Source organism: Pseudomonas sp. PH1b, assembly GCF_000633395.1.
GTDB lineage: Bacteria > Pseudomonadota > Gammaproteobacteria > Pseudomonadales > Pseudomonadaceae > Aquipseudomonas.
This window is the reverse complement of the sequence record NZ_AYMU01000003.1, coordinates 113,912-169,986: the sequence shown is the minus strand read 5'-3', so window position 1 is coordinate 169,986 and position 56,075 is coordinate 113,912. Positions and strand designations below refer to the sequence as shown.

The 56,075-nt window shown below is 63.3% G+C and carries 53 protein-coding genes (2 of these 53 running past the window's edge); 17 read left to right on the top strand and 36 right to left on the bottom strand.

Annotated features, from left to right (window positions below):
• Window positions 1-530, top strand: partial view of a chromate efflux transporter gene (gene chrA / locus U873_RS0106340; RefSeq protein ID WP_025127443.1) — the final stretch only. Its footprint begins 667 nt before the window's first position; only the last 530 of its 1,197 coding nucleotides appear in the window; its start codon lies beyond the left edge, outside the window; its stop codon occupies window positions 528-530.
• Between the two features lie 4 nt (window positions 531-534).
• On the opposite strand, the gene U873_RS0106335 is transcribed toward chrA, so the two are convergent.
• The 5 genes from U873_RS0106335 to U873_RS36900 all read right to left on the bottom strand — a co-directional run bounded on the left by U873_RS0106335 (window position 535) and on the right by U873_RS36900 (window position 5,837).
• Window positions 535-1,959: a heavy metal sensor histidine kinase gene (locus tag U873_RS0106335; protein ID WP_025127442.1), complete on the bottom strand. Its 1,425-nt coding sequence runs from the start codon at window positions 1,957-1,959 to the stop codon at window positions 535-537.
• Complete coding sequence (locus tag U873_RS0106330; RefSeq protein ID WP_025127441.1) at window positions 1,956-2,630, bottom strand: heavy metal response regulator transcription factor; 675 nt, start codon at window positions 2,628-2,630, stop codon at window positions 1,956-1,958. Before U873_RS0106330 ends, U873_RS0106335 begins: the two co-directional genes overlap by 4 nt.
• Before the next feature lie 351 nt (window positions 2,631-2,981).
• Window positions 2,982-3,206: a hypothetical protein gene (locus U873_RS0106325; protein ID WP_025127440.1), complete on the bottom strand. Its 225-nt coding sequence runs from the start codon at window positions 3,204-3,206 to the stop codon at window positions 2,982-2,984.
• Window positions 3,207-3,662: 456 nt separating this feature from the next.
• Window positions 3,663-5,405, bottom strand: a complete 1,743-nt coding sequence (locus U873_RS0106320; RefSeq protein ID WP_025127439.1) for a phosphoethanolamine transferase CptA — start codon at window positions 5,403-5,405, stop codon at window positions 3,663-3,665.
• A gap of 255 nt (window positions 5,406-5,660) precedes the next feature.
• Complete coding sequence (locus U873_RS36900) at window positions 5,661-5,837, bottom strand: DUF6026 family protein (protein ID WP_177330244.1); 177 nt, start codon at window positions 5,835-5,837, stop codon at window positions 5,661-5,663.
• A 409-nt stretch (window positions 5,838-6,246) separates the two neighbouring features.
• Between U873_RS36900 and gnd the strand changes: the two genes are divergently transcribed.
• From gnd to U873_RS0106300, 3 genes are read left to right on the top strand one after another with little or no spacing between them, the layout of a single operon-like run.
• Window positions 6,247-7,227 (top strand): phosphogluconate dehydrogenase (NAD(+)-dependent, decarboxylating), encoded by a 981-nt coding sequence (gnd, locus tag U873_RS0106310; protein WP_025127438.1) that lies wholly within the window; start codon window positions 6,247-6,249, stop codon window positions 7,225-7,227.
• A complete protein-coding gene (gene zwf, locus U873_RS0106305; protein WP_025127437.1) occupies window positions 7,224-8,741 on the top strand; it encodes a glucose-6-phosphate dehydrogenase in 1,518 nt (505 codons plus the stop codon). The genes gnd and zwf overlap by 4 nt, the downstream gene beginning before the upstream one ends.
• The gene (locus tag U873_RS0106300; protein ID WP_025127436.1) at window positions 8,738-9,559 is read left to right on the top strand and encodes a Cof-type HAD-IIB family hydrolase; all 822 of its coding nucleotides are present in this window, start codon (window positions 8,738-8,740) and stop codon (window positions 9,557-9,559) included. The genes zwf and U873_RS0106300 overlap by 4 nt, the downstream gene beginning before the upstream one ends.
• A gap of 91 nt (window positions 9,560-9,650) precedes the next feature.
• On the opposite strand, the gene nhaB is transcribed toward U873_RS0106300, so the two are convergent.
• The 15 genes from nhaB to paaF form a co-directional block, all read right to left on the bottom strand.
• Complete coding sequence (nhaB, locus tag U873_RS0106295; protein WP_025127435.1) at window positions 9,651-11,153, bottom strand: sodium/proton antiporter NhaB; 1,503 nt, start codon at window positions 11,151-11,153, stop codon at window positions 9,651-9,653.
• 433 nt (window positions 11,154-11,586) lie between these two features.
• Window positions 11,587-13,650 carry a phenylacetic acid degradation bifunctional protein PaaZ gene (gene paaZ / locus U873_RS0106290; protein ID WP_025127434.1) on the bottom strand — a complete coding sequence of 688 codons (2,064 nt, stop codon included), beginning with the start codon at window positions 13,648-13,650 and terminating at the stop codon, window positions 11,587-11,589.
• A gap of 58 nt (window positions 13,651-13,708) precedes the next feature.
• Window positions 13,709-15,355 (bottom strand): cation acetate symporter, encoded by a 1,647-nt coding sequence (locus tag U873_RS0106285; RefSeq protein ID WP_025127433.1) that lies wholly within the window; start codon window positions 15,353-15,355, stop codon window positions 13,709-13,711.
• Window positions 15,352-15,660 (bottom strand): DUF485 domain-containing protein, encoded by a 309-nt coding sequence (locus U873_RS0106280; protein ID WP_025127432.1) that lies wholly within the window; start codon window positions 15,658-15,660, stop codon window positions 15,352-15,354. The genes U873_RS0106285 and U873_RS0106280 overlap by 4 nt, the downstream gene beginning before the upstream one ends.
• 77 nt (window positions 15,661-15,737) lie before the next feature.
• A complete protein-coding gene (gene paaE, locus U873_RS0106275) occupies window positions 15,738-16,814 on the bottom strand; it encodes a 1,2-phenylacetyl-CoA epoxidase subunit PaaE (protein ID WP_025127431.1) in 1,077 nt (358 codons plus the stop codon).
• A 33-nt stretch (window positions 16,815-16,847) separates the two neighbouring features.
• A complete protein-coding gene (gene paaD / locus U873_RS0106270; RefSeq protein WP_025127430.1) occupies window positions 16,848-17,381 on the bottom strand; it encodes a 1,2-phenylacetyl-CoA epoxidase subunit PaaD in 534 nt (177 codons plus the stop codon).
• On the bottom strand, window positions 17,368-18,129 hold the full coding sequence (gene paaC / locus U873_RS0106265) for a 1,2-phenylacetyl-CoA epoxidase subunit PaaC (RefSeq protein ID WP_025127429.1): 762 nt from the start codon (window positions 18,127-18,129) through the stop codon (window positions 17,368-17,370). The genes paaD and paaC overlap by 14 nt, the downstream gene beginning before the upstream one ends.
• 8 nt (window positions 18,130-18,137) lie before the next feature.
• On the bottom strand, window positions 18,138-18,419 hold the full coding sequence (gene paaB / locus U873_RS0106260; RefSeq protein WP_025127428.1) for a 1,2-phenylacetyl-CoA epoxidase subunit PaaB: 282 nt from the start codon (window positions 18,417-18,419) through the stop codon (window positions 18,138-18,140).
• 42 nt (window positions 18,420-18,461) lie between these two features.
• Window positions 18,462-19,451: a 1,2-phenylacetyl-CoA epoxidase subunit PaaA gene (gene paaA / locus U873_RS0106255; protein WP_025127427.1), complete on the bottom strand. Its 990-nt coding sequence runs from the start codon at window positions 19,449-19,451 to the stop codon at window positions 18,462-18,464.
• 179 nt (window positions 19,452-19,630) lie between these two features.
• Entirely contained in the window at window positions 19,631-20,950 is a 1,320-nt protein-coding gene (paaK, locus tag U873_RS0106250) for a phenylacetate--CoA ligase PaaK (protein ID WP_025127426.1), read from the bottom strand.
• A 105-nt stretch (window positions 20,951-21,055) separates the two neighbouring features.
• A complete protein-coding gene (pcaF, locus tag U873_RS0106245; RefSeq protein WP_025127425.1) occupies window positions 21,056-22,261 on the bottom strand; it encodes a 3-oxoadipyl-CoA thiolase in 1,206 nt (401 codons plus the stop codon).
• Window positions 22,254-22,703, bottom strand: a complete 450-nt coding sequence (gene paaI / locus U873_RS0106240) for a hydroxyphenylacetyl-CoA thioesterase PaaI (protein ID WP_025127424.1) — start codon at window positions 22,701-22,703, stop codon at window positions 22,254-22,256. The genes pcaF and paaI overlap by 8 nt, the downstream gene beginning before the upstream one ends.
• Window positions 22,696-24,213: a 3-hydroxyacyl-CoA dehydrogenase PaaH gene (gene paaH / locus U873_RS0106235; RefSeq protein ID WP_025127423.1), complete on the bottom strand. Its 1,518-nt coding sequence runs from the start codon at window positions 24,211-24,213 to the stop codon at window positions 22,696-22,698. The genes paaI and paaH overlap by 8 nt, the downstream gene beginning before the upstream one ends.
• Before the next feature lie 2 nt (window positions 24,214-24,215).
• Entirely contained in the window at window positions 24,216-25,007 is a 792-nt protein-coding gene (gene paaG, locus U873_RS0106230) for a 2-(1,2-epoxy-1,2-dihydrophenyl)acetyl-CoA isomerase PaaG (protein WP_025127422.1), read from the bottom strand.
• 53 nt (window positions 25,008-25,060) lie between these two features.
• Window positions 25,061-25,834 carry a 2,3-dehydroadipyl-CoA hydratase PaaF gene (gene paaF / locus U873_RS0106225; RefSeq protein ID WP_025127421.1) on the bottom strand — a complete coding sequence of 258 codons (774 nt, stop codon included), beginning with the start codon at window positions 25,832-25,834 and terminating at the stop codon, window positions 25,061-25,063.
• A gap of 360 nt (window positions 25,835-26,194) precedes the next feature.
• Here paaF and paaY point away from each other — a divergent pair, with 360 nt between their 5' ends.
• From paaY to U873_RS0106205, 4 genes are all read left to right on the top strand, one after another.
• Entirely contained in the window at window positions 26,195-26,788 is a 594-nt protein-coding gene (paaY, locus tag U873_RS0106220) for a phenylacetic acid degradation protein PaaY (RefSeq protein ID WP_025127420.1), read from the top strand.
• A 64-nt stretch (window positions 26,789-26,852) separates the two neighbouring features.
• Window positions 26,853-27,776, top strand: a complete 924-nt coding sequence (paaX, locus tag U873_RS0106215) for a phenylacetic acid degradation operon negative regulatory protein PaaX (RefSeq protein WP_025127419.1) — start codon at window positions 26,853-26,855, stop codon at window positions 27,774-27,776.
• Window positions 27,777-28,043: 267 nt separating this feature from the next.
• Window positions 28,044-29,084, top strand: a complete 1,041-nt coding sequence (locus U873_RS0106210) for an adenylate cyclase (protein WP_371261284.1) — start codon at window positions 28,044-28,046, stop codon at window positions 29,082-29,084.
• A 364-nt stretch (window positions 29,085-29,448) separates the two neighbouring features.
• The gene (locus U873_RS0106205) at window positions 29,449-31,596 is read left to right on the top strand and encodes a phosphocholine-specific phospholipase C (protein WP_025127417.1); all 2,148 of its coding nucleotides are present in this window, start codon (window positions 29,449-29,451) and stop codon (window positions 31,594-31,596) included.
• Window positions 31,597-31,798: 202 nt separating this feature from the next.
• Here U873_RS0106205 and U873_RS0106200 read toward each other — a convergent pair whose 3' ends face one another.
• Window positions 31,799-32,065 (bottom strand): hypothetical protein, encoded by a 267-nt coding sequence (locus U873_RS0106200; protein WP_025127416.1) that lies wholly within the window; start codon window positions 32,063-32,065, stop codon window positions 31,799-31,801.
• Window positions 32,066-32,418: 353 nt separating this feature from the next.
• Here U873_RS0106200 and U873_RS0106195 point away from each other — a divergent pair, with 353 nt between their 5' ends.
• Window positions 32,419-33,744, top strand: coding sequence for a sigma-54 dependent transcriptional regulator (locus U873_RS0106195; RefSeq protein WP_025127415.1), 1,326 nt, complete (start codon window positions 32,419-32,421; stop codon window positions 33,742-33,744).
• A gap of 70 nt (window positions 33,745-33,814) precedes the next feature.
• Here the strand turns inward: U873_RS0106195 and U873_RS0106190 are convergent, their stop codons facing one another.
• From U873_RS0106190 to U873_RS0106150, 9 genes are all read right to left on the bottom strand, one after another.
• Window positions 33,815-35,119 (bottom strand): hypothetical protein, encoded by a 1,305-nt coding sequence (locus tag U873_RS0106190; protein WP_025127414.1) that lies wholly within the window; start codon window positions 35,117-35,119, stop codon window positions 33,815-33,817.
• A gap of 47 nt (window positions 35,120-35,166) precedes the next feature.
• Window positions 35,167-35,907 (bottom strand): hypothetical protein, encoded by a 741-nt coding sequence (locus tag U873_RS0106185; RefSeq protein ID WP_025127413.1) that lies wholly within the window; start codon window positions 35,905-35,907, stop codon window positions 35,167-35,169.
• Between the two features lie 47 nt (window positions 35,908-35,954).
• Entirely contained in the window at window positions 35,955-36,635 is a 681-nt protein-coding gene (locus tag U873_RS0106180; RefSeq protein ID WP_025127412.1) for a C39 family peptidase, read from the bottom strand.
• A 63-nt stretch (window positions 36,636-36,698) separates the two neighbouring features.
• Window positions 36,699-37,685 carry a hypothetical protein gene (locus U873_RS0106175; protein WP_025127411.1) on the bottom strand — a complete coding sequence of 329 codons (987 nt, stop codon included), beginning with the start codon at window positions 37,683-37,685 and terminating at the stop codon, window positions 36,699-36,701.
• Between the two features lie 63 nt (window positions 37,686-37,748).
• Window positions 37,749-38,327, bottom strand: coding sequence for a hypothetical protein (locus U873_RS0106170; RefSeq protein WP_025127410.1), 579 nt, complete (start codon window positions 38,325-38,327; stop codon window positions 37,749-37,751).
• 1 nt (window position 38,328) lies between these two features.
• The gene (locus U873_RS0106165; RefSeq protein WP_025127409.1) at window positions 38,329-38,772 is read right to left on the bottom strand and encodes a hypothetical protein; all 444 of its coding nucleotides are present in this window, start codon (window positions 38,770-38,772) and stop codon (window positions 38,329-38,331) included.
• A 329-nt stretch (window positions 38,773-39,101) separates the two neighbouring features.
• Window positions 39,102-39,626, bottom strand: a complete 525-nt coding sequence (locus U873_RS0106160; protein WP_025127408.1) for an AAA family ATPase — start codon at window positions 39,624-39,626, stop codon at window positions 39,102-39,104.
• Window positions 39,623-40,186 carry a nicotinamide riboside transporter PnuC gene (gene pnuC, locus U873_RS0106155; protein WP_025127407.1) on the bottom strand — a complete coding sequence of 188 codons (564 nt, stop codon included), beginning with the start codon at window positions 40,184-40,186 and terminating at the stop codon, window positions 39,623-39,625. The genes U873_RS0106160 and pnuC overlap by 4 nt, the downstream gene beginning before the upstream one ends.
• Window positions 40,187-40,307: 121 nt before the next feature.
• Complete coding sequence (locus U873_RS0106150) at window positions 40,308-41,942, bottom strand: methyl-accepting chemotaxis protein (RefSeq protein WP_025127406.1); 1,635 nt, start codon at window positions 41,940-41,942, stop codon at window positions 40,308-40,310.
• A gap of 297 nt (window positions 41,943-42,239) precedes the next feature.
• Here U873_RS0106150 and U873_RS0106145 point away from each other — a divergent pair, with 297 nt between their 5' ends.
• Together U873_RS0106145 and U873_RS0106140 are read left to right on the top strand one after the other, a co-directional pair.
• Window positions 42,240-43,070, top strand: a complete 831-nt coding sequence (locus U873_RS0106145) for an undecaprenyl-diphosphate phosphatase (RefSeq protein ID WP_025127405.1) — start codon at window positions 42,240-42,242, stop codon at window positions 43,068-43,070.
• Window positions 43,067-43,489, top strand: a complete 423-nt coding sequence (locus U873_RS0106140) for a DUF1294 domain-containing protein (RefSeq protein ID WP_025127404.1) — start codon at window positions 43,067-43,069, stop codon at window positions 43,487-43,489. Before U873_RS0106145 ends, U873_RS0106140 begins: the two co-directional genes overlap by 4 nt.
• Here U873_RS0106140 and U873_RS0106135 read toward each other — a convergent pair.
• Together U873_RS0106135 and U873_RS0106130 are read right to left on the bottom strand one after the other, a co-directional pair.
• Window positions 43,486-43,830, bottom strand: a complete 345-nt coding sequence (locus U873_RS0106135; RefSeq protein WP_025127403.1) for an MmcQ/YjbR family DNA-binding protein — start codon at window positions 43,828-43,830, stop codon at window positions 43,486-43,488. The genes U873_RS0106140 and U873_RS0106135 overlap by 4 nt on opposite strands.
• Before the next feature lie 11 nt (window positions 43,831-43,841).
• Window positions 43,842-44,750 (bottom strand): LysR substrate-binding domain-containing protein, encoded by a 909-nt coding sequence (locus tag U873_RS0106130; protein ID WP_025127402.1) that lies wholly within the window; start codon window positions 44,748-44,750, stop codon window positions 43,842-43,844.
• Between the two features lie 129 nt (window positions 44,751-44,879).
• On the opposite strand from U873_RS0106130, the gene U873_RS0106125 reads away from it, so the two are divergent.
• Together U873_RS0106125 and U873_RS0106120 are read left to right on the top strand one after the other, a co-directional pair.
• Complete coding sequence (locus U873_RS0106125) at window positions 44,880-45,491, top strand: FMN-dependent NADH-azoreductase (protein ID WP_025127401.1); 612 nt, start codon at window positions 44,880-44,882, stop codon at window positions 45,489-45,491.
• Between the two features lie 247 nt (window positions 45,492-45,738).
• The gene (locus tag U873_RS0106120; protein WP_025127400.1) at window positions 45,739-46,776 is read left to right on the top strand and encodes a dienelactone hydrolase; all 1,038 of its coding nucleotides are present in this window, start codon (window positions 45,739-45,741) and stop codon (window positions 46,774-46,776) included.
• A gap of 1 nt (window position 46,777) precedes the next feature.
• Here U873_RS0106120 and U873_RS0106115 read toward each other — a convergent pair whose 3' ends face one another.
• The 3 genes from U873_RS0106115 to U873_RS0106105 all read right to left on the bottom strand — a co-directional run bounded on the left by U873_RS0106115 (window position 46,778) and on the right by U873_RS0106105 (window position 50,725).
• Window positions 46,778-47,965 (bottom strand): MFS transporter, encoded by a 1,188-nt coding sequence (locus tag U873_RS0106115; protein ID WP_025127399.1) that lies wholly within the window; start codon window positions 47,963-47,965, stop codon window positions 46,778-46,780.
• A gap of 189 nt (window positions 47,966-48,154) precedes the next feature.
• A complete protein-coding gene (locus tag U873_RS0106110; RefSeq protein WP_025127398.1) occupies window positions 48,155-49,741 on the bottom strand; it encodes an ABC-F family ATPase in 1,587 nt (528 codons plus the stop codon).
• 258 nt (window positions 49,742-49,999) lie between these two features.
• Window positions 50,000-50,725: an alpha/beta fold hydrolase gene (locus U873_RS0106105; protein WP_025127397.1), complete on the bottom strand. Its 726-nt coding sequence runs from the start codon at window positions 50,723-50,725 to the stop codon at window positions 50,000-50,002.
• A gap of 363 nt (window positions 50,726-51,088) precedes the next feature.
• On the opposite strand from U873_RS0106105, the gene lpxO reads away from it, so the two are divergent.
• From lpxO to U873_RS0106090, 3 genes are all read left to right on the top strand, one after another.
• Window positions 51,089-51,988, top strand: a complete 900-nt coding sequence (gene lpxO, locus U873_RS0106100) for a lipid A hydroxylase LpxO (RefSeq protein WP_025127396.1) — start codon at window positions 51,089-51,091, stop codon at window positions 51,986-51,988.
• A gap of 205 nt (window positions 51,989-52,193) precedes the next feature.
• The gene (locus U873_RS0106095; RefSeq protein ID WP_025127395.1) at window positions 52,194-52,568 is read left to right on the top strand and encodes a hypothetical protein; all 375 of its coding nucleotides are present in this window, start codon (window positions 52,194-52,196) and stop codon (window positions 52,566-52,568) included.
• Window positions 52,569-52,642: 74 nt separating this feature from the next.
• Window positions 52,643-53,794, top strand: coding sequence for a PQQ-dependent sugar dehydrogenase (locus U873_RS0106090; RefSeq protein WP_025127394.1), 1,152 nt, complete (start codon window positions 52,643-52,645; stop codon window positions 53,792-53,794).
• Window positions 53,795-53,878: 84 nt separating this feature from the next.
• Here the strand turns inward: U873_RS0106090 and rimI are convergent, their stop codons facing one another.
• Window positions 53,879-55,003: a ribosomal protein S18-alanine N-acetyltransferase gene (gene rimI / locus U873_RS0106085; RefSeq protein WP_025127393.1), complete on the bottom strand. Its 1,125-nt coding sequence runs from the start codon at window positions 55,001-55,003 to the stop codon at window positions 53,879-53,881.
• A gap of 93 nt (window positions 55,004-55,096) precedes the next feature.
• Between rimI and U873_RS0106080 the strand changes: the two genes are divergently transcribed.
• Window positions 55,097-56,075, top strand: the 5' portion of a protein-coding gene (locus tag U873_RS0106080) for a RimK family protein (protein WP_025127392.1). It continues 608 nt past the right edge of the window; 979 of the gene's 1,587 nt are visible here — the first part of the coding sequence; its start codon is at window positions 55,097-55,099; its stop codon lies off the right edge, out of view.

Genomic DNA, 56,075 nt, shown 5'->3' with positions numbered 1-56,075 from the left:
CGGCTATTTGGCCGAATCGCCTGCTGGGCCTGTTCGACGGGTTCTACCGGGTGGGCGCCCTGGTGTTCGGTGGCGGTCATGTGGTGCTGCCGTTGCTGCAGGCCCAGGTGGTGGAGCCGGGTTGGGTCAGCAGCCCGCTGTTTCTGGCCGGTTATGCCAGTGCCCAGGCGGTGCCGGGCCCCTTGTTCAGCGTCGCCGCCTTTCTTGGCGCGAGCAGTGACGGCTGGACCGGGGCGCTGGTCTGTCTGCTGGCGATTTTCCTGCCGGGGCTGCTGCTGGTGATCGGGGTCATGCCGTTCTGGCAGGCCTTGCGGCAGCGCCACAGCGTCCAGGCGGCGCTGGCCGGGGTCAATGCCGCAGTGGTGGGGTTGTTGGCAGCCGCCTTGTATCAGCCCCTGTGGACCCACAGCATCACCGGCCCCGGGGAGCTGGCGGGCGCGACCCTGGCCCTCGGGCTGCTGTGCAGTGGGCGGGTGCCGCCCTGGATGCTGGTGTGCCTGGGGGCGGCGCTGGGCGCCTGGCTGCTCTAGGGCCCTAGGTGTCGTGCTGGGTAGGATCGAGCTTGGGGAACAGCAGGCGGAACTCGGTCAGGCTGTCCGGGACGCTGCTGACCTCGGTTTGCCCCTGGTGCAGGTTCATGATCGAGCGCACGATCGCCAGGCCCAGCCCGGTGCCGCCTTCGGCGCGAGTGCGGCTGCTGTCGACCCGGTAGAAACGTTCGAACAGATGGGGCAGGTGGCAGGCGGCAATGCCCGGCCCGGGGTTGGCCACGACCAGGCTGACGCTGTGCAACTGCTGTTCGACCCGCAGGCTGATCCGGCTCTGGGGCGGGCTGTGGCGGATGGCATTGGACAGCAGGTTGGACATCGCCCGCTGGATCATCAGCCGATCACCCAGGACCCAGGCATCGCCATTCAGGTCGACGCTCAGTTGCTTGTCTTCGGCGCTAAGGGCGAACAGGTCCATGACCCGGCGCGCTTCCTCGCCCAGGGACACCCGGGCAAAGCGCGCCTGGGTCGCCGGCTGGCTGACCTGGGCCAGGAACAGCATGTCGGCGACGATCCGCGTGACCCGCTCCAGCTCCTCGATGCTGGCCTCCAGCACGGCCTTGTATTCCTCCGGCGGGCGTTCCCGGGACAAGGTCACCTGGGCCTTGCCCATCAGGTTGCTGATGGGCGAACGCAGTTCATGGGCCAGGTCATCGGAAAACTGCGACAGGCGCTGCACGCCACCGTCCAGGCGCTGCAGCATGACATTGATGCCCTGGCCCAGCTCGGCCAGCTCCCGGGGCAGCTTGTCCAGGTTCAGGCGGTGGGTCAGGTCCTGGGTGGTGACTTTCGCCGCGACCCGGGTGAACTGCTGCAGCGGTAACAGCCCGCGCTGCACCAGCCACCAGGCACCGACGCCTATCAGCAACAGCAATAGCGGCAGGGCGATCACCGTGGAGCGCAGGTAGGCCTGGAGCAGCGCCTGGTCATTGCCGCGATCCAGGCTCAGCACCACTTGCACCTGCTCGCCGTTGCGCAGCTTCATCTTGCGCGTGGCACTGAGCAGCGGATTGCCGCGATTGTCGCTCCAGTCGAGGTAGCCGTCGCCGGCCGTGCTGCCCAGCGCCCTGGGCAGGGGCTGCTGGGCGATGCCTCCGACGCTCAGCAAAGGGGCCGCCTGCGGGTCGCTGCCGAGGATGCTCAGTTGCAGGTTGTCGTGGCCCATCACCAGGTCCAGCAGCGAATGGGGGCGGGTGGGCAGGTCACTGCTCTGGATGTCACTGGTGAGGCTGTGGCGGATCTGCTCCAGCTTGCTGTCCAGGCCCTTGCGCGCCAGGTTGTCCAGTTCGTGGTTCAGGGCCAGGTAGGCCAGGGTCGCCAGCAGCAGGACCAACGCCGCGCCCATCAGGCTGACAGTCAGCCCCAGGCGCATGGACAGGCTGTTGTCGACGGGGCCGGGGCGCGGATTCATGGGCGCACTTCCAGCACATAACCGACACCCCGCAAGGTGTGGATCAGCTTGACCTCGCTGCTGTCATCGATCTTGCCCCGCAGGCGGCTGATGGACACTTCCACCACGTTGGTGTCGCAATCGAAGTTCATGTCCCAGACCAGGGAAATGATCTGGGTACGGGTCAGCACCTCCCCCGAATGGCGCATCAATACCTGTAACAGGGTGAACTCCTTGGTGGTCAGGTCAATTCGCCGAGTGCCGCGATAGGCTCGATGACGGCGGGGATCAAGTTGCAGGTCGGCAACTTGCAGGACTTCCGGCTGGGCAATGACTTCACTGCGACGCATCAAGGTGCGGACCCGGGCCAGCAACTCGGGGAATTGAAAGGGCTTGACCAGATAATCATCGGCGCCCATGTCCAGTCCCTTGACCTTGTCTTCCAGGCGCCCGCGGGCGGTGAGCATCATGACTCGCGCCGGGTATTGCCCGCGCATATGTTCCAATACCTGCCAACCATCTTTGCCGGGCAGGTTTATATCCAGGATCACCAGTTCATAGGGTTGTTGCTGAATCAAGTGCAGGCCGTCGACACCATTGTTCGCGCGATCCACCACATAACCACTTTCAGTCAGTCCCTGATGCAGGTAGTCCGCTGTCTTCGGTTCGTCTTCAACCACCAGAATGCGCATTGCTAGATCCTCTTGAATTGTTCGGAGGTTATCGAATGGATGAAGAATGAAGCCTGAAGTAGCTACAGGGTCAATAAATTAACCCTGGTAATTCAACCGATTAAGCGGTCTGTCCGATGACCGGTAAGGCGCGGTTGCTGAGGTGCTGGCTTCCGCTAAGGAGGGTGGCGCGCGGGGATACTAATCGAGCTCAAACAGTGAAAGTGCTGAATGACAAAGTTGTAATGTCCAGGTCACCAAGGTGAAAGAAACCTTTGTATCGGGGCATAAAAAAGGCGCCACAAGGGCGCCAAACATCCATCTCTGGCAAAGGAGCACATTGTCCAGAGTGGGTATTACTGGAATTCGCTGTCAGGCATCGGGCTGTTGTTGCTTGGTGTCCGACGTGGAATAGCGGGGAGCCGGTTTCTGCTGCTCGGTCTTGGCTGTATTGTCGTTTTTATTGCCGTGAAGTTGTTGCTGGCTCACCTGGAAGTTTTCATAGAAGCGCTGCATGTTTTCCGCGCCGCCCTCGGCGAAGGCCGCACTGGAACCGACGAGAATCAGACCGCTAACTACCAGAGTTGAAAGTTTCATGCTGTGTTTCCTGCTTTAAGAGTGTTCGGTACTTGTTTCATCCCTGCACAAGAAGTAACGGGAGAAGTTAAACCTAAGTGTATTAAGTCAGGGTTAACGCGAGCCTGAAGCGCCGATTACATTCTTGACATCATGTGTCGACACCAGGTGTGGCCTGGGCCGGATGGAGGACCGCGAGGTGAAATAACGGGCAGGGCGGCAGGCCGATCCGCTGGGCGACGGCGCCACAGGTCAGCGGTGGCGCGGGCGCTCGGCGTCCCAGGGGCTGAGGTGCTAAAGCCGGAAGGCAGGTTGTGGCCAGTGCGCGCAGGCAGGCATTGGCGGGTAGTGCTACCGCGCAGGAGCAAGCGCCCTTGGCACATCAGCCGTGGGCATTCGAGGGGCGGTGAAGGGCGGAGGGTAAGGCGGCCTGGGGCAGAACGATTCGGGGGCCATTGCGGCCCCCGAGGGTGAGGATTACTGCTGGACCACCTTGGTCTCCACCGGCGTCGTGGGCTTCATCAGACTGAAGTCGATCAGTGGCTTGCTCTGGCGTGCGTAGGGGTCGCCAATCAGCAGGGGGCGCGCCTTGAAGCTGGCGTTGACCAGGCTGCGGCTGGGGTCCCACTCATCGAAGCTCAAGCCGGCCAGGTCGGCCCAGGTGTGGATCAGCTGGGAGCTGCTGTAGGGCCGGTTGAGGTCGGAGGCGAAGCTCCAGTCATGGGTCTGGCGCCATTTCGGCGAGGCCCAGGCCATGAACGGAATGGTGTACATCGGCGCCGTCGGCTTGCCTTCGTTGCGTCCCAGGGTGTCATGACCCGCAGAGTCGAAGACATCCTCGCCGTGGTCGGACAGGTACAGCAGGAAACCGTTGGGGTCGGTCTTGGCGTAGTCCTTGATCAGGCTGGAGACCACAAAGTCGTTGTACAGCACTGCATTGTCGTAGCTGTTGTAGGTCGGCACCTGATCGTCGCGCACCCCGGCCGGCACGCCCTGTCGGTCGGTGAACTTGTCGAAGGTCGGCGGGTAGCGGTACTGGTAGCTCATGTGGGTGCCCAGCAAGTGGACCACGATGAGTTTGCGCGGCGCGTTGTCGGCCAGGGCCTTGGCGAAAGGCTCGAGCACGTCGCCGTCGTACTGGCGGGCGTTCTGGTTGCGGTTGTTGTTCAGGTACACCTGCTCGTCGGCCTGTTCGGAAAAGGTGGTGAGCATGGTGTTGCGCTTGGTCATGGTCTGCTGGTTGGTGATCCAGAAGGTCTTGTAGCCGGCCTGTTTCATCATGCTGACCAGGGACGGCGACTTGAGGTACAGGTCGGGGTTTTCCTCGTCGGCGAAGGTCAGTACCTGCTGCAGCGCCTCGATGGTGTAGGGGCGCGGGGTGATCACGTTGTTGAACACCGCGAGCTGGTCCTTGAGCTTGTCCAGCTCGGGCGTGGTCTGGCGCGGGTAGCCGTAGAGGCTCATGCGCTGGCGGTTGGTGGACTCACCGATCACCAGCACCAGGGTCGCCGGCTGATTGGCCATGCTGTCCTTGAGGTTGCTCAGGGGCGGGATCTTGCTGACGCTGTCGAGCATGCCTTGCATGCCGTCCAGCTGTTCACGGTAACGCCGGTAGGCCACCACCATCTGCCAGGGCACCGCAGGCTCGATACGGGTTTCGAACTTCTCCAGGCCTTCGGCCAGGTTATCGGTGCGGGAGATCTGCTTGACCAGCGGGTAGCCGACAATCGCCACGAGGATCGCCGCAGCCGCCACCATGGCCTGGCCGCGAGGCAGGTAGACCGGGCGCAGGCGGGTCCAGAGGAAGATCGCGAAGGCGGTATGGGCGACGAAAGCCAGGACCATCCACCAGGCAAAGTACTGGGTCAGGTACTCAACGGCCTCCGAGGGGTTGGACTCGAACATGATGAAGATGACGCTTTGCGAGAACTCCTGCTGGTAGACGAAGAAGTAGCCCAGGCTGGCCATGGAGCAGGCCCAGAGCACCACGCCGATCACTGCGGCCATGACTTTGGTGCGCGAGGGGAACAGCAGCATCGGCGCCAGCCACACGCCACTCATGAAGAACGCCTGGCGGAATCCGCTGAAGCCGGAGGTGTCGGTCAGCTGGATCAGCAGTTGGGTGATGCCGGAGAAGTACCAGAAGAACAGGAACAGCCAGAGCAGGCCCATCCAGTCAAAACCTTTCGCAGCGCTGCTACTGCGTTTGAACAATGCCATTCGGTGCTCCCCAGGAATCCGTGATCATTGCGCGCCGGTTCAGCGTCGCGAATGAAGGCCGTCCTCTGTAACAAGACGGCCACAATGGCCGGGAGTATCGACAGGCAAATGTGAAAAGATCGTCAGGGCGATGTTGGTTTTTTGTCGGCCGCTGCAATAACACCGGGCCAGGCCGAGGATCAGCGGGCCACAGTGCGGCAGAAGGGCGTTTGAATATGCAGCGAACGCAGGGCGCGCCTGCGTTCGGGGCGAGGTTCAGCTCGCGGAGGGAAGGTGCAGCGGTGCTACGGATGGACCCTGCTTCAGCAGCAGGCGCAGCTGTGCCAACTCCTGTTGCAACTGATCGCGTTCATCTTTGAGTTGACGCAGTTCATCACGACGGATGGTGACGTACAGGGTTTGTGCGGGTCTTGCCGGTAGTACTGTGCCCATTGCTCACCTCGCAAATGGCGTGTCTCAACTATGCTTCGTGGTCCGCATTCCCTTGCGCAAAGCACTATCGGTGGCAATTTTATTTCTTTTTTGCGCAAAGGGAACTTTTTTATTTTGGGTGGTCGCTGTGCCTTGCAGGCACTTTGTGTCGTTATCCACCGAGTTTTTGCGAAACTTCGCCGCCGGTGTTGAGACTAATCCTTGATTAAACCCCGGCGATCGGCTGCGGCAGGTGCGGCCCGGACAGCCCGCATGACCCGCAGGGAGCGGCAAAAAACTGCTGTCGTGCCTAAAGATTGCGCTGTCTTGGAGCTTTTTGCCTTGTATAGTTGCGCCCCTCGAAGTTTGCACCCGGCCCATTGGGCTATACATTTTTGATCTGAATTTTTTGCAGTAGGAGCATCAGCACATGCAACTGGGGATTATTGGACTGGGCCGCATGGGCGGCAACATTGCACGGCGCCTGATGCTCAATGGGCACGAAACCGTAGTCTTTGACCGCAATACCGATTTTGTCAGCGCCCTGGCCGCTGAAGGCGCCAAGGGCGTCGCCGACCTGCCGGCCCTGGTGGCGGGCCTGGAACAGCCGCGTGCGGTCTGGGTCATGCTGCCCGCCGGCGAGCCTACCGAAGCGACCATCGAGGCCCTGAGCCAGTTGCTGGCCCCCGGGGATGTGATCATCGACGGCGGCAACACCTACTACAAGGACGATATCCGTCGCGCCCGGGACCTGGCGCACAAGGGCCTGAAGTACATTGACGTCGGCACCTCCGGCGGCGTCTGGGGCCTGGAGCGCGGCTATTGCATGATGATCGGCGGCGATGCCGACGAAGTGCTGCGCCTTGACCCGCTGTTCAGCGCCCTGGCCCCGGGTTTGGGTTCGATTCCGCGGACCAAGGACCGGGTATCTGCCGACGACCGCGCCGAGCGTGGCTACATCCATGCGGGGCCTGCCGGCTCCGGGCACTTCGTCAAGATGATCCACAACGGCATCGAGTACGGGATGATGCAGGCCTTCGCCGAGGGCTTCGACATCCTCAAGACCAAATCCTCGGAAAACCTCCCGGAAGACCAGCGTTTCGATCTCAATGTCGGCGATATCGCCGAAGTCTGGCGTCGTGGCAGCGTGGTTTCCTCCTGGCTGCTGGACCTGACCGCCGACGCCCTGGCCAGCGACCCGAAACTCGACGGCTTCTCCGGTTCGGTGGCTGACAGCGGCGAAGGTCGCTGGACCATCGAGGCCGCCATGGAGCAGGCGGTGCCGGTGCCGGTGCTGTCCAACTCGCTGTTCTCGCGCTACCGTTCGCGCGGGCAGGGCACCTACGGCGACAAGGTACTGTCGGCCATGCGCTTCGGCTTTGGCGGCCACGTGGAGACCGGGAAAAAATGACCTCTACGCGAAAGAAGTCCAAGGCGTTGCCGGCGCCGCCGACCACGCTGTTCCTGTTCGGCGCCCGCGGTGATCTGGTCAAGCGCCTGTTGATGCCGGCGCTGTACAACCTGAGCCGTGACGGCTTGCTGGATGAGGGACTGCGAATTGTCGGCGTTGACCACAATGCGGTGAGCGACGCTGAGTTCGCCACCTTGCTGGAAGACTTCCTTCGCGATGAAGTGCTCAACAAGCAAGCCCAGGGGGCGGCTGTGGATGCCGCAGTCTGGGCCCGGCTGACCCGCGGGATCAGCTATGTCCAGGGCGACTTCCTGGACGATTCCACCTATGCCGAGCTGGCGGCGCGGATTGCCGCCAGCGGCACCGGCAACGCGGTGTTCTACCTGGCCACTGCACCGCGCTTCTTCAGTGAAGTGGTGCAGCGCCTGGGCGCCTCGGGGTTGCTGGAGGAGGGGCCACAGGCGTTTCGCCGGGTGGTGATCGAGAAGCCCTTCGGCTCCGACTTGCAGACCGCAGAGGCCCTCAATGCCTGCCTGCTCAAGGTCATGAGCGAGAAGCAGATCTACCGCATCGACCATTACCTGGGCAAGGAAACCGTCCAGAACATCCTGGTCAGCCGTTTTTCCAACAGCCTGTTCGAGGCCTTCTGGAACAACCATTACATCGACCACGTGCAGATCACCGCGGCGGAAACCGTCGGGGTGGAAACCCGTGGCAGCTTTTATGAACATACCGGCGCCCTGCGCGACATGGTGCCCAATCACCTGTTCCAGTTGCTGGCGATGGTGGCCATGGAGCCGCCCGCAGCCTTCGGTGCCGATGCGGTACGGGGCGAGAAGGCCAAGGTGGTGGGAGCGATCCGTCCCTGGTCCGCCGAGGAGGCCCGGGCCAATTCGGTACGTGGCCAGTACAGCGCCGGCGAGGTGGCCGGCAAGGCCCTGGCGGGATACCGCGAGGAAGCCAACGTGGCGCCCGACAGCCACACTGAAACCTACGTTGCGCTGAAGGTGATGATCGACAACTGGCGCTGGGTCGGGGTGCCGTTCTACCTGCGCACCGGCAAGCGCATGAGCGTGCGCGACACCGAGATCGTCATCTGCTTCAAGCCGGCGCCCTATGCGCAGTTTCGCGACACCGAGGTCGAGCGCCTGTCGCCGACCTACCTGCGGATCCAGATCCAGCCCAACGAGGGCATGTGGTTCGACCTGCTGGCGAAAAAACCCGGCCCGAGCCTGGACATGGCCAATATCGAGCTGGGTTTCGCCTACCGGGACTTCTTCGAGATGCAGCCGTCCACCGGTTACGAAACCCTGATCTACGACTGCCTGATCGGCGACCAGACGCTGTTCCAGCGGGCGGACAACATCGAGAACGGCTGGCGCGCGGTGCAGCCCTTCCTCGATGCCTGGAAGCAGGACGGGGCGCTGCAGAACTACCCGGCCGGCACCGATGGCCCGGCCGCCGGTGACGAACTGCTGGCCCGGGATGCTCGCGTCTGGCGCCCCCTGGGATGAGCGGCATGACGGCACGGCCCATCGAGTTGCTGCTCAGTGACATGGACGGCACGCTGCTGCGTCCGGACCACAGTTTGAGCCCCCGAACCCTCGATGCGGTGCGTGCCCTGCGCGACGCCGGGGTGGCTTTCAGCCTGGCCAGCGGGCGCCCGCCCCGGGCCATGCAGCAGCAGATCGAAGCCCTGGGCGTGGACCTGCCCACCGCCGGGTTCAATGGCGGCAGCATCGTCAACCCCGATGGCAGCTTCCTGGTGCGCCACACTGTTCCGGTGGCAGCGGCGGTGAGCGCCTTGCTGCTGTTCGAGCCCTGCCCGCAGATCGAAACCTGGGTCTTTGCCGACAACCAATGGCTGCTGCGCAACCTCGAGGGTGCCCTGATGCCCCTGGAGCGCCATGTACTGGGGTACGCCCCCAAAGTGGTGGACAGTTTCGAGGAGTACCTGCCGCGCATCGACAAGATCGTGGCCGCCAGCAGCGACCATCGGCTGCTGGTGGAGCTGGAGGCGCGCCTGCATGCAACCACCGCCGGGCAAGCCCAGGCTTCGCGCTCGCAGCCCAGGTTCCTCGATGTCACCGCCCTGCAAGCGGACAAGGGCCAGGCCCTGGCCACCTTGGCCGAGCACCTGGGTGTGCCGCTGGAGCGCACTGCGGCGCTGGGAGATGGTGGCAACGACACGGCGATGTTCCAGCGTGCCGGCCTGTCGATTGCCATGGGCCAGGCGGAGGAACAGGTCAAGCGCCAGGCCGACCTGGTCACCGGCAGCAACCTGGAAGACGGCGCCGCCGAAGCGATCGAGCGCTACCTCCTCCGGCGTTGAGGGGCGCAGCCTGGCATAGCGCCAGGCCACGGCCTCCGGTCCTTCATGCCGCGGCCGCCGATTGCCGGCCTCGGGCCCGCGCAGGATGCCCCTACAGCCAGTAGCTCACCGCGTACCAGCCCAGCAGCCCCATCACCACGGTGTAGGGCAGGGCCATCCACACCATCCGACCGTAGGACAGGCGTACCAGCGGCGCAATCGCCGAGGTCAGCAGGAACAGGAACGCCGCCTGGCCGTTGGGCGTGGCCACGCTGGGCAGGTTGGTGCCGGTGTTGATGGCGATGGCTAGGGTCTCGAAGTGCTCACGGCTCATCTGCCCGGTGACAAAGGCCTGCTTGACCTCGGTGATGTAGATGGTGGCGACGAACACGTTGTCACTGATGGCCGACAGCAGCCCGTTGGCAATGAACAGCATGCCCGGTTGCTGGTCCGCCGGCAGCGCCAGCACCCACTGGATCAGCGGGGTGAACAGTTGCTGCTGGTGAATCACCGCGACCACGGCGAAGAACACCACCAGCAGTGCGGTGAAGGGCATGGCGTCCTTGAACGCATTGCCCAGGCGGTGCTCATCGGTGATCCCGGTGAAGGCGGTGATCAGCACGATCACCAGCAGGCCGATCAACCCGACTTCCGCCACGTGCAGGGCCAGGCCGACGATCAGGATCAACGCCGCCAGGCCCTGGACCAGCAGTGCCGCCCGTTGGCGCGAGGTGCGCTGGGCGTCGTCTTCAGCGGCATAGTTGGCCAGCACCCGGCGCACATTGTCTGGCAGCAAGGTGCCATAGCCGAACCAGCGCAGCTTCTCCAGCAGCACGCAGGTCACCAGGCCGGCCGCCAGCACGGGCAGGGAAACCGGTGCCACCTTGCTGAAGAATTCGGCGAAGTGCCAGCCCATCTCATGGCCGATCAACAGATTCTGCGGCTCGCCCACCAGGGTGCACACCCCTCCCAGGGCGGTGCCTACGGCGCCGTGCATCAGCAGGCTGCGCAGGAAGGCACGAAACTGCTCCAGGTCATCGTGGTGCAGGGTGGCCAGTTGCTGGTCATCGCCGTAGGCGCTGTCCTGGCGCGGGTCATTGCCGGACGCCACCCGGTGATACACCGAATAGAAGCCCACGGCGGCGCTGATGATCACCGCAGTGACGGTCAAGGCATCGAGGAAGGCCGAGAGAAAGGCCGAAAGAAAGCAGAACAGCAGCCCCAGCAGCGCCTTGGAGCGCACCCCGAGCAACAGCCGGGAAAACAGGAACAGCAGCAACTCCTTCATGAAATAAATGCCGGCGACCATGAACATCAGCAGCAGGATCACCGGGAAGTTGTGCACCAGCTCCTCATACAGTGCCTCGGGGGTGGCCATGCCCAGCAGCATGGCCTGCACCAGCAGCAGGCCGCCGGGCATCAGCGGGTAGCATTTGAGGGCCATGGCCAGGGTGAAGATGAACTCGATCACCAGGCACCAGCCGGCCGCCGCCGGGCTGACGGTATAGAACAGCAGGGGATTGAGCAGCAGGAAGGCAAGGATGCTTGCCTTGTACCAGCGCGGGGACTGGCCGAGAAAGTTGTGCGCGAACGCCTGGGCCATTGAGCCGGACATGGGCGGTTCCTTGTGGTGAGAAGCGCGCAACTTGCCGCAAGCCGGGTGCAGAATCAAGAAATGATGAAATCTTTTGCCACAATATTTGCCGGCTGCCTTGGGCCAAGGCGTTTCGCGGTTTCTTGCACGGTTGGGGAGGCGCCAGACTGTTCAGGCGAGGGTCGGAGCGAGTGACAAGTAAAGGCGGACGAGGGTGCCTGCTGCCGCTGCGCCAGGGAGCTGCAGCGGCCCTCGATCCTGCGTGAAAAGGCGCTGCGGTGCCCTGGGGGCGCGGGAAGCCAGCGGCAGCAAGCGCCCTCGCCACCGCTGGGGTGCCTGTGCTTGAGCAAGCCACACTGGCGCCGCCGGGGTTTCGGTCGGCGCCGGCCTGGCGCTGAAAGCCTCTCAAGACGGCTGCGGTCTCGAGGGTCGTTCGCCGGCAAGCCGGTGGCTGTCAGCCGCTGCAGTCGCTGCGTTTGACCACCAGGGTCAGGATGTCGTAGCTGGCCACCACTTCACCCAGCTGGTTGGTGACTTCCACGTCCCAGGCCACGACGCCCTGGGGAATGCCCTGGGGGCTCTTCTTGCCCTGGTCGATCTTGCGCTTGCAGGTCAGCCGGGCCTGGATGGTGTCGCCAATGCCCACCGGGTTGATGAAGCGCAGGGTGTCCAGGCCATAGTTGGCCAGCACCGGGCCCGGCGCCGGCGAGACGAACAGCCCGGCCGCGGCCGACAGCACGAAGTAGCCATGGGCGATGCGCTTGCCGAACTGCGACTCCCTGGCGGCGATCTCGTCGAAGTGCATGTAGAAGTGGTCCCCCGACAGGCAGCCGAAGTTCACCAGGTCGGCTTCGGTCACGGTGCGCCGGTGGGTCAGCAGGGATTCGCCGATCTGCAGGTCCTGGAAATGCCGGCGGAACGGGTGCACGTCGCTCTCAAGCACCTTGGCGCCACGCACGTATTCGCCAGTGACCGCAGCCAGCATGCTGGGCGAGCCCTGGACGGCGGCCCGTTGCAGGTAATGCTTGACGGCCCGCAGGCCACCCAGCTCTTCGCCACCGCCGGCACGCCCTGGGCCGCCGTGCTTGAGTTGGGGCAGGGGGGAGCCATGGCCGGTGGATTCGGCGGCGGATTCGCGGTCCAGCACCAGCAGGCGACCATGCCAGGCAGCGGCCTGGGGAATGACCCGGGCGGCGGTGGCCGGGTCCTTGGTGACCAGGCTGGCCACCAGGCTGCCCTTGCCGCGAGCGGCAAGGTCCAGGGCCTGGTCCAGGTCGTCATAGCCCATCAAGGTGCTGACCGGACCGAAAGCCTCGATGTCATGGGCGCCGCCGGCCGCCCAGGGATCGCGGGCCAGCAGCAGGGTCGGGGCGAAGAAGGCGCCCTGGCTGACGTGGCTGCCCCGAGGTTCAAAGCCGTCCTTCGCCCCAAACAGCAGGTCACTGCCCTGCAGCAGGCTTTCCAGGCGTTCGCTCACGTCTCGCTGTTGTTCGTGGGAGGCCAGGGGGCCCATGCGCACGCCTTCCACTGCGGGGTCGCCGACCACCACCCTGGCCAGCCGCTCGCGCAGGCCCGTGGCCACCGCGTCCAAGTGTTTTGCCGGCACGATTGCACGGCGGATGGCGGTGCATTTCTGCCCGGCCTTGACGGTCATTTCCCGTGCCACTTCCTTGATGAACAGCTCGAACTCTTCATCGTCCGGGGTCACGTCCGGGGCCAGGATCGCACAGTTCAGCGAGTCGGCCTCGGCATTGAAGGGCACCGAGTGGCGGATCAGGCTGGGGTTGCTGCGCAGCTTGTTGGCGGTGGCGGCGGAACCGGTGAAGGTCACCAGGTCCTGGCCTTGCAGACGGTCCAGCAGGTCGCCGGTGCCACCGATCACCAGTTGCAGGCTGCCCTCGGGCAACAGGCCGGATGCCTGCATCAGGCGCACCGTGGCCTCGGTCAGGTAGCTGGTGGCGCTGGCGGGCTTGACGATGCATGGCATGCCGGCGAGAAAGCACGGGGCGAACTTTTCCAGCATCCCCCAGATGGGAAAGTTGAAGGCGTTGATGTGCACAGCGACCCCGCCGCGGGGCACCAGGATGTGGGTGCCGGCAAAGCTGCCGAGTTTGCCCAGCGATTGCGCCGGGCCCTCGTGCAGCAGGTTGCCTGACGGCAGCTCCCGGGCGCCGAGGCCGGCATAGCTGAACAGGGTGCTGTTGCCTCCTTCAATGTCGATCCAGCTGTCGGCCCGGGTCGCACCGCTGTGGTAGGACAGGGCGTACAGCTGTTCCTTGCGCTCACTCAGGTACAGCGCCAGGGCCTTGAGGCGCTGGGCCCGTTGCTGAAAATCCAGGGCCAGCAAGGCACTGCCACCGCGGCGCCGGGCATGCTCCAGGGCTTCGGCAAAGTCCAGGGACTCTTCATGGGTACGGGCCACGTCATGCCCATCGATGGCGCTGCGCAGGACCTGGGCCGGATGTTGGCCGACCCAGCGGCCGGCGATGAAGCTTTGCAGGGTAGGAGACTGTGACATGGGGTTGCTCCGAACGATGGGTTGAGGCCGGGCGCAAGGTGCGCGCCCGGCCGTGCAGTCAGTGATTGCTGGCGCCCGAGGCACCGATGCCGGTCATGGAACGGATGAACTGCGCCAGGTAACGCCCGCGCTCCAGTGCGGCCCGGGGCGAGCGGTCGCAGACGGAAAACAGCCAGGCACAGAAGAACGCCAGGCTCATGGAAAACAGCGCCGGGTTGGAGTAGGGGAACAGGGCCTGTTCGTGGTGCAGGACGTTGACCCACACCGCCGGGCTCAGCACCAGCAGGACAATCGCCGACACCAGTCCGGCCAGGCTGCCGCTGACCGCGCCACGGGTGGTCAGGCCTTTCCAGAACATCGAAAGAAACAGCACCGGGAAATTCACCGAGGCGGCAATCGCCAGCACCAGGCCCGAGAGGAAGGCGATGTTCTGCGACTCGAACAGCAGGCCGAGAATGATCGCCAGCACGCCGATGCACAGGGTGGCGATCCGCGAAACACGGATTTCCTGTTGTTCTGTGGCCTGGCCCTTGCGAATGACGCAGGCATACAGGTCGTGGGACACCGCCGAGGCGCCGGACAGGGCCAGGCCGGCCACCACTGCGAGGATGGTGGCGAAGGCCACCGCCGAGATGAAACCAAGGAACAGGTTGCCGCCGACCGCCTGGGCCAGGTGCACGGCGATCATGTTGGCGCCGCCGACGATCGCCCCGCTGGCGTCGCGGTACTCGGGCTCGGTGCCGACCATGACGATGGCGCCAAAGCCGACCACGATCAGCAGCAGGTAGAAGTAGCCAATGAAGCCGGTGGCGTAGAACACGCTCTTGCGCGCTTCCTTGGCGTCGTTGACGGTGAAGAAGCGCATCAGGATATGCGGCAGGCCGGCAGTGCCGAACATCATCCCCAGCCCCAGGGAAATGGCGTCGATGGGGTTCGACAGCAAGCCGCCGGGGGCCATGATCGCGGTGCCCTTGGCGTGTACCGCGGTGGCCCCGGCGAACATTGCCTCGACGCTGAAGCCAAAGTGCCTGAGCACCATGAAGGCCATGAAGCTGGTGCCGAACAGCAGCATCACCGCCTTGATGATCTGCACCCAGGTGGTGGCCAGCATGCCGCCGAAGGTCACGTAGAACACCATCAGCACCCCCACCAGCATCACCGCATAGAGGTAGCTGATGCCGAACAGCAGTTCGATCAGCTTGCCGGCGCCGACCATCTGCGCCACCAGGTACATCAGGGCCACGGTCAGGGTGCCGAAGGCCGATGTCAGGCGCACCGGGGTTTGCTCCAGGCGGTAGGAAACCACGTCGGCAAAGGTGTACTTGCCCAGGTTGCGCAGGCGTTCGGCGATCAGGAAGAGGATGATCGGCCAGCCGGCCAGTACCCCCAGGGCATACAGCAGGCCGTCGTAGCCGTTGAGGAACATCATCGCCGAGATGCCGAGGAAGGACGCCGCGGAGATCATGTCGCCAGCAATCGCCAGGCCGTTCTGCAAGCCGCTCATGCCCCCGCCAGCGGTATAGAAATCACTGGCCGAGCGGGTGCGCAGGGCGGCCCAGCGGGTGACCCCGAGGGTGAACAGGACGAACACCAGGAACATGCCGATGGCGTTCCAGTTCAGGGGCCGGGCGGCGCCTTCTGCCGCCAGTGCAAGGTCGCAAAGCAGCAGGCCGGGCAGCAGGAATGACAGCGACAATGGCTTCATTGGGCGCACTCCTGCTTGAGCTTTTCATTCAGTGGGTCAATCACATGGTTGGCGCGGTAGACATAGAAGCCGGTCAGGGCGAAGGCCAGCAGCACGATCGCCACACCCACCAGCATGCCGACCGTGGTCACCCCGCCGCTGAGGGACTGGCCCAGGGTGCTCGGGGAAAACGCCACCAGCAGCACGAAACCGTAATAGATCAGCAGCATGGCCAGGGTCAGGGACCAATAGAGCTTCTGTTTGCGTCGCACCAGCTGGATAAAGTCCGGGTGCAGGCGAATCCGTTCTATTTCTTGCGGGGTCATTGGGCACGCTCTCTTGCTGTTGTTATTGTTCGGGCGTTGCAACTCGCGAGCGCCAGCACGCCTGCGCTCGCAGTGTTCTAGAGCTGGTCGAAGTCCAGGACCACCTTGTCGCTGATCGGGAACGACTGGCAGGACAGCACGTAGCCGGCCGCTACTTCGTAGTCCTCCAGGGCGTGATTGCTGTCCATCTCCACTTCACCCTCGATGACCTTGCACTTGCAGGTGGAGCAGACCCCGGCCTTGCACGAGTACGGCAGTTCGGCGCCCTGGGCGTTGCCGGCCTCGAGGATGCTCTGGGTGTTGCGCGGCAAGTCGAAGGCCAGGGCGCGGCCGTCGCTGATCACGGTGATCTGGCTGGTGGCAGCATCGATCTGTCGTGCAGCTTCCCGGGCCTCGCGCTTGTACTCGCTGCCAGCGGCGGCAAACAGTTCGAAGTGGATGCGCGCGGCGGGCATGCCCTTGGCCTTGAGGCTGTCGCGCACGGTTTCGGTCATGGGCTGCGGGCCGCAGATAAAGGCCGCGTCCAGGCTCTTGACGTCGAGCCAGCGGGAAAACAGCTGCTGGCATTTGTCGGCATTGATCCGGCCGTTGTAGAGGTCGATGTCTTGCTGTTCGCGGCTGAACAGGAAAATCAGGTTGAGGCGCTGCAGGTAACGATTCTTCAGGTCTTCCAGCTGTTCGCGAAACAGCGCGCTGGAGCTGGAGCGGTTGCCGTAGAGCAGGGTCAGGCGGCTGTGGGGTTCGGTTTCCAGGGTGGTCTTGATGATCGACAGGATCGGCGTGATGCCGCTGCCGGCGGCCACGGCCAGGTAGTGGCCGTGGCGGGCCGGGTCGAGCTCGACGTGAAACTGCCCCGCAGGTGGCATCACCTCCAGCTGCTGGCCGGCCTTGAGTCGCTCATTGGCGAAGGCCGAGAAACGCCCGCCGGCCACGCGCTTGATTGCAACGCGCAGCTCGCCATCGTTGACCCCGGTGCAGATCGAGTAGGAGCGGCGTACTTCCTCGCCGTCCAGCTGGGTGCGCATCACCAGGTGCTGGCCCTGGGTGAAGTGGAAGCGCTGTTGCAGGTGCGGCGGGATCTCGAAGGCGATGGACACGGCGTCACGGGTTTCGCTGCGCACATCCTTGATGGTCAGGCTGTGGAATTTACTCATGCTGATTCTCCCTCTGACACGGCCGCTGGCCGTTCAGATGCACTTGAAATAGTCGAACGGTTCCAGGCAGTCGCGGCAGCGGTACAAGGCCTTGCAGGCAGTGGAGCCGAACTCGCTGAGGCGCTCGGTGTGCTCGCTGCCGCACTGGGGGCAGGCCACCTGTGGGCGTTGTCCGAGGAGGCTGCGCTTGCTGGTGCTGAACTCCGGCGGGGCGATGCCATAGGCCCGCAGGCGCTCGCGGCCTGCGGCGGTGATCCAGTCGCTGCTCCAGGCCGGGGTCAGCTTGCGTTGCAGGTGCGGGGCGCGAAATCCGGCGAGCTCCAGGGCTGCGCGGATGTCGCTTTCGATCACCTCGGTGGCCGGGCAGCCGGAGTAGGTCGGGGTCACCACCACGTGCAAGTGGCCTGCGCGCCAGTCCAGGTCGCGGACGATGCCCAGGTCGACCACGCTGACCACCGGCACTTCCGGGTCCATGATCTGGTTCAGGGTCGCCCAGGCCGCCTGCAGGTCGCCGGCCTGTAGCGCGCGGGCACCCTGGTCGCTGGCAATCAGTTCACCAGGTCGCATCGGGGTAGGCTCGCGGCAGGGACTGCATGTGCGCCAGCAGGATGCCCAGGTGTTCGCTGTGCAGGCCGCGGCGGGCGTCAAGGTAGAAGTAACTGGCGGCAGCGGGCACCGGCAGGGTGGCGTTGGCGAAGGTCTCGGCCACCTGGGCTTGCCAGGCCGCGGCCACGGCGGCGGGGTCGGGTATCAGGCGCGCCTGGTGCAGGCGGTTCTCGCCGTCATCGGGGCTGCTCAGCTCCACGGTGAAACGCCAGAGCAGGGGGATGGCGTCGAGCATCCGCTGGTGGCTTTCCTCGGTGCCGTCGCCCAGGCGCTCGACCCATTCGGCGGAGCGGCGCAGGTGATAGGTGGCTTCCTTGACGGCTTTGGCGGCGATCCCGGCGATGCGCTCGTCCCGGCTCTGGCCCAGGCCCTTGAGCACCTGCAGGTGCCAGGCGTCGTACAGGAACTGCTTGAGCATGGTCACGGCAAAGTCGCCGTTGGGCTGCTCCACCAGCAACAGGTTGCGGTAGGCACGTTCGTCGCGGTGGAACGCCAGGCGGTCGGCATCGCGGCCGTCGTCCAGCAGTTCAGCGGCGTAGTCCAGCCAGTTGCGGGCCTGGCCCACCAGGTCGAGGCCGACGTTCATCAGCGCCAGCTCTTCTTCCAGGGCCGGCGCGCGGCCACACCATTGGCACAGGCGCTGGCCCTGGATCAAGGCGCTGTCGCCCAGGCGCAGCAGGTAAGGGATCAGATCGGATTGAACGGTCATGGCAGGCCTCACATGTGTCCGACTTCAGGCGGCAGCTGGTAGAAGCTGGCGTGGCGGTAGACCTTGTCGTCGGCGGGGTCGAACAGGGGTTCCTTGTCGTCCGGCGAGGAGGCGACGATCAGCGCCGACGGCACCACCCACAGGCTCACGCCTTCGCTGCGGCGGGTGTAGAGGTCGCGGGCGTTGTCCAGGGCCATGGTGCTGTCGGCGGCATGTACGCTGCCGACGTGCTTGTGGTTGAGGCCGTGCTTGCTGCGCACGAAGACTTCGAAAAGGGTCCATTCAGACATCGGGGTGGCTCCACATCAGGCACTGGATCGAGGTTGGGCGAATCAAGCGGCGTTTTTATTGGTTTTCTTGCGAGCGTGGGCGACCGCGGCCGCGCGCACCCAGGCACCGTCCTCGATGGCCTGGCGCCGGGTGGCGAGGCGCTCCTGGTTGCACGGGCCATTGCCCTTGAGCACTTCGTAGAATTCCTCCCAGCGGATCTCGCCGAAGTCGTAGTGGCCGCGCTCGGCGTTCCACGCAAGGTCTGGGTCCGGGCAGGTGCAGCCCAGCAGTTCGAGCTGCGGGATGGTCTGGTCGATGAAGCGCTGGCGCAGTTCGTCGTTGCTCTGGCGCTTGATCTTCCAGGCCATAGACTGGGCGCTGTTGGGCGAGTGTTCGTCGCTGGGGCCGAACATCATCAGGGCTGGCCACCAGAAGCGGTTGATGGCGTCCTGGACCATGTCCTTCTGCGCCTGGTTGCCCTCGCGCATCATGGTCAGGAGGATTTCGTAGCCCTGGCGCTGGTGGAAGCTCTCTTCCTTGCAGATGCGCACCATGGCCCGGGAGTAGGGGCCGTAGGAGGTGCGCTGCAGCACCACCTGGTTGACGATCGCGGCGCCGTCCACCAGCCAGCCCACGGCGCCCATGTCGGCCCAGTTCAGGGTCGGGTAGTTGAAGATGCTCGAATACTTGGCTTGGCCGCTGTGCAGCTTGGCGACTTCCTCGTCGCGGTCGGCGCCGAGGGTTTCCATGGCGCTGTACAGGTACAGGCCGTGGCCGGCTTCATCCTGGATCTTGGCCATCAGTTGCAGCTTGCGCTTGAGGGTCGGGGCCCGGGTCACCCAGTTGCCTTCGGGCAGCATGCCGACGATTTCCGAATGGGCGTGCTGGGAGATCTGCCGGATCAGGGTCTGCCGGTAGGCCTCGGGCATCCAGTTCTTGGCCTCGATCTTGATCTCCCGATCGATCTTTTCCTGGAAGGCGCGTTCCTGCTCGGACATCTGCTCCAGCGACTTGACGTGCTTGACCCCCGTTTCTACCAGCTGTGCGTACATGCAGTGTCTCCCGGGTTGAAGGTGTGGGTGGGCATGGAGATGTTTATATGTGATACACAAATAAATATCAAACATAAAAAATGGTGTCGTATTGTTTTTTCGTATCAGATTCCCGGCAACCCGGTGCACCAGGCAAAAAAAAGCCCCGTTTGCACGGGGCACAACGCTACGTCTGAAAGCTAGCGACGGTTATCGATAACCCGGCACGCCTTGCCTTCCGAGCGCTTGATACTGAAGAGCGGTTGCAAAACGATACGTGAGCTGATGCCGATATGGGTCTTTATGTGGCGACTCAGATCGCCGCAGAGGGTGCGCTGCTGTTCGTCGCTCAACTGCTGGTGCTCGCTCTTGAGCTCGACGTGGATGTCGACGCTGTCGAGGTTGCCGTGGCGATACAGGTGGATTTCGTAGCAGGGCGCCAGTTGCGCAATCTTCAGGACCTGTTCCTCGACCTGGGTGGGGAACACATTGACCCCGCGGATGATCAGCATGTCGTCGCTGCGTCCGGTGATCTTGTCGATGCGGCGCATGGGCCGTGCCGTACCCGGAAGCAGGCGGGTCAGGTCGCGGGTGCGGTAGCGGATCATCGGCAGGGCTTCCTTGGTCAGGGAGGTGAGCACCAGCTCGCCCATTTCCCCATCCGGCAGCACCCGGCCACTCTGCGGGTCGATGATCTCGGGGTAGAAGTGATCTTCCCAGAGGGTTGGGCCGTCGCGGGTTTCTGCGCACTCCATGGCCACCCCGGGGCCGATGATCTCCGACAGGCCGTAGATGTCCAGGGCGCTGATGCCCAGGCGCTGCTCGATGGCGCTGCGCAACTCGTCGGTCCAGGGTTCGGCGCCGAAGATCCCCAGGCGCAGGGCCAGCTGGTGAGGGTCGAGGCCCTGGCGCTCGATCTCGTCGGCGATGTTGAGCATGTAGGACGGCGTGACCATGATGATGTCCGGCTGAAAATCCTTGATCAGCTGCACCTGCTTCTCGGTCTGGCCACCGGACATGGGGATCACCGTGCAGCCCAGGCGCTCGGCACCGTAGTGCGCGCCCAGGCCGCCGGTGAACAGGCCGTAGCCGTAGGAAATGTGCACCTTGTCCCCGGGCCGGCCCCCGGCCGCGCGAATCGACCGGGCCACCACCTGGGCCCAGGTGTCGATGTCGTTGCGGGTATAGCCGACCACCGTGGGCTTGCCGGTGGTGCCGCTGGAGGCGTGCAGGCGCGCCACCTCCTGCATCGGCACCGCGAACATGCCGTAGGGGTAGTGGTCACGCAGGTCGGACTTGGTGGTGAAGGGCAGCTGGGCCAGGTCCTCCAGGCGCTTGATGTCCTGGGGGTGGGCGCCCTGGGCGTCGAAGCGCTGGCGATACAGCGGGACCTTGTCGTAGGCGTGGTTCAGGCTCCAGCGCAGGCGCTCCAGTTGATGCTGGCGCAGGTGATCGATGCTGGCGGTTTCCATCGGGTCCAGCAGTGTTTCGGGCACGGTTCTGGCAATCGGCATGTTCATGGCTTCACTCGAATTGTTGTTGTCTTGCAACCCACCGGCGGGTGGGTTCTGAGTGCAGGCTGTGGGACGTCCTGGGGACGCCTCGGGCAAATTCACTGGGCTGGCTTACAACCTCTCGATGATCAGGGCAATGCCTTGGCCGACGCCGATGCACATGGTGCACAGCGCGTAGCGGCCCTGGCGCTGTTCAAGCTCGTGCAGGGCGGTGGTCACCAGCCGTGCACCACTCATGCCCAGTGGATGGCCAAGGGCAATTGCGCCGCCATTGGGATTGACCCGGGGGTCGTCGTCCGCCAGGCCCAGTTCGCGCAGCACTGCCAGGCCCTGGGCGGCAAAGGCTTCGTTGAGTTCGATGACGTCCATGTCATCCAGGCTCAGGCCGGCCAGTTCCAGCGCCTTGCGCGTGGCTGGCAGCGGGCCGATGCCCATGATTCGTGGCTCGACCCCGGCCGTGGCCATGGCCACCACCCGGCCCCGGGCTCGCAGGTCGTGGCGCCGGGCTAGGGACGGGCTGGCCAGGAGCAGGGCGCAGGCCCCATCGTTGAGCCCCGAGGCGTTGCCGGCGGTGACGCTGCCGTTGCTGCGAAAGGGCGTGGGCAGCTTCTGCAACTGCTCCAGGCTGGTGCTCGCGCGGGGGTGTTCGTCGCTGCTCACGACCAGGGGCGGGCCCTTGCGCTGCGGGATGCTGACCGGGACTATCTCCTGGGCCAGGCGCCCGCTGGCCTGGGCCGCGGCCGCCCGTTGCTGGCTGCGCAGGGCGAAGGCGTCCTGGTCGGCGCGGCCGATGTTGAACTGTTCGGCGACGTTCTCTGCGGTCTGCGCCATTGAGTCGACGCCGTACTGCTGTTGCATCAAGGGGTTGATGAAGCGCCAGCCCAGGGTGGTGTCGTACATCTCGGCCTGGCGGGAAAAGGCGCTCTCGGCCTTGGCCATCACCAGCGGTGCCCGGGACATGGATTCCACGCCGCCCACCAGCAGCAAGCCGGCCTCGCCACAGCGTATGGCTCGGGCGCCGCTGCCAATGGCATCGAGCCCGGAGCCGCACAGGCGATTGAGGGTACTGGCGGGCACGCTGGCCGGCAGCCCGGCGAGCAGCGCCGACATGCGCGCGACGTTGCGGTTGTCTTCACCGGCCTGGTTGGCACAGCCGTAGATCACGTCGTCGACCTGGTTCCAGTCGATCTGTGGATGGCGACGCATCAGTTCGCGCAGGGGAATCGCCCCCAGGTCGTCGGTACGGATGGAGCTCAGGGCCCCGGCATAGCGGCCGATGGGGGTACGGACGGCGTCGATGATCAATGCATCATTCATGGGGAGTCTCCGGTGTCAGCACCTGGCCGCGCACTTTGTAGGACTTGCCTTGGAACAGGGCAATCAGCTGTCCCTGCTGGTTTTCGATGCGCACCGAATAGTGGCCGGTGCGGCCCCGCCGGCTCTGTTCATGGCAGTCGGCGGTCAGGGTGTCGCCCAGGTGCGCCGGGGCGATGTATTCGATGTTGCAGCCCATGGCCACGCAGGCCTGGTCGTAGCTGTTGCAGGCCACGGCGAATGCCGAATCGGCGAGGCTGAAGATAAAACCACCGTGGCAGGTGCCGTGGCCCTGGAGCATCTCGGGCCTGACGCTCATGCCCAGGCGTGCCATGCCGGGGGCCACCGAGAGCAGGCGCATGCCCAATTCGTTGCTGGCCCGATCCCGCTGGAACAGGCTTTGCGCGCAGCGCCGGGCTTGCTCCATCTGTTCTTGTTCAGTCATGCCATCCTCTCCCTTCGGCGACCCGGCGGCGGAGCAGCAGGGACGGTCGGTAGCGTTCCTCGCCATAGGCGGCCTGCAGGTTTTCCAGCACCTTGAGCAATTGCCCAAGGCCCAGTTGCTCGGCCCAGGCCAGTGGTCCCTGGGGGTAGTTGACCCCGCAGCGCATGGCCAGATCGATGTCCGCCGCCGATGCGACGCCCTGCAGCACGGCATCGGCGGCCTCGTTGGCAAGCATGGCCACGGTGCGCAGGACCACCAGGGCCGGGGTGTCGCTGAGCCGGCTGGGCTGCAGTCCGGCCCGTTGCAGCAGGGCGACCGCCTGGTCCAGGGCCTGGGGCTGGATGTCGTGGCTGCAACTGATGGCCAGGCGCGTGGCCTGCCGGTAGTCGGCTGCCAGGTCCAGCAGCACCAGGTTGCCCAGACCATCGGCGCGGGCGCGCTGGCTCGCCAGGCGCCCGTCACTGGGCGCCAGGACCGCATCCCCAACCCGCAGCAAGCCGCGCCCGTCGCGCCGGATCACCCGCACGCCCTGGGACTCCAGGCGCTGCACCAGGGGCTCGGCCCAGGCCAGGTTGCCTTCCACCACGCAATGCCCGACCTCGACCTGGCTGTGCAAGGCACGGGCGGCGGGGCGTTGCGCGCCATCGGCATAGATGTAGAAACCCTGGCCGCTCTTGCGGCCCAGATGGCCGGCGTCCAGCAGTTCCTTCTGCACCAGGGACGGCTGGAAGCGCCGGTCGCCGTAACAGGCGTCGAACACCGAGCAGGTCACGGCGTAGTTGATGTCATGGCCGATCAGGTCGGTGAGTTCGAAGGCCCCCATGGCAAAGCCGCCAGCGTCACGCAGCAAGGCATCCAGGGTGGCGCAATCCGCCGCGCCTTCCTGCAGCAGGCGCAGGCTTTCCCCATAGAACGGGCGGGCCACACGGTTGACGATGAACCCCGGGGTGGAACGGGCCTGCACCGGTTGCTTGCCCCAGGCGACCATTGTCTGGTGCAGGCAGTGGGCCAGGGCGGGATCGCTGGCCAGGCCCAGCACCACCTCCACCAGGGCCATTACCGGCGCCGGATTGAAGAAGTGCAGGCCGAGCATCCGCCGTGGCTGCTGCAGTCCGGCGGCGATGGCGGTGATCGACAGCGACGAGGTGTTGCTGGCGAAGATGCAGTCGGCCCGGCACAGGGCTTCCAGTTCGGCGAACAGTCCCTGCTTGGCTGGCAGCTGTTCAGCGATGGCCTCGATGACCAGGTCGCTGTCCGCCAGGTCCTCGAGGCGGTCGACGGGATGCAGCCGGGACAGAGTGGCTTGGCGTGAGCCCTCATCGAGCTTGCCGTGGCTCACCCGCAGGCCCAGGCGGCGGTCGATGTCGTCCCGGGCCCGGGCGGCGGCCCCGGGGCGGTTGTCGTGCAGCCATACCGGGTGCCCGGCCTGGGCCGCGACCTGGGCGATCCCGGCACCCATGGCCCCGGCGCCGACCACGGCAATGCGTGCGCTGGTGTTCAGTGCGGCCATGTTCAGCGCCCCTTGAACACGGGGCTGCGCTTTGCCATGAAGGCGCTGACGCCTTCGCGGTAATCCTCGCTGCGTCCGGCCAGGCGTTGCAGGTCGCGCTCCAGATCCAGTTGCTGGTCGAAGCTGTTGTGCAGGCTGGCGTTCAGGCTGCGCTTGATCAGGGCCAGGCCGTAGGTCGGTTGGCTGGCCAGGTGGCGGGCCAGGGTCAGGGCCTGGTCGCGCAATTGGTCGTCGTCCACGCATTGGTAGATCAGCCCCCACTGCTCGGCCTGCTCGGCGCTCAGGCGGTTGCCCAGCAGGGCCAGGGCTTTGGCCCGCGCCATGCCCACCAGCCGTGGCAGCAGCCAGGTACCGCCCGAATCGGGGATCAGCCCGAGCTTGCAGAAGGCCTGGATAAAGCTTGCCGAACGGGCCGCCAGCACCAGGTCGCAGACCAGGGGCAGGTTGGCGCCGGCCCCGGCGGCCACGCCGTTGACCGCGCAGATCACCGGCAACGGCAGATCGCGCAGCGCACGCACCAACGGGTTGTAGAACTGTTCGATGGACTCCCCGAGGTCCGGTGCGCTCTCGCCGGACGCGACCTGGCGATCCCCCAGGTCCTGGCCGGCGCAGAAGGCGCGGCCTTCACCGGTCAGCAGCAGGACACGAACCTCGGGGTTGTCGCGCACCTGCGCGAGGGCCGCCTGGACCTCGCCATGCATCTGCGGGTTGAAGCTGTTGAGCTGTTCGGGGCGATTGAGGCTGAGGAGGGCAACGCCCTCACTGATGGAAAACACGATGGTTGCAAATTTCATGGTCGGGACGCTCTGTGCTGGCTCGTGGGTAATCGGCGGCGCTGGGCGCCGTCTCAGCGACCGGTGAACTCGGCCGGACGTTTTTCCGAAAAAGCGGCAATGCCTTCCTGGCGGTCCCGGGTGCCGGCCAGGACGGTGAAGGCGTGGCGTTCGAAGGCCAGGCCGCTGGCCAGGTCGGTGTCCATGGCCTTGAGCAGCGCCTCCTTGGCCAGGCGGACGGCCAGCGGGGCCTTGCTGGCGATCAGCCGGGCCAGTTCGACGGCGCGCTCGACCACTTGATCGGCCTCGACCACCTCGCTCACCAGACCCGCCCGCAAGGCGTGCTGGGCATCGATGGCGACGCCGGTGAGCACCATCTGCATCGCCAGGGACTTGCCCAGGGTGCGCGGCAAACGCTGGGTGCCTCCGGCGCCGGGGATGATCCCGAGGTTGATTTCCGGCTGGCCGAAGCGTGCATCGCTGCCGGCGATGATGATGTCAGCGTGCATCGCCAGTTCGCAGCCGCCGCCGAGGGCGTAGCCATTGACCGCGGCCAGCAACGGCTTGCTGAACCCGCGGATCTGCTGCCAGCTGGCCTGGCGCGGATCGTTGAGGATGCCCACCAGGTCAAGCTCGGCCATCTCCTTGAGGTCGGCGCCGGCGGCGAAGGCCTGGCGATGGCCGGTCAGGACCACGGCTCGGGTATGGGGATCCTGTTGCGCCTCGCCCAGGGCAGCAGCCAGTTCGGCGAGCAGGGCCGTGGTCAGGGCATTGTGGGCTTGCGGGCGCTGCAGGGTGATCAGGCGGACACCCCCGGTCAGGGGTTCGACAGCAAGGTATTGAGGCATGGTGGATGTCCTCGGGGTGGCGCGGCCGTTAGCCGGCTCGATTATTGGATCGGCTCGGGAGCCGGTTTTCGCCGAGTATATCGCCAATGCGATACACAAAAACAATAGCGAATGATATTTAATGTGTCCTAATCGATCGTCGGTGCTACAAGACTGAGGCTGGGCATGCCCCGAGGCCAACCAACAGGTTCAGCGGCCAAAAGCTCGTGGGACAGCCAGCTTGCGGGCTGCTCGGGTGTTGCAGACGGGCCGCCCGGGATTTATCGCCCGGCTTGTACTTGCAGAAAATTCTGATACAAAATGTTCGGCATTGGCGAGTGGATTGCCCAGTTCCCATGCCTTGCCTTCAAGGAAACCCTTATGACCTGCTACAGCCTCGACGGCCTGACCCCGGTGGTCGATCCTAGCGCCTACGTACATCCTTCGGCGGTACTGATTGGCGATGTGATAGTCGGCGCCCATTGTTATGTCGGCCCCCTGGCGAGCCTGCGGGGGGATTTCGGGCGGATCATCCTCGAGGAGGGGGCGAACCTGCAGGACACCTGTGTGATGCATGGCTTTCCCGACAGCGACACGGTGGTCGAGCGCAACGGCCATATCGGGCATGGCGCGGTACTGCATGGCTGCCGGATCGGCGCCGACGCCCTGGTGGGCATGAACGCAGTGGTGATGGATAACGCGCATATTGCCGCCCGCTCCTTCGTTTCCGCGGCCGCCTTTGTCAAGGCCGGCTTCCACTGTGCGCCGCAATCGCTGGTCATGGGCACGCCGGCCCGGGTCAGCCGTGCGCTGAGCGACGAGGAAGTGGCCTGGAAGCAGGCCGGTACCCGCGAGTACCAGCATCTGACCCGGCGCTGCCTGGAGCAGATGCAAGCCTGCGAGCCCTTGTCCCAGGTGGAGGCCGACCGGCCGCGAATTGCCGGGCACAGCCTGCATCACCGGACACGGCAATGAGTCCGCCAAGCCGCAGCAACCGCCCGAAACCGGCTATATTCCTTCCTTTTTTCCTGGTACGTCCATGTCGTCCCTAGCGCCACTGAACCATCTGATCAAACGCTTCCAGGAGCAGACCCCGATCCGCGCCAGTTCGCTGATCATCACCTTGTACGGCGATGCCATCGAGCCCCACGGCGGCACAGTCTGGCTGGGCAGCCTGATTCAGCTGCTGGAGCCGATGGGAATCAATGAACGGCTGATCCGTACCTCGATCTTCCGCCTGAGCAAGGAGGGCTGGCTCAGCGCGGAAAAGGTCGGTCGGCGCAGCTACTACAGCCTGACCCTGACCGGTCGCCGACGTTTCGACAAAGCCTTCAAGCGGGTGTACAGCGCCGGTGTGCCGGCCTGGGACGGCGCCTGGTGCCTGGTGATGCTTTCGCAGCTGAATCCGGAACTGCGCAAGCAGGTGCGTGAAGAGCTGGAATGGCAGGGGTTTGGCGCGATGTCGCCGGTACTGCTGGCGTGCCCGCGCAGCGACCGCGCCGAGATCAACGCCACCCTGAGTGAACTCGGGGTCCTGGAGGACACCATTGTCTTCGAGACCACCCCCCAGGACGTGCTGGGCTCCAGGGCCCTGCGCCTGCAAGTGCGCGAGAGCTGGAACATCGATGAGCTGGCGGCTCACTACAGTGAGTTCATCCAGCTGTTCCGTCCGCTCTGGCAGGCCTTGCGTGAGCAGGAGCACCTACAGCCGGCGGACTGCTTTCTGGCCCGCCTGCTGCTGATCCATGAATACCGCAAGCTGCTCCTGCGCGATCCGCAGTTGCCGGACGAACTGCTGCCCGGGGATTGGGAAGGGCGGGCGGCGCGCCAGTTGTGCCGCAATATCTACCGCCTGATCCAGGCCAGGGCCGAAGAGTGGCTGGGCACTGCCCTGGAAAACGCCGATGGCCCGTTGCCGGATGTGGGCGAGAGCTACTACCGGCGTTTTGGTGGATTGAACTAGAGCAGGGCCTGGCGAATGCCTGTGCTCGATGCCGTTCAGGCGCAGGCCACGCGGGTGGCGGTGTGTCGCGGCTGAAAAACAGCCGAAACCGCCTGTATCCGAAATAGTCATTGACCGTTGAATTTGTCCTGTTCTAGGGTCGCGCAAGTCTTTCTTGCAACTAGCCGAGCTAATGTTTCAGCGGTGTTGCAGGGGGATGAATCCACGCTGGAGTCCCAGCGTCTTGCAGTAAGGAGAGCACGGCCAGACACCAGCATTCGGTCTTGCATGGACAGCAGACAGATAAGGGAAATATCAATGAAGAGAATGCGCAAACTGGCTGCAGGGATGTGCCTGGCCGGGCTGTTGTGTACAGGGGCAAATCTGGCACTTGCTTCACAATTAGTTCCGGCACTGGGGTTGGCCAATGATCAATATGCCAAGGCGCCAGGGCCCTATAAAGTATCGACCAATGCGGTGCTGAGTGACTGCCGGGGTTTGCTCGGGGTGTTGGCCAGGATCATGTTGCTGGATAACAGCCTGCAATGTAATCAATCCTTTCCCTATGGGTTTTCCAACCCGATTTCAACCAGCGTCTATTATCCGGCGAATATAAAGGAGCTGGACAAGTTGCCGGTGGTCAACTTCGTTGGCGGGATTCTTTCGAACCAGGGGCAATACACCGATTTGCTGCGGTTGTGGGCCAGCTACGGGTTTGTCGTGATCATCTCCTCGGACTTCATCAATACCGCGCCGACCATGCATGTACTGGGGGCGCTGGAGTTGAGCACCCTCAATCAGGACCCGACCTCGCCGCTGTTTGGCAAGGTCGATCTGTCGCGCACCATAGTCGCCGGGCACTCGGCAGGAGGCGGGGCTTCGATCCTGTCCTCGAGCCTGCCCCCGGAGACCTTGAAGGCCATTGATCCCCAGTTGAACTACATTGGCTCGCTGCCGATCGAGCCCGGGCCTATTGGCCTGGGCTCCACGGTGCGAACCCCGACCCTGGTGCTCACCGGGGCGGCGGACGTGGTAGTGCCAGCCTGGGCCTGGCCACGGCTGTGGCAGGGCGGGCTGATCAGGACGGTGCCGGGGTGGAGCGCCACGGCTCATAACGCCACCCATTTCAGCCCGGTCAGAAGTGTCAGGGAAAACGAGTTCGCGGGGATTACCACGGCCTGGATCTTGTATCTCGGCAAGCATGATCCGGCGGCCAAGGAGTACTTTGTCGGCAAGGATTACAAGCTCGCAAAGGATCCGCAGTTTATCCGGCTGTTACTCAATCCACTTCGGGTCCAGCGCAATGAAGTGGCTGACGATCTTCAATAAATCGATGCCTGGCCATTGTTGATTGGCCAGGCGTGCATATATGGCAGGGGCAGGAAAGTGCACTAACTGCCCCTGCTTGTGTGCCGGCGCGAGGAATAACCATTGACCGGCTTTGGCGGGCTGGCGCTATTGATGAAAGTGCCGCTGGCGCTGTGTATTTGCAGCAGGAAAAAGCTCGGGTGTTTTGTTCATGAAATATTCTCCTTGCTGCTGGAAGTTTTGGGTTATTGGCGAGGCGCTGCAGTAAGCTGTTGAGCAGGTTATTAAGTAACTGCAATAGCAATGTCACTGCATTGTTATTTGAAGTGAATACCTTGCGTACAGCGTTATATATCGCGCTGCAATCACAAGGACCCAATAACCCATGCCCAGTCTTACACGCAGGAAGCTGTTGCAAGCGGCCGCCATCGGTTCGTTCTTTTCATCCTTGCCGGTGTCCATCCGCCAGGCCCTGGCAATACCCGCCAACAACCGCAGCGGAACCATCAAGGACGTTGAACATGTGGTGATCCTGATGCAGGAAAACCGCTCTTTCGATCATTACTTCGGCACGTTCCCCGGTGTGCGCGGTTTCAGTGACCGTTTCACCATTCCGTTGCCCGGCCAGCGCGACATCTGGGAGCAGCAGGGCAAGGGCCGCCTGGTGATGCCGTATCACCTGGACAGCAGTCGCGGCAATGCCCAGCGGGTCAGCGGTACGCCCCATTCCTGGGCCGATGCGCACTCGGCCTGGAGCGATGGGCGCATGAGCGCCTGGCCAACCCACAAGACCACGACATCCATGGGCTACTACCGCGAGCAGGAACTGCCGTTCCAGTTCGCCCTGGCCAACACCTTCACCCTGTGTGACGCCTACCACTGTTCGGTGCATGCCGGCACCAACCCCAACCGGCTGTTTCTCTGGACTGGCAGCAATGGCCCGAGCGCAGGGCAGGTGGCCGCGGTCGTCAACGAATGGGATGGCCCAGGCGCGGTGAACGTCGGCTACACCTGGAAAACCTACCCGGAGCGCCTGGAGGAGCAGGGCGTCAGCTGGAAGGTCTATCAGCACCTGCCGGACAACTTCGGCGACAACCCCCTGGCCGGCTTTCGCCAATACCGCGCTGCCAGCGTGCAGGTGGGCAACCCGGCGCAGCCGCCGAAGGACTTCAACGCCTTTGTGCCCTACAGCGATGCCTTGAATGCCGTGGCGCCGCTGTACAAGGGCAATGGCAATACCCTGCCGGCCAGCAGCGGCAGCAACCTGGAGGCGATCATTGGCGGGTTTCGCAATGACGTGCAGGCGGGCAAGCTGCCCCAGGTCAGCTGGATTGTCGCGCCGGCCGCCTATTCCGAGCACCCCGGGCCATCGAGCCCGGTGCAGGGCGGCTGGTTCGCCCAGGAGATTCTCCAGGCGTTGACCTCCAACCCCGAGGTCTGGAGCAAGACCGTATTGCTCCTGACCTACGATGAAAACGACGGCTTCTTCGACCACGCGCCGTCGCCCTCGGCACCTTCCCAGCGCCCGGACGGCAGCTTCGCCGGCAAGTCCACCCTGGGTTTCGACAGCGAGCTGTTCAAGCATCCGGCGCCTGCCGGTTCGACCCAGCAACCGCGGCCCGATGGCGGTGTGTACGGGCCGGGGCCGCGGGTGCCGATGCTGGTGCTGTCGCCCTGGAGCCGGGGTGGCTGGGTCAATTCGCAGGTGTTCGATCACACCTCGGTGCTGCAATTTCTGGAAAAACGCTTTGGGGTCAGGGAAACCAACATCAGCCCCTGGCGGCGGGCGGTATGCGGCGACCTGACGTCGGCGTTCAACTTTGTCGACCCCAACCACGAGATCCTGCCGGCACTGCAGACTACCACCCGGCAGGCCGCCGACAGTTTGCGCCAGCGCCAGGAAAAGCTCCTGCCGGTGCCAGTACCTGCGGCCAGCCAGCAGTTGCCACCGGAGCAGAAACGCCTGTCGCGACCGTCACGGGCATTGCCGTATCGGCTGCATGTCGACAGCCGGCTCGACCCCAAGGCGCGCACCTTGACCCTGAACCTGCAGAACACCGGTGAGCAGGGAGCGGTGTTCCACGTCTATGACGCTTTGCACCTGAACGATATTCCGCGGCGCTACACCGTGGAGGCCGGCAAGGCGCTCCAGGACAGCTGGCCGGTGCTGGAGCGCTATCAACTCTGGGTGCTGGGGCCCAACGGCTTTCACCGCAGCTTTCATGGGCAGTTGCAAGGGCATCAGCCCGAACTGCTGGTGACGTCGAGCAACCATCAATTGCAACTGACCTTGAGCAATCCGGGCAGTCGTGAGCTGTCGATCAGCATTGATCGCTGTCCCTATAGCCAACAGGGGCCCTGGACCCTGGCAGTACCGGCCGGCAGGGAAGTGCGTCAGGTCTTTGCCTGTGACTCTGCAGGTGGCTGGTACGACTTGACGTTGCACAGCGACGGCGGCTGGTTGCGCAGGGTTGCCGGGCGCCTGGAAACCGGCGCCCACAGCATCAGTGATCCACTGATGGGCAAGGCGTGAGCTGGCGGAGCGAGCGCTTGCGGCAAGGGCAAACCCTTGCCGTCGACAGGGCGCAACAGTACTAACAGGAGGTTTTTATAACAGGCAGGACAACTAATGCCTCAAGGCAGAAGTTATTGAGTACGAATAAATAGATAGCGTGCTTAGTTGTTGCTCAGTGAATAACGGATCACCCGTCGGGGTGATCCGTTAATAGCATCCCTTACTTGGGCATCGCCCAGGACAGCAGGGTGTAACCGTCCTGGCTGATTTCGGCCCGGGCCTGCTTGAGCAGGTCTTCCAGTTGCGCCGGATCGGAGTAGGCGCTGCTGGGAATCTGGGTGTGACCGATACGGGTGCTGGTACGGTCGATGACGGTCAGGCTCAGCTCGCCGTTACCGTCCTGTGGGGCCCAGGCCACGCATTGGAAAGGCTGGAATGCGCGGTCGGCGATCAAAAGTGCTTCGTTGATACGGAGCGGGGCGTTCATGGGGTCTTCTCTCTATGTGCCCAATCAGATGATGTGCCGTCGGTTGGGCTGACCGTTCGGCTGGATACTTGTACTGATGCACTGAGGTGGGGAGCGGGTCACATGGAAAAACAACTTTTTACAACTTCCAGGCCTGAGCCTTGTGGCAGAGCCCTTAGTTACGGGGATTTGAAAAAACAGCTGCGACAATCAGTCGCTCGGTTGGCCACTGCAGCCTGACCTTAGTTCCTTTGGTAAGCAGCGCTATAAGCAAACGATACATTCCGGTGTCAAGTTCTTGCTAATGTTACAGCCAGGTTTGCCAAACCACTGTTTCTAATAACTTTTCCCTTCCCTGGCAGCGAGGAATCTTCATGCTCGAAGCCCCCGTGCAGCGGCGCTTGCTGGTGGTCGATCCCTGCGACGATTGTCATCGTCTGTTACCGGGATTGCGCAGCATTGGTTGGGACGTCGACAGCTGTGACCTGGAATCCGCCCGCGAGCGTTCTTGCGATGTCGGCTTGCTGCGCCTGCAGCCCTTTCATCTGGAACGTCCGGAAGCGGTCAAGGACCTGATCAGCCACAGCGGCACCGAGTGGATCGCCGTGTTGAGCCAGGAAGTGTTGCGGTTGCAGAAGGTCGGTGACTTTGTCTGCGAGTGGTTCTTCGATTTTCATACCTTGCCGTTTGACGTGTCGCGGGTCCAGGTGACCCTGGGCCGAGCGTTCGGCATGGCGCGCCTGCGGGGCCAGGGGTCGATTCATGTGGACCAGCCCGAGCACGAGTTGCTCGGTGACAGTCGTTCGATCCGTGACCTGCGCAAATTGTTGAGCAAACTGGCGCCTACCGAATCGCCAGTGCTGATCCGCGGTGAAAGCGGCACGGGCAAGGAACTGGTCGCGCGGACCCTGCATCGTCAGTCACAGCGCCACGGCAAACCCTTTGTCGCGATCAATTGCGGGGCGATCCCCGAGCACTTGATCCAGTCCGAGCTCTTCGGCCATGAGAAGGGCGCCTTTACCGGTGCCCACCAACGCAAGGTCGGGCGCATCGAGGCGGCCCATGGCGGCACCTTGTTTCTTGATGAAATCGGCGACCTGCCGTTGGAGCTGCAGGCCAACCTGCTGCGTTTCCTGCAGGAAAAGCACATCGAGCGGGTCGGGGGCAGCCAACCGATTCCGGTGGATGTGCGGGTCCTCGCGGCGACCCACGTCGACCTGGAGGCCGCCATTACCAGTGGGCGTTTTCGCGAAGACCTCTATTACCGGTTGAATGTGCTGCAGGTGATCACCGCGCCGTTGCGCGAGCGCCATGGCGACCTGGGCATGCTGGCCAGCCATTTTGCGCATTTCTACAGCCAGGAAACCGGACGGCGTCCCCGTAGCTTCAGCGAGGCCGCCCTGGCCGCCATGGGCAAGCATGACTGGCCGGGCAACGTCCGTGAGCTGGCCAACCGAGTGCGCCGCGGCCTGGTACTGGCCGAAGGGCGGCAGATCCAGGCCAGTGACCTGGGGCTGCAGAGCCTGCAGGCCCAGGATGCCCCCATGGGCACCCTGGAGGATTACAAGCACCGTGCCGAACACCAGGCGCTGTGCGATGTGCTGAACCGGCACAGCGACAACCTCAGCGTCGCGGCACGGGTGCTGGGCATCTCGCGCCCGACCTTCTACCGTTTGCTGCACAAGCACCAGATCCGCTAGGGCGGGGAGAAGCGCCAAGGCCCGCTGCGATCGAGCAATCGCAGCGGGCCTTGGCGTTTGTGCGAGCGGGTTAGAAGTAGTAGGGGAATTTCAGGCTGAAGGTGAAGTCCGGTGCGTCCTGGGTCATGCCCAGGGACAGGTTGGGCACGATGGTCAGGTGGTCGGTGGCGGCAATGGTCATGCCGACGTTGAAATAGGCGGCGTTGGCATCGCTGGATTCCACTGACTGCCAGTCCTGGCCGGTGTACTTGATCTTGCTTTTTCTTTGAATCTGGTCAGACACCGAGAACGCCATGCTCATTTTTTCGTTCAGGGCAAAGGCGACGCCGGCGCCAATCTGGAAGCTGTCGCCCAGTCGCACCTTGCCGGGGATCTTCTCGCCGGCATTGGAGCTGATGTCACTGAACGATTCTTCCAGGTTGTGGGTGTAGGACAGGCTGCCGAACAGCACCGCCGGGTCGAACGTCTTGACCAGCGAGATCCCGGGGGTCACAGACCAGACGCCATTACCGGTTGGCAGGCTTTCAGGTACCACCAGATTGTTGTTGCTGGGGTCCGGCTGGATGAACTTGATACCGAAAGGATCCTTGCCGGTGGGCGCCTTGACCCGCACGCTGACTACCGCATCAGGCAGGGAGTCGGATTCGTCGAGGAACTTGTAGGCAACCCCGACGTTGACATCCCCCAGCGTCGGGTCTCGAGTAACGGTATTTTCCGAGATGGATTGGCTGCTGCCGCCGTTTGCGCCACCCGATTGATAAGTCGACTCACGATAGATGACTGGCGCGTTTATATCGAACTGCCAGCGGTTGTTGAGGTTGTAGCGAGCGGTCAGGTCGAGGGTCCAGGTATCGGACTTGATCCGATCCAGGTTGATGTTGCCCAGCAGGATCGAGTCGAGCGCCAGAAACCCGTTGAGGGTCAGTTGCCGGGTGTCGTAGCGGGCATAGGTCATGCCTGTTTCGAAGCTGAACTTGCCGCCACCAAAGAAACCGCTGGCTTCGTCGTAGAGGTTGGTCACACTTTGAGCTGGGGTTGAATCATCCTTGAGCGACTGGCCATAGCTAGCACCTCCCCCGGCAGCCCCTCCGGACGCTGCCGCAGCGCCTCTGCCAGCGACTTGCTGGTTGCCTTTGAGATCGGATGGCGATTTGGCCAAGCGCTTGGGAGTTGGCGCAGCGGGTTGGTCTTCGACTTGACGAACCCGTTGTTCCAGCACTGCCAGCGCCTTCTGCTGCACTTCGTAACGTTGCTTCAGCTCCAGAAGTTCCTGTTTCAGGGTCTCTACATCCGAGGCGGGGGCGGCTTGCAGCGTCGCCGCCGGGATAAGAGTGCTCAAACATACAACTGCGCGCAGTGAAACCGATCGATACATGAAATAAACCGTCCCTTGTAAACCCCAATGGTCGGAAGGAGCGTAGTTCAGAATTTTAAATTGCGTAGTCCGTTGAGCGTGGTCAGGTTGCAGTCCAGCGCGCCTTTACTGGGGCCGTTGTTTTGCAGGACTACGTTGAGTTGGGTCAGGTTGTTGACCAGGTTGCTGTTACCCAGCAGCCGGGTGTTTTGCAGGACATTGCCCTGGGCCACTTGCTGCAAGGTGCCGCCCTGATTGCTGCTGGCCAGAATGGCCATCTGGATCCCGCCATTGATCGCTGAAACCGAGACACTGCCGGCCGCGTTGCTGCCAGTGATGGTCTGGCCATTGAGCAGGGCTTGCCCTGGCGTATTGCTCAGGGCGGGCGCCTGGTTGGCTTCGCTGACATTGATACTGACGTTGTTATAGGCGCTGTTGCCGTCACCGGCGGCTCGCACTACCTGGGTCACGCCCTGGCCTGTGCCCAGGCCGGCGCCCCCTATCACGTTGCCTGTGCCCTGAGAGGGCGGACTGCCGTTACCCGCTTGATTGACGGTGGTGACATAGAACTGCGGGGTGACGGTGGATTGTTGAATCTGCAGGCTACTGGTGGCGCCAATCAGGTCGCCACTGGCGTTGCGCCAGGTACTGCTCATGACGATGCCGAAACTGATGATCCGTCCCGGCATCACATACCGTCCGCGCATCTGCGAGAGTTCCTGGTCCTGAACTTCGATGGGTTTGAAACCAGCATGGGCTGGAAGCGCTGCTGCCAGGCAAGCTGCAGCCAGCCAGTATGAAGTCTTCATCTGCCGCTCCCGGAGCGTCCTGCTCCCCTTTATCGTTGTGCACGCTTCTAGAAGAAGTCGCTCTGGATGAAACCGAAATCCATCAGTTCCGCGTCTTTGACCGGGTAGAAGGTGTCGAGCTTGTTCTTCGCGGTCAGCGGGGCGGGTGGGTCGAGCAAGGCATTGGCCTTGTCATAGCCTGGGCCGATGATGGCGAAGACGATGCCATTCCAGCCCTTGACGAAGTCTTCATGGGTGTAGCGCTTGTGACCCAGCACCGGGTCACCGATGTAGACCCAGTCTTTTTGCGCCCGCTGCATCACCACGAAGTGCTTGTAGCCGCGAATTTCCATCAGGACGACCACCGGAATGGTCACGGCCTCGAGCTTTTCCGGAGGAATCCGGTAGCCCCGGGCGCGCATGCCAATGCTTTCCGCGTAGCGTTTCATGTCCAGCATCGAGAACCCCTGAGTCTGAACCAGCTTCTGGTCCGAGTTCATCAGCATGCCCTTGATCACTTGTTCCTCGTTGACATCCAGCCAGTAGGCCTGGCGCAGGATGGTCGCCAGAGCCGCAGCACCACAGCTGAAGTCGGTTTTTTGTTCGACGATGTCGCTGAACTTGCGTTCACGCACGCTCTGCACTTGCTTGAAGATCAGGCCGCCGCCTGGAAGCCCGGCCACTGCCATCTGAGCTGCATGCACGGTGCCGCAAAGGCTCAACAGTAGAATGATGATCGCAGTTCGCATGATCGTTACGCCTGGTGAGACTGTGGAAAAGCCCCGTTTCCGGGGCTTTCGTTACGATTGCGACTACATGCAGGCTTTGCAGCCGGCGGCAATGGACAGCGAGTTGCTTTGTTGGTTGCCGACGCCGGCCGAGACGTTGGCGCCACCGTTGCCGGAGAAGCCGTTCATCGAGCCGGTCATGCTGGCGTTGTTGACCACTGGGTTTTTCCAGCCGTCTTTGGTCAGCACTTGCTGGGTCCAGTAGCCAGCCAGTTCGATCGTGCCTTGTTCTTTGAAGGTGAGTTTCTGATCGTCGTTGCCGTGGCCTTTGTTGTCGCCATAGCCATGGCCGCCGCCGTGATCATCGCCGCCTTCAATTTTGCCGCTGCCGGTGCCTTTGTAGGTGCCAGAGGCTACGAAGCCGCCAGTGAGGGTGTCTTTTTTGTAGGCTTGGACACCTTTGTTATCCACCACCAGGTTGGTCGAGGATTGGTTGGCCGAGGCGGCGGCGGTGGCTACGCGACCACCGGAAACGGCAATCGCCAGGTTGTTTTTCTGTTGGTTGAAGTCGCCGGAGGTGACGTTCATGCCGATGTTGCCGGAGCCGTTGTTGCCAGAGTTGTTGAGCACGGCGTTGTTTTGGGTGGAGGAGTTTTTCACGTAGTTGTTGTTGTTGACCTGGGTGGCGCTGGAGACGGCCACTGCACTGCCGAAGATGAAGGATTCATCGGCGGTGGCCAGGGCGGCGGCATTGTCTTGTTGGTTGCCGTCGCCGGCGGCGGCGTTGGCGCCCATGTTGCCGTTGGAGCTGTTCAGCGAGTTGTCAATCTTGGCGTTGTTGTTGGTGCCCTGGTTTTTCACCACGTTGGTGTTGCTGTTCTGTACGTCCAGAACGGCAGCGCCTGCGCCTGCGGTGATCTGCAGCAGGGTGTTGAGATCAGGACCCTGATTGCCGTGATCGTTGCCATGACCGCCGTTGTTGCCATGATCGTTACCACCTGCCTGAGCGGCCATTGCCATGACTGCGGCCAGGGCGAAAACCAGTGGTTTGAGAGCCATTGTGGGTTTCATGGTGTTTCTCCGGTGCTTATTAGTTGGTTAAGTGTTGGTACTTTCTAATTGCACTACGAGGGGTCAATCTGCGACCCGGATACTCAGGGTGTTAGCCATTCGGTTCCCCACCCCGGCACTCTGGTTCACCTGAATCACTCCACGGCTGCCGGTGAAGGCCTGGTCGCTGGTAACGACCTGGCGGCTGCCTTGCTGGGTGCCAGTTGCTCCTGAGTCTGGTAACAGCGCCACGTTCTGTTGTGACAGGGCGCTGTCGTCAACGCTTTGCGGATTGGCACTGATGCTGATCCGCAAGGCATTGGCCATCTGGTTGTTGGCCCCGGACGACTGGTTCACGCCCAGTGCGCCGTTGCCGTTGCTGAAAGAGTTGCCGCCGATGGTGCTGCTGGCATTGAGCGAGCGATCGGCTGGTGTTGTGAGTTTCTGGGGCACGCTGGTGCTGGCCTTGGCGTTGGTGCCAATGGCGATGGCCCGCACGTTGGTTTGCTGTTGTTGGTCGCCCGCGGCCTGGTTGATGTTGAGGTTGCCGGTGTAGGCCGAGCCGGAATTGATCAAGGTCGCGGTGTCCTGGGACTGGCCGCCGTTATCGGCCATGGCCGAGGCGCAGCCGAGGAGGGCGAGCAGGAGCAGCGTGCGTTTCATCTCAGCGGCCTCCGATGTTGTTCAAGGGCGCCATGCCGGAGCTGATGGAGCGATTGATCGAATTGGAGATCGACGCGCCCGAGCCACCCCCGTGGCCGGCGGCCATGCCGGGCAGGCCATTGGGATTGGTCACCACGTTGAGACCGGGGACACCGGTGTTGTTGGGCATCACGGCGCCGCGAACCAGAGACCCACTGTTGATCCCGGCGAACTCGTTGTCGCTCATTTCGCTGTTGAGCGTGCCAGTGACCAGTCCCGAAGGATTGGCATTGACCGTAGTGGGATTGGGATCGAGGTTCAGCGGGCGCCCGGCGGGGGTTGGGTGCACTTGGCGTTCAAGGACGATTTCGCCATTGCCTGCCGCCAGAACCGGAAGGCTGTACACCGCGCTGACAGCACAACCGATCAGCAACAGGTGGGTGAAGCTTTTATTCAGAGTCCCCACGGCGGTATTCCTTCTTCTCAGTGCTGGCCCTAGTCAGCGTTGCGAGGAAGAGAGCAGAAGCCGTGCCGCTTTTGAATTTCATAGCAGGTTCAAGGGGTTGCAAAAGATTTGGAGCGTAGCTGGGGGGAACTGTTTCATGGCTGAAACAAGCCCCCCCGACGGCCATTGGCCATAGCCGGCGCAAAGCTCTGGAACAGGGGTTGCTGCGGGGGTGTATCAGTGGCTTAACAGATTCTCCGGCAGCCGGCGTTAGCCAGGAAAATGGCGGCCGGATCGCCAGAGGAGTGTTTCAGGGATGGACACCGGTGGCCTTAAGGCGTGGTGCTCGGTCACGCCGACAGCAGCTGGCGGATCTGCTCGAAGGCCTGTTGCCGACGGGCTGGCCAGTCACCGCCAATGATGCGGAAAGGCTGACGGTGCTGCTGGAGCCAGAGCCGTGTGGCTTCAAAAAAGGCCTGGCGCTCGGCCAGTTGCGGCTGGCAGCGCTGGCCATCGTCGCTCCAGGCCACGTCGTCCGGCGACAGCAGCAGGTGCAGGTCGTAATGCCGGGCGAGCAATTGCGCTTCCAGCCAGGACGGGCAGTCACCGAACAGGGTCTGGCTCCAGAGCAGGTTGCTCAGCAGGTGGGTGTCGAGAATCAGCAATTCGGGCCGTTGTGCCCGAGCCTGATCCTCCCAGGCCAGTTGCCCGCGGGCAATCTCGGGGATGTCGGCCAGGCAGGTATCGCGGCGCTGCTGATCGATGAAGTGGCGCACGTACTCGCCCACCTGGATGCCACCGAAATGCGCCTGCAGTTCCGCCGCCAACCAACTCTTGCCACTGGACTCGGGCCCGGTCAGGACCACGGTCTTCACGATTGCAGCGCCGGGTCGGCGCGCCAGGCTCGCCAGCCCTGCACGGCCAGCAGGGTGAACAGGGCGTACAGCGCCGCTGTCAGGTAGAGATCCTTGTAGATGAACAGGCCGACGAAAATCACGTCCACGGCAATCCACAGCGGCCAGCACTGCACGCGCTTCTGCGCCATCCACCATTGGGCCACCAGGCTGAAACCGGTCAGGGCCGCGTCCAGCCAGGGTTGCGCAGCGTCGGTCCAGTGGGCCATGGCCGCGCCCAGCACCAGGCTGCCCAGGGCCCCAAGGCCCAATCCCTGGAGCAGCGCCGGGATTTGCAACTGGCTGACCGGACGCCCCTGATGCTGCTCTCCGCCCCGGGTCCACTGCCACCAGCCATAGAGTTGCAGCACGGCGTAGACCACCTGCAGCAGCATGTCGGAGTAGAGCTTGACCTCGTAGAAGATCCAGCTGTAGAGCAGCACCATCACCAGGCCGATGGGCCAGCACCAGGGGTTCTGCCTGACCGTCAGCCAGACGGCGATGACGCCGAGGGCAGCGGCAAACAGTTCAAGCCCGGACATGGCGGTTCCTTGGGGGAAGTGGAGAAGGGGGCGGATTGTACCCAGACTGGGCGCCGCACGTCAGGGCCTGCCCGAAAACTGCCGGGCTGTTGCTCGGCGGGTTTTCGGGCGGTTGCGGGGCTCAGACGCGAAATTGCCGGAGCAGACCGTTGAGCTGTTCGGAGAGTTCCTTGAGATGCCGGCTGGCGGCGCTGGAATGCTGGGCGGCCAAGGCCGTGCCCTGGGACAGGCCGGCAGCCTGGCCGACGTTGTGGTTGATATCTTCGACCACATGGGCCTGCTGCAGGGTGGCACTGGCAATCGAGGCATTCAGGCCGTTGAGGGTGCGCAGGGCCTGGCCGATGGCGCTCAGGCTGGCGCCGGCCAGCCCGGCTTGCTCGATGGTCAGTTGCGAGGCCCGGCTGCTGTCACCGATGACCTTGACTGCCGCTTCCGAGTGGTTCTGCAGGCGTTCGATCATGCCCTGGATTTCCGCCGTGGACTGCTGGGTGCGCTGGGCCAGCAGGCGTACCTCATCGGCGACCACGGCAAAGCCGCGTCCCTGCTCGCCAGCCCGGGCGGCCTCGATGGCCGCATTCAGGGCCAGCAGGTTGGTCTGTTCGGCAATCGAGCGGATCACCTCCAGCACGCTGCCGATCTGGGTGCTTTCCGCCGCCAGGGTGCGGATCACCTCCACGGCCTGGTCGATGGTCCCCGACAGTTGATCGATCTGTTGCAGGCTGCCGTCGATATTGACCTGGCCCTGCTGGGCCTGGGCCTCGGCTTCACGCACTTCTTCGGCGGCATGCTCGGCGTTCTTCGCCACGTCCTGGACGCCGGTGTTGACCTGGCTGATGGCCGCGGCCACCTGTTCCATCTGCTGGGATTGCTGCTGGCTGCGTTCCTGGGCCTCGGCAGCATTGCTGCCCAGTTCGCTGGAAGACTGCTCCAGGGCTCCGGCGCTGTCCTGCAACTGCATGACCACCCGACGCAGCTTGGCGCTGAAGCCATTGAAGTGCCGGGCCAGCTCGGTGACTTCATCCTGGCCGTGGGTATCCAGGCTGCGGGTCAGGTCGCTCTCGCCGCTGGCGATGTTGGCCATGGCGTGCACCGTCTCGCGCAGCGGATTGACGATGCTGCGCAGGATCAGCACCACCAGCGCGGTCATCAGCAGGGCGATCACCAGGCCAATGGTAGAGGCCCGCAGTACCTGGGCGCGGAATTCCTGCTGCAGGTCATCGATGTAGACCCCGGAGCCGATGATCCAGCCCCAGGGCTGGAACAGCTGGATATAGGAGGTCTTCTGCACCGGCTGCTCGGCCCCGGGTTTGGGCCAGCGGTAGTCGACCATGCCAGCGCCCTTGGCCTTGGCCAGGCTGACCATCTCGTTGAACACCTCAAAGCCGTCCGGATCCTTGATCGCGGCCAGGTTCTGCCCATCGAGCTTGGGGTTGGCCGGGTGCATGATCATCACTGGCGTCAGGTCGTTGATCCAGAAGTAGTCGTTCTGGTTGTAGCGCAGCCCGCGAATCGCCTGCAGCGCCTGCTGTTGCGCCTGCTCGCGGCTCAGGCTGCCGGCCGTTTCCAGGCCGTGGTAATAGTCCAGTACGCCGGCGGCAGTCTGCACCACATGCTGGGTTTTCTGCGCCTTGGCCTGGTACAGGTCGCTGTGGGTCTGCTTGAGCATCATCAGGCCCAGGGCCACCAGGGTCAGTACCGCGACGACCAGAATCAGCCACAGGCGCTGACTGATGGAGATCTTGCGTAAGCTGTTTATCATCCGGTCACTCCAGATTCTTGTTCTTGTCATAAAAGGCCGCGAGCATCCAAGCATGCCTGCCCCTTAGCGCCAACCCTACGGAAGTCCAATAACATCGCGGCGCATTTTGCGCATGTCTGTTAGGATTTCGGCGCCTTGAGGCAAAACCTGAACATTTCTGCAGATTTCACAGAATTTTCATGGGTTTGTGTTGATCTTACGGGCGCCGAATTCTCGGCTACGCTCGTCTCGCAGTGAACGTCTTGAATACTTAGAAGAAGAGGCATGCCAAGCGCATCGCCTCATGGGGGATTGATGGATCTTTGGACCGCCGCGCAGGCATTGATACTCGGGATCGTCGAAGGCCTGACCGAGTTTTTACCCATCAGCAGCACCGGGCACCAGATCATCGTGGCCGACCTGCTCGACTTCGGTGGTGAGCGGGCGATGGCCTTCAACATCATCATCCAGTTGGGGGCCATCCTGGCGGTGGTCTGGGAGTTCCGGGGCAAGATCCTCGATGTGGTGCTGGGTTTGCCGACCCAGCCCAAGGCCCGACGCTTTACCGTCAACCTGCTGATCGCCTTCTTTCCGGCGGTGGTGCTGGGGGTGATTTTCGCCGACCTGATCCACGCCTACCTGTTCAATCCCATCACCGTCGCCACGGCCCTGGTGATTGGCGGCATCATCATGCTCTGGGCCGAGCGCCGGCAGCATCAGGTGCACGCCGAGAACGTCGATCAGATCACCTGGAAGGATGCGCTGAAGATCGGTTGCGCCCAGTGCCTGGCGATGATTCCGGGTACTTCGCGTTCAGGCTCGACCATTATCGGCGGGCTGCTGTTCGGCCTGTCACGCAAGACCGCCACCGAGTTCTCGTTCTTCCTGGCCATGCCGACCATGGTCGGAGCGGCCGTGTATTCGGGCTACAAATACCGTCACTTGTTCCAGCCCGATGATTTCCCGGTGTTCGCCATCGGTTTCATCACCGCGTTCATCTTCGCCATGATCGCGGTCAAGGGCTTGCTGAAGTTCATTGCCAGCCACAGCTATGCAGCGTTCGCCTGGTATCGCATCGCCTTCGGCCTGCTGATCCTGGCGACCTGGCAGTTCGGCTGGGTCGACTGGGCGGCGGCCAAAGCGTGAAGGCGGCACGCAACGAACAGGGCGCCAGCCGCGGCGCACGTATTCAGAATCCGCGCGCCAAGCTGCTGGTGTTCGCAGTGCTTTGCGCGTTGCCGCTGTACGGTTCGCTGTCCTTGTGGTGGCAGGGAGAGTCGATCCTGCCCCTGGCGATCTACGCTGGGGTCAGCCTGCTGACCTTTATTGTGTATTGGCACGACAAGCGCCGCGCCCAGGCGCAGGGCCCGCGCACCCCAGAGAATGTCCTGCATGCGCTGGAGCTGGCTGGCGGCTGGCCCGGCGCTTTGCTGGCCCAGCAACTGCTGCGCCACAAGACCCGCAAGGTTTCCTACCAGACGCTGTTCTGGCTGATCGTGGCCCTGCACCAGGTGTTCTGGATCGACCGCCTGTTTGTGCAAAGCCAGCTGCCGAGCCTGTTCTAGAGCAGCAGGGCAACCTGTACCCGCTTGGGCAGCTTGCTCACCACCAATTGGTGGGAGCGCCGCAGCAGTTGCTCAAGCTCTGCTGCATCCAGCGGGTAGGGGCTGGACATGATGATCCAGTGCGCCCGGGCCAGGTAGGGCGCGGGGGCAATGCCCGGGCGGTCGACATGGCCGAGAAACAGTTCCTGGTCGACCTTGAATGCCAGGGAGTCGCCCCGCAGGTTCTGTACGGCGAACATCTTGTTGCCGGCAATCGAAAACACCCGCACGCCACCCCACTTGTAGTCTTCCCGCGCGCCCGGCAGGGCCAGGCAGAATTGCGCCACTTGTTGTTCATCCAGGGTTCGGGCTTTCACAGCAGTCGTTCTCCGCAGCTCTCGAAGGATTCGCTCAGGTGCTCGAGCCAGGCCCGTACGGCCGGCAGGACACCCCGTCGGTGAGGATACACCGCTTGCAGCCAGCCGCCGGGCAACGACCATTGCGGCAGCAGCTGGACCAACTGGCCGCTGGCCAGTTCTTCTTCGCAATACAGCATTGGCAATACCGTACAGCCCAGGCCTGCGAGGGCGCAGGCGCGACGGACAATGAAGTCGTCGATTCCCAGGCGTGCCTCCAGGGCCAGGTCGCAGGCATTGCCCTGTTGGTCCAGCAGGCGCAGGTGCAGCAGGCGATCGGCCTCCAGGGCACCGAGCAACGGCAGGCGCCGCAAGTCTTCGGGATGCTCCACCGGGTGCTCGCGGACAAAGGCCGGGGTGGCGACCATCACGGTCTGCGCCGGTCGCAGGCGGCGGGTGACCAGCAGCGGGTCCTCATCACCGTGCTCGCGCACGCGCAAGGCTACATCGACGCCTTCATTGACCAGGTCGACGCGGCGGTTGAGCAGCAACATCTCCAGTTGCACCTGAGGGTACTTTTCCAGGAAGCGCGCCACCAGCGGCGTCAGTAATTCATGGGCCAGGCCCACCGGGCTCGACACCCGCAGGCGCCCGCGGGGTTCGCTGGCCATGGCGGCCACGGCCTCGTCGGCCATTTCCGCGGCCAGCAGCATGGCCTGGCAATGACTCAGGTAGCGTTCGCCCACCGCGGTCAGTTTCAACTGCCGGGTGGTGCGTTGCAGCAAGCGGGCGTTGAGGCGCTCTTCGAGTTCGGCGATGCGTCTTGAAAGGCGCGACTTGGGAATGCCCAGCAGACGCCCGGCAGCGGCAAAGCCGCCGGCTTCCACCACCTTGGCGAAGTAATAGAGATCGTTGAGGTCTTGCATGAGGAGGGCTCGACTGTCCTGCTGATGGGACGAACTATCGCATTTTTGCTGACTAATCAGCCATTGATTTCATCTGTAGGATTGCCAACATCTGATCGCCCAGTGGCGGTCCTCACTTGGAGATCCCCCATGAAACTGTTGCATATCGATTCGAGCATCCTTGGCGACAACTCGGCCTCCCGCCAACTGAGCCACAGCGTGGTCGAGGCCTGGAAAGCCGCCCGTGCCGACATCGCCGTGACCTACCGCGACCTGGCCGGTGACGCTATCAGCCACTTCTCCGCGGCAACCCTGGTGGCCGCCGGCACTGCCGCCGAACTGCGCGATGCCGCACTGAAGCACGAGGCCGAACTCAGCGCCCAGGCCCTGGCCGAGTTCCAGGCGGCCGACGCGGTGGTGATCGCCGCGCCGATGTACAACTTCACCATCCCCACCCAGCTCAAGGCCTGGATCGACCGCATCGCCGTGGCCGGCCAGACCTTCCGCTACACCGAGGCCGGTCCGGAAGGCCTGTGCGGTGGCAAGAAGGTGATTGTGGTGTCCACCTCCGGCGGCCTGCACGTTGGCCAGGCGACCGGGGTTGCCCATGAGGATTACCTGAAAGTGCTGTTTGGCTTCCTCGGCATCACCGACATCGAGTTCGTCCGCGCCCATGGCCTGGCCTACGGTGAAGAGGTGCGCAACAAGGCCATGACTGACGCCCAGGCGCAAATCGGCGAGCAACTCTTCGCCGCCGCGTAAGGCTTGTGTAAAGACGCTTTCAAGCGCGTCGAGCACCACTAGACTCTGTATTCTGCTCACTGTGCAAAGTGATCGGAGTACGGAGTTTTTTGTTGTCTGTGTTTTCTGGCCCGGGTTATGCAGGGCATACAGTGATAGGCCCGGCATGTGCAGCCAGCATGAGCGGGCCATGTGGCTTCAAGCCTTGGCGGCAAGGGATGGCAGGGGCAATGGGCTTTCTTGATCCAGCAGCGAAGGTGGGCGTGAGATGAAACGTCTTGGTGCATTGTTACTGATCTGCCTGCTCAGCAGCCTGAATTCAGTCCAGGCCGCGCCTGCGCCACACCCGCACTGGAGCGTCGGTTTCCATGAGATGAGTTTTCTCGATCCCCTGGACCAGCAGCCGATGCGCGCCATCGCCTTCTATCCGTCCACCGGCATTGAGCACAACAGCCAACTTGAGGGCTATCAGATTGCGGCATCCCGGGATGCCAAGGTCGCCATCGGCCGTTTCCCGATGCTGATGCTCTCCCACGGCAATACCGGCACGCCCCTGGCCCTGCACGACCTGGCCACCTCCCTGGCGCGCAAGGGTTTTGTCGTGGTGGCGGTGATCCACCCGGGTGACAATTCCAAGGACCACAGCCGCCTGGGCACCTTGAGCAATCTCTATGGGCGGCCGATCCAGATTTCCGAAGCCATTACCGCGACATTGAGCGACCCGATGCTGTCGCCTTTCGTCAACGCCGACCAGGTGGGGGTCATAGGTTATTCCGCTGGCGGCGAAACCGCCCTGATCCTCTCCGGCGCCACTCCGGACCTGGACCGCCTGCGACGCTACTGCCTGGAACGCCCTGGTGACCATGACGCCTGCAATACCCAGGGTGAACTGATCGTCGATCGTGACGATCTGCAGCCAGTGGCCGATCCGCGGGTACATGCCTTGTTGCTGATGGCCCCGTTGAGCCTGAAGTTCGGTCGCCAGACCCTGGCCGGAGTGCATGTGCCGGTGCTGCTCTACAGCGGTGATGGCGATCAGTTGGTGGCCCTGGACAAGAATGCCGCGGCCCTGGCCCGCAAGTTGCCGGTGGCGCCGGACTTCAAGCTGCTGGCCGGTGCCGGGCACTTCGTGTTCATGGCGCCTTGCAGCGCAGAGCAACTGGCGGCGATGCCGGCCTTGTGCACCGATGCCGACGGCGTCGATCGCGAGGACATCCACCGCAATCTGATTTCCGAGGCCGGCAAGTTCTTCGCCCACACCCTGGGCAAGCCGAGCCGTGCCGGCATGCAAACCGCCGATCAGTGACTCAGGCGCCGTTGCGGCGCTTGAGCAGCAGCGTCAGGCCCAGGGCGGTGACCGAGAGCAGGGCGGCGCAGAAGAAGATCCACGAATAGCCGAGGTTCAGCGCCACTGCGCCCATCAAGGGGCCGGCGATGGCCAGGGCCAGGTCAAAAAACACCGCATAGGCACTCAAACCGGCCCCGCGGCTGCTGTTGGGCACCTGCTTGATGGCCTCCACGCCCAATGCCGGATAGACCAGCGACAGGCCGATACCGGTGAGCCCGGCCCCGACCAGCGCCCAGCCGGCGGACGGTGCAAGCCAGAGCAGGACCAGCCCCAGGGTTTCGACGCACATGCAGGCAATCGCCGATGCAAAACCACCAAAACGGCTGATGCTGGAGATGAACAGCAGACGCGAGCAGATGAAGCAGATGCCGAATACCGTCAGGCAATAGGCGGCGCCGGTCCAGCCTCGGCTCACATAGAACAGCGCAATGAAGGTGGTCAGGGTGCCGTAGCCGATGGATGCCAGGCTCAGGCTCGCGCCAAAGGGCGCAATGCGTCCGAATACCGCCCAGAACGCCAGGCGCTCACCGCGAACCACCGGGACCGAGGGCTTGTTGCGGATCAGCAGCAAGGCCAGTAAGGCCATGGCCGACAGGGCGATGCCCAGGCTGGCGAAGCTGTAATTCTCGACCATCTTCACCCCCAGCGGGGCACCGATGGCAATGGCGCCATAGGAGGCAATGCCATTCCAGGAAATCGACCGCGCCGTGTGTTCAGTGCCCACCTGGCCCATGCACCAGCTGATGGTGCCGACGCCGATCAGGCCCTGGGCCACCCCCAGCAGCAAGCGTCCGCCGAGCAGCACCGTCAGGCTCAACAAGGGCAGATGTTCCAGCAGCACCGACACCAGGGTCAGCACCCCGCTGAGGAGAATCCCCAGCAGCCCATAGATGATCGAGCGCTTGGTGCCCACGGTGTCCGACATGCGCCCGGCCATGGGCCGGCTGAGCAGGGTGGCCAGGTACTGCGAGCCGATGACCAGCCCCGCAACCAGCGCGCTGAAACCCAACTGATCGTGGACATAGCCCGGCAGTACGGCAATCGGCAGGCCGATGCAGAGGAACGCGATAAAGGTATAGAAGACGATGGAGACGATCTGCGGGGTGATCGCCATGGAGCTGGGGGCGGGCGTCTGTGGTTCAGGCATGAAGGCTCGTTCGCGGGCGGCGGTTAGAGACCGGCATCATCGCGTGCCGCGACGGTAAAAGAAAGCATGCTAACTATTTATCCCGCCCGCCGCCGGCCTCTATATAAGGAGGGCCACGCAAAAAAAAGCCCCATCACAATGGATGGGGCTCTTCAGGTGCAGCTTGAGGCTTGAAACTCGCCGCTGCCTTTAGAACATCACACCCTGGCTGCGCAGGTAATCATCGTAGGTGCCGCTGAAGTCGGTCACGCCGCTTGGGCTCAGCTCGATGATGCGGGTGGCCAGGGACGACACGAATTCGCGGTCGTGGCTGACGAAGACCAGGGTGCCCGGGTAGTTTTCCAGGGCCAGGTTCAGCGCCTCGATGGATTCCATGTCCAAGTGGTTGGTCGGTTCGTCCATCACCAGCACGTTGGGCTTTTGCAGGATCAGCTTGCCGAACAGCATGCGGCCTTGCTCACCACCGGAAATCACCTTGACCGACTTGAGGATCTCGTCGTTGGAGAACAGCATGCGGCCCAGGGTGCCGCGGATCATCTGCTCGCCCTGGGTCCATTGGCCCATCCAGTCGAACAGGCTGACGTCGTCTTCGAAGTCGTGGGCGTGGTCCTGGGCGTAATAGCCGACCTCGGCACTTTCAGTCCATTTCACCGAGCCGGCGTCCGGGGTCAGTTCGCCCACCAGGGTGCGCAGCAGGGTGGTCTTGCCGATACCGTTCGGGCCGATGATCGCTACGCGCTCGCCGGCCTCGATGGTGAAGCTGAAGTTCTTGAACAGAGTCTTGCCGTCGAAACCCTTGGACATCTGCTCGATGGTCACGGCCTGGCGGTGCAGCTTCTTGGTCTGTTCAAAACGGATGAACGGGCTGACGCGGCTCGATGGCTTGACCTCGGCCAGCTGGATCTTGTCGATCTGCTTGGCGCGGGAGGTGGCCTGCTTGGCTTTCGAGGCGTTGGCCGAGAAGCGGCTGACGAAGGTCTGCAGTTCGGCAATCTGGGCTTTCTTCTTGGCGTTGTCCGACAGCAGCTGCTCGCGGGACTGGGTCGCCGCGGTCATGTACTCGTCGTAGTTGCCCGGGAACAGGCGCAGTTCGCCGTAGTCCAGGTCGGCCATGTGGGTGCAGACGCTGTTGAGGAAGTGACGGTCGTGGGAAATGATGATCATGGTGCTGTTACGCGCCGTCAGGATCGTTTCCAGCCAACGGATGGTGTTGATGTCCAGGTGGTTGGTCGGTTCGTCGAGCAGCAGCACTTCCGGATCGGAGAACAGTGCCTGGGCCAGCAATACCCGAAGTTTCCAGCCGGGTGCGACTTCGGTCATCGGGCCGAAGTGCTGTTCCAGGGGAATGCCCAGGCCCAGCAGCAGTTCACCGGCGCGGGATTCGGCCGTGTAGCCGTCCATCTCGGCGAATTCGGTTTCCAGTTCGGCCACGGCCATGCCGTCTTCTTCGGTCATTTCCGGCAGCGAGTAGATGCGATCGCGCTCGGCCTTGACCTTCCACAGCTCCTCGTGGCCCATGATCACGGTGTCGATCACGGTGAATTCTTCGTAGGCGAACTGGTCCTGGCGCAGTTTGCCCAGGCGCACGTTCGGTTCCAGCATGACCTGGCCACCGGATGGCTCGAGGTCGTCACCGAGGATTTTCATGAAAGTCGACTTGCCGCAACCGTTGGCGCCGATCAGGCCGTAGCGGTTGCCGCCGTTGAACTTGACCGAAACGTTCTCGAACAACGGCTTGGCGCCGAACTGCATGGTGATGTTAGCTGTGGAGATCAATTACTTACCTGCCAATGATTTAGCGCTGGGGCGAATTCACAGGGCGCGATCTGGAACCTTCCAGGTCGGGCCGGTCTGGGTGTGGAACTGAGCCAGCGGACGTACGTCGAGCGCAACATTCCGGCGCCGGGGCCGGGTTGCTGAGCAAAGAGTGCGGGGTGCGCGTTGGAATTTGCGCGCATTGTCGCATATGTAAACGAGCAGTTGTATGACGCTGAGGCAGGGAATTTAGCCGGGAAGGGGCCGGCTCAGCTGTCGTCAGAGGGTGCGCGGGTGCTCGTCCAGCCCATTTACGAACCGCTGCAAGTGCAGCGCCGCCTCGGCTGGCGCTGCCTGGAGCAGGCAGTGGGGGGCATCGATCTCTACCCATCGGGCATCCTTGCGCAGTTGCCGGATCAGGGCACAAGCCGAGGGTGGCACCAGGCGGTCGGCCCGGGCTCGCAGGTACAGCAGCGGCACCTCTGATAGCCCCAGGGCCTGGCGTACATCCACGGCGATCACGGCTTGCAGACGGGCTTGCAGCACGTGCGCGGCAGGCTGGGCAATCGCCTTGGCCAGGGCGCGGCGCAACGGCTCCGTGGAGAAGCGCCCCAGCAACAGCGCGTCCAATGGCCATAAGGGCAAGCGTTGCAGGGGCAGGAACCTGAGGAACGGCTTCAAGGGGGCCAGCGCGGGGCGTGGATTGCAGACGAAACTGCAGCACAGCACCAGTCCCCGCAGGTTCGCCGGGCGCCTGGCGGCAAGGCTGACCGCCAGCGGCCCGGAGAAGGACTCGCCCAACAGCACGAAGGGCTGATCCTGCGGTATCTGTTGCAGCACGCGTTCCAGCAGTTGCGGGTAATCCAGGGGCTGGTCGTCAGGGTAGCTCAGGACCTGTACCGGCCAGCCCGGGCCCAAGGCCTGCAGCAACGGTTCGAACAGGCTGCCGGTACCGTCCATGCCCGGGAGCAGCACCAGGCGAGGGGGGATCGGGGAGGCGGTCATATCAGCGGTCCTTGCCGGGAAAGGGAGCGGGGGGCGGTGCGCAGGATACCTTGGGAAATCCGTCCGACCCAGCTCGGCGCCGTCGGTGAGGCCCCGGGATGAGTTTTGTTGAGCTGGATCAAAACCTGGCGCAGTACAGAGGGATTCCTACAGAACCACTGCACCTTTTCACAAATTTGAGTTAACCATTGGTTACAAAGTGTGGCTAAAATGCCTGCCGACGGCCGGACGCCGAGGGTCGGATCGGCGACCAAGACGATCGCCGATCACGTTTTTTTTCAACTCAGACGCTGCCATTTGCCTTCTGCCCCTCCCGGGGTTTTAGAGGCGCAGCACGCTCTCTTCTGAAGTGTGACAATTTCCGTGAAACTCATCATTGCCGCTGTATACGTTTTATCCATTGCGTACGTACACCTGCGGGGGCGCGTGCGCCACAAACTGGGACGCCAACTGAGTGATCACTCAACCTTTCTGGCCCCCATCAACTGCTTTCTCTACCTGTTCTCCAAGTTTCCCAACCGGCCGTATCTCGATCCCGCCGACTTTCCCGAGATGAATAAGCTCCAGGAGCACTGGGAAGAGATCCGCGCCGAAGGTCAGAACCTGATGCAGGCCGGCGCGATCAAACGATCGGACCAATACAACGACGTGGGGTTCAATTCCTTCTTCAAGACCGGCTGGAAACGCTTCTACCTGAAGTGGTACGGCGACAGCCATCCGTCGGCGATGAAACTGTGCCCGCGCACCACCGAACTGGTGCAGAGCATCGGCTCGATCAAGGCGGCGATGTTCGCCGAGCTGCCCCCAGGCTCGAAACTGGTGCGCCACCGTGACCCTTATGCCGGTTCCTATCGCTATCACCTGGGGTTGTCCACGCCCAACAACGAAGGCTGCTACATCGAAGTTGACGGCGAGCGCTATCACTGGCGCGATGGCGAAGCGGTGATGTTCGACGAGACCTATATCCATTACGCGGAAAACACCACCGAGCAGAACCGCATCATTCTGTTCTGCGATGTCGAGCGGCCGATGAAGTATCGCTGGGCCGCGGCGTTCAACGGCTGGTTCAGCCGCACGGTGATGTCGGCGGCCGGTTCGCCGAACGATGCCGGCGACAAGACCGGCGGACTGAACCGGGCCTTCACCAAGCTGTACAAGATCCGCCTGCGGGGCAAAGAGCTCAAGAAGCGCAACCGCACGCGCTACTACCTGGAAAAATGGGCGATCTTCGCGGCCTTGTTGTTGCTGTTCATCTACATCTGATTCTTCTGCCCTTCGGGCTATCTCCGCCGGCCGGCACCTGCAACTTCCGAGCTTGCAGGTGCCGGCCGGTTCATTCGCCTGGCGCCTGCCTCCCTGCCGGCAGCCGGTGTTACATGTTCTGACGGTTTATTTAGTTAACAAAGCCGAACCCTGGGCGTAGCGTGGAATCGAATCCGATACCTTGTCGCTCCTCAGGAGACTTGTCATGAACACTCTGGCTCGCGGGTTTGCCGCATTCATCGCACTCAGTTGCAGCGTTGGCGCAGCCTCGGCCGGCAGTGGCGGCACGCCTGCCTCCAGCCAGGTCCAGGGCCCGCTGCAGTTGGTGCAGAACCTGCCCAACAGTGGCAACAACAACCCCTACAGCAACCCGATCCGGCGGGCCAATCCCAATAGCATGCAGGGCACTCAGCCCGCTGGGCCGCCCGTGCGCGGGCCCAATACCGTGCCGATCGGGCGGCCGCCAACCCTGGAAAATGGCGGCATCGGCAATGGCTACCCGCGGGGCGGGGCGCAGCAGCCCAACCCCGCCCCCCAGGTGCAGAACCCTCGTGATACCGATAACAGCAACCGGCGCTGAGGCGCCCTTGTGTCGAACCGGCGGCTGGTTCACGCGCAGCGGCCATGGATTGTGATCCACAGAAGGAAGCGAGCATGTTGGGTAAAACCTTTTTCGCCGGGCTGTGCGCCAGTGTCCTGCTGGGCGTTGCAGGAGCGGCCTCGGCTGCCAGCAGCCAGTCATTTCCCAGTGAGCAGGGCACCGTGCACCTGACCCCGCTGGTTGAGGGCTTGAACCATCCCTGGGCCCTGGCCTTTTTACCGGGCAACCAGGGCATGCTGGTCACCGAACGGTCCGGAAGCCTGCGGCTGGTGAGCCCCCAGGGCAAGCTGTCGGCGCCCTTGAGTGGAGTGCCCCAGGTTTGGGCCAACGGCCAGGGCGGCCTGCTGGATGTGGTGCTGTCGCCGGACTTCAAGCAGGACCGCCTGGTCTACCTGTCCTACGCCGAGGGTGGTGGCACGGGAGGCACCGCCGGCACCGTGGTGGGCCGTGGACGCCTGGCTGATGACCTCGGCGGGCTCAACGACTTCCAAGTGATCTTCCGCCAGGAACCCAAGCTGTCCACCGGTAACCACTTCGGTTCACGGCTGGTGTTCGACCGCGATGGCTACCTGTTCATTACCCTCGGGGAAAACAACGAGCGTGCCACCGCCCAAGACCTGGACAAGCTCCAGGGCAAGATCGTGCGCCTGTACCCGGATGGCCGGGTGCCAGATGACAATCCCTTCGTCGGCCGCCCCGGGGTGCGCCCGGAAATCTGGAGTTTCGGCCATCGCAACCCGCAGGGGGCGGCGCTCAATCCCTGGAGCGGCACCTTGTGGGAGAACGAACACGGGCCAAAGGGCGGTGACGAGATCAACCTCATCGAGCGTGGCAAGAACTACGGCTGGCCCCTGGCGACCCACGGCATCGACTATTCCGGCCAGCCGATTGCCGAGGCCGGTGGCCAGACGGCGCCCGGCACCGTGGCCCCGCACCACGTCTGGGAAAAATCCCCCGGTATCAGTGGAATGGCCTTCTACGACAGCGATCGCTTCAAGCCCTGGCAGCACAATGTGTTCATTGGCGCCCTGGCCAGTCGCGAACTGATCCGCCTGCAGTTCGACGGCGATCGGATCGAACATGAAGAGCGCCTGCTGGGCGATCTCAAGGCGCGGATCCGTGATGTGCGCCAGGGGCCGGATGGCTACCTGTACATTCTCACCGACGAGGACCAGGGCACCCTGTACAAGGTCGGCTTGGACTAACCCTGCGCACCCGGCTAGACCTTGGCGCGCCAACCCTGGTCAGGGGCCCCTTGACCAAGAGGCCGCGGGAGCTTCAGCGCGCCTTCACTGGCAAGCGGCCTCTGGTGGATGGCGGGCGGGTGAGGAGAGCACCACCGCGGCCCGCAGCTTGTTGCTGCCGAAACTGCACATCTTGTCGAATTCGGCATGACTGACTGGCAGGTGCTGGCAATCCATCGCCTGGCGATGCTGGCTGTGGTCGACATCCGGATCGTGCAGGTAGACGAAGTCTTCATCGCAATCGGTGACTACCACCCAATGGGGGGCCTTGGAACGGGTCAGCCGGTAGCTGCTGATCAGCACCAGGGGCTGGCCCCCTTCGCTGAGCAACCGCGGCAGGTCCAGGGGGCCGCCGAGCGCTTGCTGGACATCACTGGCGTCCAAGTCCTTGCAGAATTCATCGTGGACCAGGCGCATCACGTCTTTCTTGTGCTCATCACGCACGCCATTGAGAAACAACGGACCGGCGCTGTTGACCTGCAGGCGCACGGCAAAGCCCCGGCGCCAGGCCGAAAGGGCCAGCCCCTGGGGGCTGCAACCGCCGTGGCCGGCGGTCATGAACACGGTGGTGGCTTCGCGCCAGATCTGCAGTTCCTCACGCCGTTCCAGGGGCCGTGACGGGTGCAGGGCGGCCATGGCCATCAGCAGGCAGGCCGGACCGCAGGTGAAGTCGGTGGTCTGCGGGTAGTAGGGCACGCGGATGCTGCGGCTCTCGCGGTGCTCGAGGATGCGCTTTTCCAGGCGCAGGGCATCGGCATGATCTTCGTAGTAGTCGTGGATCCGGGCAAAACGCCGGTAGCCGTGGCGTTCGTAGAGGGCAATCGCTGCCGGGTTGTCGCTGCGCACTTCCAGGCGCAGGTAGGCGCAGTCATGGGCCAAGGCACAGGCCTCGATCTGCTGCAGCAGGCGTTTGCCGACGCCGAGTCCGCGGGTGTCGGCGGCAATGGCGATGGAGTACAGGCGCGCCAGCGAAGTGCCGCGATGAAACAGCACCAGGGCATACCCCAGCAACCGTTCCTGGTGCTGGGCCACCAGCAGTTGGCCGTGGGCCCGGCTGATCATCCACTGGAAGCTGCGTGGCGTCAGTCGGTCACTGGTGAAACATTGCTGTTCCAGGGCCACCAGCGCCGCCAGATCGTCGGGGGTTGCAGTGCGAAAGACAAGATCCATATGACCGCCGTAAAAGTTGCGTAACGAAACGAGACTTCAAAAAAAGTTCGTGCTTAATAGAAAGGGTCAGGTTCTTCAGCGAGAGCGAACTTTATGTCAGCGGTACAAGGTCATTGGCGAGAAGTATCCGAGCAAAGTTTGCCGGCGGCAATCACTTCACCGATTTTATTTCCTGCGGTCGACAAGGTCTCCAGCCAAGTCATCATCATTGTCGAACGCAAGGAAGATTGGGCGTCCTACTTTCCCAGCGAAGGCATTCTCACGGCCCAGGAATACCTGGAACAGAGTCGCGAGCACGAGCCGGGCAAGCGGGTCCAGGTGATCAACCTGTGCCGCAGCTACAAGTACCTGGGGCACGGCTATTACTGTTCGCTGCTGGCCGAGGCCCGCGGCCACCGGGTGATTCCCTCGGTGCGCACCATCAGCGAGCTGACCCGCAAGGCCCTGTACGGGCTGGCCCTGGATGACCTGGATAAAACCCTGGAAAAAGCCCTGAGCAATCATCTCTACAGCGACACCGAAGGTTTTACCCTGACTCTTTATTTCGGCAGGACACATATAGAACCGTTGCAGGAGTTGGCGCGCCAGTTGTTCGAGTTGTTCCCCTGTCCAATTCTGCTAGTTGATTTCAAACGAACTAACGGCTGGCATATAGAAGGGGTGAAGTCCGGTGCGCTGCACAAGTTGCGAGATGACCAGGAAGATCAGTTCGCCAACTCCCTGGACAGTTTCAGCCGCAAGGTCTGGCGGCTTCCCAGGTCCCGACGGCTGGCCCGTTATGACCTGGCGATTCTCCACGATCCCGAGGAAGCGCTGCCGCCGTCCAACGCCCGGGCCCTGGACAGTTTCATCCGGGTCGGCAAGGGCCTGGGGATCGATGTCGAACTGATCGAGAAGAAGGATTACTCGCGCCTCGCCGAGTACGACGCGCTGCTGATCCGCGAGACCACCAGCGTCGACAACCACACCTATCGCTTCGCCAAGAAAGCCGAAAGCGAAGGGCTGGTGGTGATGGACGATCCGACCTCGATCCTGCGTTGCACCAACAAGGTCTACCTCACCGATCTGCTCA

Excerpts from the sequence above, each read along its gene's own strand:
- U873_RS0106335 (WP_025127442.1), bottom strand. The coding sequence starts at position 1,959 with ATGAATCCGCGCCCCGGCCCCGTCGACAACAGCCTGTCCATGCGCCTG.
- U873_RS0106330 (WP_025127441.1), bottom strand. The coding sequence starts at position 2,630 with ATGCGCATTCTGGTGGTTGAAGACGAACCGAAGACAGCGGACTACCTG.
- U873_RS0106325 (WP_025127440.1), bottom strand. The coding sequence starts at position 3,206 with ATGAAACTTTCAACTCTGGTAGTTAGCGGTCTGATTCTCGTCGGTTCC.
- U873_RS0106320 (WP_025127439.1), bottom strand. The coding sequence starts at position 5,405 with ATGGCATTGTTCAAACGCAGTAGCAGCGCTGCGAAAGGTTTTGACTGG.
- U873_RS36900 (WP_177330244.1), bottom strand. The coding sequence starts at position 5,837 with ATGGGCACAGTACTACCGGCAAGACCCGCACAAACCCTGTACGTCACC.
- gnd (WP_025127438.1), top strand. The coding sequence starts at position 6,247 with ATGCAACTGGGGATTATTGGACTGGGCCGCATGGGCGGCAACATTGCA.
- zwf (WP_025127437.1), top strand. The coding sequence starts at position 7,224 with ATGACCTCTACGCGAAAGAAGTCCAAGGCGTTGCCGGCGCCGCCGACC.
- U873_RS0106300 (WP_025127436.1), top strand. The coding sequence starts at position 8,738 with ATGAGCGGCATGACGGCACGGCCCATCGAGTTGCTGCTCAGTGACATG.
- nhaB (WP_025127435.1), bottom strand. The coding sequence starts at position 11,153 with ATGTCCGGCTCAATGGCCCAGGCGTTCGCGCACAACTTTCTCGGCCAG.
- paaZ (WP_025127434.1), bottom strand. The coding sequence starts at position 13,650 with ATGTCACAGTCTCCTACCCTGCAAAGCTTCATCGCCGGCCGCTGGGTC.
- U873_RS0106285 (WP_025127433.1), bottom strand. The coding sequence starts at position 15,355 with ATGAAGCCATTGTCGCTGTCATTCCTGCTGCCCGGCCTGCTGCTTTGC.
- U873_RS0106280 (WP_025127432.1), bottom strand. The coding sequence starts at position 15,660 with ATGACCCCGCAAGAAATAGAACGGATTCGCCTGCACCCGGACTTTATC.
- paaE (WP_025127431.1), bottom strand. The coding sequence starts at position 16,814 with ATGAGTAAATTCCACAGCCTGACCATCAAGGATGTGCGCAGCGAAACC.
- paaD (WP_025127430.1), bottom strand. The coding sequence starts at position 17,381 with ATGCGACCTGGTGAACTGATTGCCAGCGACCAGGGTGCCCGCGCGCTA.
- paaC (WP_025127429.1), bottom strand. The coding sequence starts at position 18,129 with ATGACCGTTCAATCCGATCTGATCCCTTACCTGCTGCGCCTGGGCGAC.
- paaB (WP_025127428.1), bottom strand. The coding sequence starts at position 18,419 with ATGTCTGAATGGACCCTTTTCGAAGTCTTCGTGCGCAGCAAGCACGGC.
- paaA (WP_025127427.1), bottom strand. The coding sequence starts at position 19,451 with ATGTACGCACAGCTGGTAGAAACGGGGGTCAAGCACGTCAAGTCGCTG.
- paaK (WP_025127426.1), bottom strand. The coding sequence starts at position 20,950 with ATGAACATGCCGATTGCCAGAACCGTGCCCGAAACACTGCTGGACCCG.
- pcaF (WP_025127425.1), bottom strand. The coding sequence starts at position 22,261 with ATGAATGATGCATTGATCATCGACGCCGTCCGTACCCCCATCGGCCGC.
- paaI (WP_025127424.1), bottom strand. The coding sequence starts at position 22,703 with ATGACTGAACAAGAACAGATGGAGCAAGCCCGGCGCTGCGCGCAAAGC.
- paaH (WP_025127423.1), bottom strand. The coding sequence starts at position 24,213 with ATGGCCGCACTGAACACCAGCGCACGCATTGCCGTGGTCGGCGCCGGG.
- paaG (WP_025127422.1), bottom strand. The coding sequence starts at position 25,007 with ATGAAATTTGCAACCATCGTGTTTTCCATCAGTGAGGGCGTTGCCCTC.
- paaF (WP_025127421.1), bottom strand. The coding sequence starts at position 25,834 with ATGCCTCAATACCTTGCTGTCGAACCCCTGACCGGGGGTGTCCGCCTG.
- paaY (WP_025127420.1), top strand. The coding sequence starts at position 26,195 with ATGACCTGCTACAGCCTCGACGGCCTGACCCCGGTGGTCGATCCTAGC.
- paaX (WP_025127419.1), top strand. The coding sequence starts at position 26,853 with ATGTCGTCCCTAGCGCCACTGAACCATCTGATCAAACGCTTCCAGGAG.
- U873_RS0106210 (WP_371261284.1), top strand. The coding sequence starts at position 28,044 with ATGGACAGCAGACAGATAAGGGAAATATCAATGAAGAGAATGCGCAAA.
- U873_RS0106205 (WP_025127417.1), top strand. The coding sequence starts at position 29,449 with ATGCCCAGTCTTACACGCAGGAAGCTGTTGCAAGCGGCCGCCATCGGT.
- U873_RS0106200 (WP_025127416.1), bottom strand. The coding sequence starts at position 32,065 with ATGAACGCCCCGCTCCGTATCAACGAAGCACTTTTGATCGCCGACCGC.
- U873_RS0106195 (WP_025127415.1), top strand. The coding sequence starts at position 32,419 with ATGCTCGAAGCCCCCGTGCAGCGGCGCTTGCTGGTGGTCGATCCCTGC.
- U873_RS0106190 (WP_025127414.1), bottom strand. The coding sequence starts at position 35,119 with ATGTATCGATCGGTTTCACTGCGCGCAGTTGTATGTTTGAGCACTCTT.
- U873_RS0106185 (WP_025127413.1), bottom strand. The coding sequence starts at position 35,907 with ATGAAGACTTCATACTGGCTGGCTGCAGCTTGCCTGGCAGCAGCGCTT.
- U873_RS0106180 (WP_025127412.1), bottom strand. The coding sequence starts at position 36,635 with ATGCGAACTGCGATCATCATTCTACTGTTGAGCCTTTGCGGCACCGTG.
- U873_RS0106175 (WP_025127411.1), bottom strand. The coding sequence starts at position 37,685 with ATGAAACCCACAATGGCTCTCAAACCACTGGTTTTCGCCCTGGCCGCA.
- U873_RS0106170 (WP_025127410.1), bottom strand. The coding sequence starts at position 38,327 with ATGAAACGCACGCTGCTCCTGCTCGCCCTCCTCGGCTGCGCCTCGGCC.
- pnuC (WP_025127407.1), bottom strand. The coding sequence starts at position 40,186 with ATGTCCGGGCTTGAACTGTTTGCCGCTGCCCTCGGCGTCATCGCCGTC.
- U873_RS0106145 (WP_025127405.1), top strand. The coding sequence starts at position 42,240 with ATGGATCTTTGGACCGCCGCGCAGGCATTGATACTCGGGATCGTCGAA.
- U873_RS0106130 (WP_025127402.1), bottom strand. The coding sequence starts at position 44,750 with ATGCAAGACCTCAACGATCTCTATTACTTCGCCAAGGTGGTGGAAGCC.
- U873_RS0106125 (WP_025127401.1), top strand. The coding sequence starts at position 44,880 with ATGAAACTGTTGCATATCGATTCGAGCATCCTTGGCGACAACTCGGCC.
- U873_RS0106120 (WP_025127400.1), top strand. The coding sequence starts at position 45,739 with ATGAAACGTCTTGGTGCATTGTTACTGATCTGCCTGCTCAGCAGCCTG.
- U873_RS0106115 (WP_025127399.1), bottom strand. The coding sequence starts at position 47,965 with ATGCCTGAACCACAGACGCCCGCCCCCAGCTCCATGGCGATCACCCCG.
- U873_RS0106105 (WP_025127397.1), bottom strand. The coding sequence starts at position 50,725 with ATGACCGCCTCCCCGATCCCCCCTCGCCTGGTGCTGCTCCCGGGCATG.
- U873_RS0106095 (WP_025127395.1), top strand. The coding sequence starts at position 52,194 with ATGAACACTCTGGCTCGCGGGTTTGCCGCATTCATCGCACTCAGTTGC.
- U873_RS0106090 (WP_025127394.1), top strand. The coding sequence starts at position 52,643 with ATGTTGGGTAAAACCTTTTTCGCCGGGCTGTGCGCCAGTGTCCTGCTG.
- rimI (WP_025127393.1), bottom strand. The coding sequence starts at position 55,003 with ATGGATCTTGTCTTTCGCACTGCAACCCCCGACGATCTGGCGGCGCTG.